This window comes from Sphingobium sp. EM0848 (assembly GCF_013375555.1).
GTDB lineage: Bacteria > Pseudomonadota > Alphaproteobacteria > Sphingomonadales > Sphingomonadaceae > Sphingobium.
On sequence record NZ_JABXWB010000004.1, the window covers coordinates 57,152 to 114,822 of the forward strand.

The 57,671-nt window shown below is 61.7% G+C and carries 47 protein-coding genes and 5 pseudogenes (1 of these 52 cut by a window edge); 26 read left to right on the forward strand and 26 right to left on the reverse strand.

The genetic code is table 11. The features are described 5' to 3' along the window. From mobF to HUK73_RS17695, 5 genes are all read left to right on the forward strand, one after another. Positions 1-1,607: the 3' portion of a MobF family relaxase gene (mobF, locus tag HUK73_RS17675; protein WP_030090599.1), read on the forward strand. 1,453 nt of this gene lie to the left of the window's left edge; only the last 1,607 of its 3,060 coding nucleotides appear in the window; the start codon falls outside the window, past its left edge; it ends in the stop codon at positions 1,605-1,607. Between the two features lie 46 nt (positions 1,608-1,653). Beyond that, a complete protein-coding gene (locus tag HUK73_RS17680; protein WP_066703418.1) occupies positions 1,654-1,854 on the forward strand; it encodes a hypothetical protein in 201 nt (66 codons plus the stop codon). Positions 1,855-1,899: 45 nt separating this feature from the next. Further along, complete coding sequence (locus tag HUK73_RS17685; RefSeq protein WP_070936293.1) at positions 1,900-2,538, forward strand: hypothetical protein; 639 nt, start codon at positions 1,900-1,902, stop codon at positions 2,536-2,538. A gap of 348 nt (positions 2,539-2,886) precedes the next feature. After that, entirely contained in the window at positions 2,887-4,374 is a 1,488-nt protein-coding gene (locus tag HUK73_RS17690) for a hypothetical protein (protein ID WP_176593289.1), read from the forward strand. A gap of 13 nt (positions 4,375-4,387) precedes the next feature. Continuing rightward, positions 4,388-6,010: a hypothetical protein gene (locus tag HUK73_RS17695; RefSeq protein WP_139181863.1), complete on the forward strand. Its 1,623-nt coding sequence runs from the start codon at positions 4,388-4,390 to the stop codon at positions 6,008-6,010. Here HUK73_RS17695 and HUK73_RS17700 read toward each other — a convergent pair. Next, positions 6,007-6,528, reverse strand: coding sequence for an SOS response-associated peptidase family protein (locus HUK73_RS17700; RefSeq protein WP_066969933.1), 522 nt, complete (start codon positions 6,526-6,528; stop codon positions 6,007-6,009). The two genes, HUK73_RS17695 and HUK73_RS17700, sit on opposite strands and share 4 nt — an antisense overlap. A gap of 57 nt (positions 6,529-6,585) precedes the next feature. On the opposite strand from HUK73_RS17700, the gene HUK73_RS17705 reads away from it, so the two are divergent. Beyond that, entirely contained in the window at positions 6,586-7,203 is a 618-nt protein-coding gene (locus HUK73_RS17705; RefSeq protein ID WP_066703426.1) for an SOS response-associated peptidase, read from the forward strand. Positions 7,204-7,207: 4 nt separating this feature from the next. On the opposite strand, the gene HUK73_RS17710 is transcribed toward HUK73_RS17705, so the two are convergent. Beyond that, positions 7,208-7,984 (reverse strand): hypothetical protein, encoded by a 777-nt coding sequence (locus HUK73_RS17710; protein ID WP_066703428.1) that lies wholly within the window; start codon positions 7,982-7,984, stop codon positions 7,208-7,210. A gap of 52 nt (positions 7,985-8,036) precedes the next feature. Further along, a complete protein-coding gene (locus tag HUK73_RS17715) occupies positions 8,037-8,951 on the reverse strand; it encodes a hypothetical protein (RefSeq protein WP_070936290.1) in 915 nt (304 codons plus the stop codon). A 127-nt stretch (positions 8,952-9,078) separates the two neighbouring features. Between HUK73_RS17715 and HUK73_RS17720 the strand changes: the two genes are divergently transcribed. The 3 genes from HUK73_RS17720 to HUK73_RS17730 all read left to right on the forward strand — a co-directional run bounded on the left by HUK73_RS17720 (position 9,079) and on the right by HUK73_RS17730 (position 11,592). Then, positions 9,079-9,615, forward strand: a complete 537-nt coding sequence (locus HUK73_RS17720; protein ID WP_066703440.1) for a hypothetical protein — start codon at positions 9,079-9,081, stop codon at positions 9,613-9,615. Continuing rightward, positions 9,612-11,015, forward strand: a complete 1,404-nt coding sequence (locus tag HUK73_RS17725) for a HEPN domain-containing protein (RefSeq protein ID WP_066703444.1) — start codon at positions 9,612-9,614, stop codon at positions 11,013-11,015. The genes HUK73_RS17720 and HUK73_RS17725 overlap by 4 nt, the downstream gene beginning before the upstream one ends. 79 nt (positions 11,016-11,094) lie before the next feature. After that, positions 11,095-11,592: a GNAT family N-acetyltransferase gene (locus HUK73_RS17730; protein ID WP_096367890.1), complete on the forward strand. Its 498-nt coding sequence runs from the start codon at positions 11,095-11,097 to the stop codon at positions 11,590-11,592. Positions 11,593-11,670: 78 nt separating this feature from the next. Here HUK73_RS17730 and HUK73_RS17735 read toward each other — a convergent pair whose 3' ends face one another. The 5 genes and pseudogenes from HUK73_RS17735 to HUK73_RS17755 all read right to left on the reverse strand — a co-directional run bounded on the left by HUK73_RS17735 (position 11,671) and on the right by HUK73_RS17755 (position 20,664). Then, the gene (locus tag HUK73_RS17735) at positions 11,671-12,768 is read right to left on the reverse strand and encodes a DUF4238 domain-containing protein (protein ID WP_066703447.1); all 1,098 of its coding nucleotides are present in this window, start codon (positions 12,766-12,768) and stop codon (positions 11,671-11,673) included. Positions 12,769-12,785: 17 nt separating this feature from the next. After that, entirely contained in the window at positions 12,786-14,939 is a 2,154-nt protein-coding gene (locus HUK73_RS17740) for a hypothetical protein (protein ID WP_137864397.1), read from the reverse strand. Positions 14,940-15,209: 270 nt separating this feature from the next. Continuing rightward, positions 15,210-18,479 (reverse strand): error-prone DNA polymerase, encoded by a 3,270-nt coding sequence (locus tag HUK73_RS17745; RefSeq protein ID WP_066701113.1) that lies wholly within the window; start codon positions 18,477-18,479, stop codon positions 15,210-15,212. Further along, positions 18,476-20,032 (reverse strand): DUF6504 family protein, encoded by a 1,557-nt coding sequence (locus HUK73_RS17750; RefSeq protein ID WP_066701114.1) that lies wholly within the window; start codon positions 20,030-20,032, stop codon positions 18,476-18,478. The genes HUK73_RS17745 and HUK73_RS17750 overlap by 4 nt, the downstream gene beginning before the upstream one ends. After that, positions 19,953-20,664: pseudogene (locus HUK73_RS17755) on the reverse strand (ImuA family protein). Before HUK73_RS17755 ends, HUK73_RS17750 begins: the two are co-directional and overlap by 80 nt. 174 nt (positions 20,665-20,838) lie before the next feature. Between HUK73_RS17755 and HUK73_RS17760 the strand changes: the two are divergent. Then, a complete protein-coding gene (locus tag HUK73_RS17760; protein WP_066701116.1) occupies positions 20,839-21,372 on the forward strand; it encodes a hypothetical protein in 534 nt (177 codons plus the stop codon). On the opposite strand, the gene HUK73_RS17765 is transcribed toward HUK73_RS17760, so the two are convergent. After that, positions 21,358-21,576, reverse strand: a complete 219-nt coding sequence (locus tag HUK73_RS17765) for a hypothetical protein (protein WP_066701117.1) — start codon at positions 21,574-21,576, stop codon at positions 21,358-21,360. The genes HUK73_RS17760 and HUK73_RS17765 overlap by 15 nt on opposite strands. A gap of 171 nt (positions 21,577-21,747) precedes the next feature. Here HUK73_RS17765 and HUK73_RS17770 point away from each other — a divergent pair, with 171 nt between their 5' ends. Next, complete coding sequence (locus tag HUK73_RS17770) at positions 21,748-21,951, forward strand: hypothetical protein (protein ID WP_070936279.1); 204 nt, start codon at positions 21,748-21,750, stop codon at positions 21,949-21,951. A gap of 8 nt (positions 21,952-21,959) precedes the next feature. Here HUK73_RS17770 and HUK73_RS17775 read toward each other — a convergent pair whose 3' ends face one another. From HUK73_RS17775 to HUK73_RS17845, 15 genes and pseudogenes are all read right to left on the reverse strand, one after another. After that, positions 21,960-24,773 carry a conjugal transfer protein TraG N-terminal domain-containing protein gene (locus HUK73_RS17775; RefSeq protein WP_066701127.1) on the reverse strand — a complete coding sequence of 938 codons (2,814 nt, stop codon included), beginning with the start codon at positions 24,771-24,773 and terminating at the stop codon, positions 21,960-21,962. Positions 24,774-24,791: 18 nt separating this feature from the next. Then, entirely contained in the window at positions 24,792-26,246 is a 1,455-nt protein-coding gene (locus HUK73_RS17780) for a conjugal transfer protein TraH (RefSeq protein ID WP_066701128.1), read from the reverse strand. Beyond that, the gene (locus tag HUK73_RS17785; RefSeq protein ID WP_066701157.1) at positions 26,246-27,052 is read right to left on the reverse strand and encodes a conjugal transfer protein TraF; all 807 of its coding nucleotides are present in this window, start codon (positions 27,050-27,052) and stop codon (positions 26,246-26,248) included. Before HUK73_RS17785 ends, HUK73_RS17780 begins: the two co-directional genes overlap by 1 nt. A gap of 304 nt (positions 27,053-27,356) precedes the next feature. After that, positions 27,357-29,149: pseudogene (locus HUK73_RS17790) on the reverse strand (conjugal transfer protein TraN). A 38-nt stretch (positions 29,150-29,187) separates the two neighbouring features. Then, complete coding sequence (gene trbC, locus HUK73_RS17795) at positions 29,188-29,934, reverse strand: type-F conjugative transfer system pilin assembly protein TrbC (RefSeq protein WP_066701129.1); 747 nt, start codon at positions 29,932-29,934, stop codon at positions 29,188-29,190. Between the two features lie 12 nt (positions 29,935-29,946). Next, on the reverse strand, positions 29,947-30,966 hold the full coding sequence (traU, locus tag HUK73_RS17800; RefSeq protein ID WP_096367889.1) for a conjugal transfer pilus assembly protein TraU: 1,020 nt from the start codon (positions 30,964-30,966) through the stop codon (positions 29,947-29,949). Further along, positions 30,966-31,235 (reverse strand): hypothetical protein, encoded by a 270-nt coding sequence (locus HUK73_RS17805; protein WP_066701131.1) that lies wholly within the window; start codon positions 31,233-31,235, stop codon positions 30,966-30,968. The genes traU and HUK73_RS17805 overlap by 1 nt, the downstream gene beginning before the upstream one ends. Continuing rightward, the gene (gene traW / locus HUK73_RS17810) at positions 31,235-31,891 is read right to left on the reverse strand and encodes a type-F conjugative transfer system protein TraW (protein ID WP_066701132.1); all 657 of its coding nucleotides are present in this window, start codon (positions 31,889-31,891) and stop codon (positions 31,235-31,237) included. Before traW ends, HUK73_RS17805 begins: the two co-directional genes overlap by 1 nt. Continuing rightward, the gene (locus tag HUK73_RS17815) at positions 31,888-32,424 is read right to left on the reverse strand and encodes a S26 family signal peptidase (RefSeq protein WP_066701133.1); all 537 of its coding nucleotides are present in this window, start codon (positions 32,422-32,424) and stop codon (positions 31,888-31,890) included. Before HUK73_RS17815 ends, traW begins: the two co-directional genes overlap by 4 nt. Beyond that, the gene (locus HUK73_RS17820) at positions 32,405-33,079 is read right to left on the reverse strand and encodes a TrbI F-type domain-containing protein (RefSeq protein WP_070936364.1); all 675 of its coding nucleotides are present in this window, start codon (positions 33,077-33,079) and stop codon (positions 32,405-32,407) included. Before HUK73_RS17820 ends, HUK73_RS17815 begins: the two co-directional genes overlap by 20 nt. Further along, on the reverse strand, positions 33,072-33,431 hold the full coding sequence (locus HUK73_RS17825) for a hypothetical protein (RefSeq protein ID WP_066701135.1): 360 nt from the start codon (positions 33,429-33,431) through the stop codon (positions 33,072-33,074). Before HUK73_RS17825 ends, HUK73_RS17820 begins: the two co-directional genes overlap by 8 nt. Positions 33,432-33,436: 5 nt before the next feature. Continuing rightward, positions 33,437-36,028, reverse strand: coding sequence for a type IV secretion system protein TraC (traC, locus tag HUK73_RS17830; RefSeq protein WP_066701136.1), 2,592 nt, complete (start codon positions 36,026-36,028; stop codon positions 33,437-33,439). 1 nt (position 36,029) lies between these two features. Continuing rightward, entirely contained in the window at positions 36,030-37,025 is a 996-nt protein-coding gene (locus HUK73_RS17835) for a TraV family lipoprotein (RefSeq protein ID WP_066701137.1), read from the reverse strand. Beyond that, positions 37,022-37,900: a DsbC family protein gene (locus tag HUK73_RS17840; RefSeq protein ID WP_066701138.1), complete on the reverse strand. Its 879-nt coding sequence runs from the start codon at positions 37,898-37,900 to the stop codon at positions 37,022-37,024. Before HUK73_RS17840 ends, HUK73_RS17835 begins: the two co-directional genes overlap by 4 nt. Then, positions 37,887-38,621: pseudogene (locus HUK73_RS17845) on the reverse strand (TraB/VirB10 family protein); the annotation flags it as partial. The gene HUK73_RS17840 and the pseudogene HUK73_RS17845, both read right to left, overlap by 14 nt. 119 nt (positions 38,622-38,740) lie before the next feature. Between HUK73_RS17845 and istA (HUK73_RS17850) the strand changes: the two are divergent. From istA (HUK73_RS17850) to HUK73_RS17880, 7 genes are all read left to right on the forward strand, one after another. Next, positions 38,741-40,237, forward strand: coding sequence for an IS21 family transposase (gene istA / locus HUK73_RS17850; protein WP_082430708.1), 1,497 nt, complete (start codon positions 38,741-38,743; stop codon positions 40,235-40,237). Continuing rightward, entirely contained in the window at positions 40,234-41,001 is a 768-nt protein-coding gene (gene istB / locus HUK73_RS17855; RefSeq protein WP_054944222.1) for an IS21-like element helper ATPase IstB, read from the forward strand. Before istA (HUK73_RS17850) ends, istB (HUK73_RS17855) begins: the two co-directional genes overlap by 4 nt. A gap of 253 nt (positions 41,002-41,254) precedes the next feature. Continuing rightward, entirely contained in the window at positions 41,255-42,928 is a 1,674-nt protein-coding gene (locus tag HUK73_RS17860) for an AMP-binding protein (protein ID WP_218036644.1), read from the forward strand. A 50-nt stretch (positions 42,929-42,978) separates the two neighbouring features. Further along, entirely contained in the window at positions 42,979-43,746 is a 768-nt protein-coding gene (locus HUK73_RS17865) for a 3-hydroxyacyl-CoA dehydrogenase (RefSeq protein ID WP_176593290.1), read from the forward strand. A 19-nt stretch (positions 43,747-43,765) separates the two neighbouring features. Next, positions 43,766-44,947 (forward strand): acetyl-CoA C-acyltransferase, encoded by a 1,182-nt coding sequence (locus HUK73_RS17870; RefSeq protein WP_176593291.1) that lies wholly within the window; start codon positions 43,766-43,768, stop codon positions 44,945-44,947. Further along, positions 44,944-46,080, forward strand: a complete 1,137-nt coding sequence (locus tag HUK73_RS17875) for an acyl-CoA dehydrogenase family protein (RefSeq protein ID WP_176593292.1) — start codon at positions 44,944-44,946, stop codon at positions 46,078-46,080. Before HUK73_RS17870 ends, HUK73_RS17875 begins: the two co-directional genes overlap by 4 nt. Before the next feature lie 5 nt (positions 46,081-46,085). Next, positions 46,086-47,207 (forward strand): CaiB/BaiF CoA-transferase family protein, encoded by a 1,122-nt coding sequence (locus HUK73_RS17880; RefSeq protein ID WP_176593293.1) that lies wholly within the window; start codon positions 46,086-46,088, stop codon positions 47,205-47,207. A 430-nt stretch (positions 47,208-47,637) separates the two neighbouring features. Here the strand turns inward: HUK73_RS17880 and HUK73_RS17885 are convergent, their stop codons facing one another. After that, positions 47,638-47,988 (reverse strand): hypothetical protein, encoded by a 351-nt coding sequence (locus HUK73_RS17885; protein WP_176593294.1) that lies wholly within the window; start codon positions 47,986-47,988, stop codon positions 47,638-47,640. Between the two features lie 240 nt (positions 47,989-48,228). Here HUK73_RS17885 and HUK73_RS17890 point away from each other — a divergent pair, with 240 nt between their 5' ends. Further along, positions 48,229-48,462 carry a helix-turn-helix domain-containing protein gene (locus tag HUK73_RS17890; RefSeq protein WP_255326417.1) on the forward strand — a complete coding sequence of 78 codons (234 nt, stop codon included), beginning with the start codon at positions 48,229-48,231 and terminating at the stop codon, positions 48,460-48,462. Positions 48,463-48,552: 90 nt separating this feature from the next. Here HUK73_RS17890 and HUK73_RS17895 read toward each other — a convergent pair whose 3' ends face one another. Continuing rightward, complete coding sequence (locus HUK73_RS17895) at positions 48,553-49,317, reverse strand: IS6-like element IS6100 family transposase (protein ID WP_001389365.1); 765 nt, start codon at positions 49,315-49,317, stop codon at positions 48,553-48,555. A 319-nt stretch (positions 49,318-49,636) separates the two neighbouring features. Between HUK73_RS17895 and HUK73_RS17900 the strand changes: the two are divergent. The 7 genes and pseudogenes from HUK73_RS17900 to HUK73_RS17930 all read left to right on the forward strand — a co-directional run. Then, a pseudogene (locus HUK73_RS17900) lies at positions 49,637-49,975 on the forward strand (transposase); the annotation flags it as partial. Between the two features lie 115 nt (positions 49,976-50,090). Continuing rightward, positions 50,091-51,611 carry an IS21-like element ISRsp3 family transposase gene (gene istA / locus HUK73_RS17905; RefSeq protein WP_032490240.1) on the forward strand — a complete coding sequence of 507 codons (1,521 nt, stop codon included), beginning with the start codon at positions 50,091-50,093 and terminating at the stop codon, positions 51,609-51,611. Continuing rightward, positions 51,601-52,086 (forward strand): annotated as a pseudogene (gene istB / locus HUK73_RS17910) (IS21-like element ISRsp3 family helper ATPase IstB); the annotation flags it as partial. The gene istA (HUK73_RS17905) and the pseudogene istB (HUK73_RS17910), both read left to right, overlap by 11 nt. A 105-nt stretch (positions 52,087-52,191) precedes the next feature. Continuing rightward, the gene (istA, locus tag HUK73_RS17915; protein ID WP_032490240.1) at positions 52,192-53,712 is read left to right on the forward strand and encodes an IS21-like element ISRsp3 family transposase; all 1,521 of its coding nucleotides are present in this window, start codon (positions 52,192-52,194) and stop codon (positions 53,710-53,712) included. Then, positions 53,702-54,481: an IS21-like element ISRsp3 family helper ATPase IstB gene (gene istB / locus HUK73_RS17920; RefSeq protein ID WP_006955904.1), complete on the forward strand. Its 780-nt coding sequence runs from the start codon at positions 53,702-53,704 to the stop codon at positions 54,479-54,481. Before istA (HUK73_RS17915) ends, istB (HUK73_RS17920) begins: the two co-directional genes overlap by 11 nt. 102 nt (positions 54,482-54,583) lie before the next feature. After that, complete coding sequence (gene cehA, locus HUK73_RS17925) at positions 54,584-56,968, forward strand: carbaryl hydrolase CehA (protein WP_176593296.1); 2,385 nt, start codon at positions 54,584-54,586, stop codon at positions 56,966-56,968. Beyond that, positions 56,965-57,420 carry a hypothetical protein gene (locus HUK73_RS17930; protein WP_054944279.1) on the forward strand — a complete coding sequence of 152 codons (456 nt, stop codon included), beginning with the start codon at positions 56,965-56,967 and terminating at the stop codon, positions 57,418-57,420. The genes cehA and HUK73_RS17930 overlap by 4 nt, the downstream gene beginning before the upstream one ends. The last annotated feature ends 251 nt before the right edge of the window (positions 57,421-57,671 follow it).

Consider the following 57,671-nt stretch of genomic DNA (forward strand, 5'->3'; position numbering starts at 1 on the left):
CTGTCCAGGGCGTCGCCGGCGCCGGGAAGTCGACCATGCTGCAGGCGGTTGCCCGGATCGCGGAAGGCGAAGGCAAGGATGTGCTGGGCCTGGCCTTCCAGAACAAGATGGTCGCCGACCTCGCCGAAGGGGCCGGGATCAAGAGCCAGACGATCGCCTCGTTCGTGCTCGCCAACGAGCGCTACCTGACCGAGCGCGATACGCCGCGCTACGAGGAGGCGCGCGAGCGGCTCGGCGGCGCGATGCTGGTCGTGGACGAGACCTCGATGGTCTCCAGCGCCGACATGCTGAAGCTTCACAGCATCGTCGAGGCGCTCGGCATCGACAAGCTCGTGCTGGTTGGCGATCGCCAGCAGCTCTCCTCGATCGACGCCGGCAAGTCCTTCGCGATGATCCAGGCCGCCGGCGGCACGATGGCCCGAATGGACGAGAATATCCGTCAGCGGACCGACACGCTGCGCACCGTCGCCGCGCTCGCCAATGTCGGTAAGGCGGGCGAGGCGATGAAGGTGCTGGGCGATAACGTCCACGAAAGCGCGAACCCGCCCGAAGAGGCCGCCGACAGGTGGCTCGCGCTGGGGGCGGACGACCGTGCCGCGACCCAGGTGTTTGCGTCTGGCCGGGAGTCCCGCGCCATCATCAACCAGCGCATCCAGGACGGCCTTGCCGCCGAGGGCACCGTGCGGGGCGAGGGCATCCATCTCATCGTCTATGACCGCGTGAACCTGACCCGCGAGGAGCTTCGCTACGCCGCCAGCTATCGGCCCGGCCTCACCCTCGATGTCGGCCGCGGCGGCGCGCAGGACGTCGGGCTCGCGCAGGGACGCTATGACGTCTCCAGGGTGCTGCCCTCGGGCAAGGTCGAACTGGTCGATGGGCGCCGCAAGATTCGCTTCGACCCGCAGCGCCTCTCGCCCACCGAAAAGCGGGACCGGCTCGAACTCACCGAGAAGAAGGATCTGCATGTCCGCGAGGGGGATCGCATCCGCTGGACCGCGAACGACAAGCCGCGCGACCTGCACAACGCGGCGCTCGCCCGGATCATCTCGGCCGATGCCTCGGGCATCACCGTCGAGACGGCGGGCAATCAGACCCTGACATTGGCGCCGGGCGATCCGATGCTCTCGCGTTTGGACCTCGCCTACGCGCTCAACATGCACATGGCGCAGGGCATCACCACCGACAAGGCGATCACGGTCATGGACAGCCATGAGCGCAACCTGTCGAACCAGCGCCTGTTCAATGTGGGCGTGACGCGGGTGCGCGACGAACTCACCATGATCGTGGACGATAAGGAAAAGCTCGAACGCCAGCTCGACCACAATGCCGGCAACAAGACCTCGGCCCTAGAGACGGTCGGCCGCCTCGATATCGACGGCAAGAAGGGCGGCGCCAAGCCGGTGAAGTTCGATCCCGGCCCGATCGACGGGATCAACCTCGCGGATCAGCCGGACATCCTCGCCGATCTTCCCCCCATTCCGGACGGGCCGCTTGAGCCCGCAGCACCGATCAAGGGCGACGGCCTCAAGGCGCCCCCGGATCTCAAGCCCGAAAAGGCAGACCTGCTGCCGCCGCTGCCCGAGCGCAGCCTGGGCCTTGATCTTTGATGACGAACGGTCGGCGCGGTGCCGGCTGAAAGCAAGGAGAGTGACGATGGCATGGGATTTTGACGAAGGCGGCAAGTTCGGCAGCGAGAAGGCCGCCGAGGACTATGCCCGGCGCAACGGCCTCAGCAATGCGGACTTCCGCACCCGGCGCAAGGGTGATGAGGTCGAGCTGGAGATCCGCCGCTCCGCCATCGACGGCCGAAACCTTCGTGACGCGGGCGAAGGCCGCAAGGGCGGTTGGTTTTGATCCGGACGTCGGCGGCCCGGACATTCGGCAGGAGGCGGCTGTCCAATGGGCATCGATGATCGCGACTATATGCGAGCGCGCCACAGACAGCGCGCCAACCGGACGAGATGGAACGAGGGTAGGGGGCGGATCGAGGCGGCCTGGCTTGATCCGCGCCACCAGCGATATCGCCGACAACCGTCTGCGGCGGCGATCGCTGTCCGTTTCGCCCTGCCGGTGCTGAGCCTGCTGCTGATCCTGATCCCATTCTATGGGGACGCGCAACGTCATGGCTGGATTCCTGATCTCGAGCCGGCGCAGCCGTTTCCGGAGAGCGGGTCGGTTACGGTTGGGGCCAATGTTATCGGTCTGATCAAACGCAGCAATCTCACGATCGAGGCAGCCGATTCCAACACGGTGGTGCAATTGGTGGACCCGGATACGAACGCCCATGCACTGTCGATCTATGTTGCCGCCAATGACCGGGTGTCCCTGCCGGTGCCTGCGGGTACGTACCGGGTCCGCCTGATCGAGGGGCGGAAGTGGCACGGCGCGAAGCGCTATTTCGGGCCGAACACATCCTACGAGACGGTGGCCAGTCTGATAGAGTTCACGCCGACGATGGGTCACGTCATCGACCTGCATCGTCGGCCCGGCGGCAATCTGGAGACGCGGATGATGGGCTCTCGACCAGCGCCGCTTTGACCGGGGCGGCCCGCCCCACCAGAACCTAAGATGCCATCAATGACACTTTACCCCGAAACGCCTGGTAGAGTGTCATTGATGACAATCATTCGACGAGGGAAAGTGCGTCCATGATGCTTGGGCCAGGCAGGCATGTTAGCGAGGGCGACCACCATAACGACGAGAATCGCTACCTGAATGCCGCACCATATCTTCTATTCCTGGCAAAGCGACACGGAGAACCGGATCGGTCGCGGCTTGATTCAGTGGGCGCTGGACCGCGCCATTCGAACCGTCAATGCGGACGCCGACGTTGATCCCGCCGATCGTGAGCTTCGCGCCGATCGCGACACTGTGAATGTGCCGGGCATGCCGCCGCTCGCGGACACCATCTTCGGAAAGATCGACCGGGCGGTCGCCTTCCTGTCCGACCTCACGCACGTTGCCACGCGCGCCAAGGGCCAGCTCTCGCCCAACCCCAATGTCCTGCTCGAGCATGGCTGGGCGCTAAAATCGCGCGGGTGGGGCAGGATGATCGGCGTCATGAACACAGCGATGGGCCATCCCGACGAGCATCCTCTTCCGTTCGACCTCACCCATTTCAAACGGCCGATCCTCTTCCACTGTCCGGCCGACGCGACCGACGAGGAGCGCCAGGCGGCGCGGGCAGGGCTTCAGAAGGATCTGGAGAGCGCTCTTCGCCTGATTCTCGACGACGAGGTTCTTATGGCGGCTGCGCCGCCGGCCGAACCTCACCCTCATGATGTTGAGCTGTTGCAGCGGTATCGCCAGCAAATCCCGGAGCTGCTGCGCCAGTTCCTGCGCGAGCATAATTTCGGGACGCCCTATCCGCGCAAGGCACTCGATCCCCTCGATGATATGGCTGCTACCTGGGCGGGCGCTGCCTTCGATTTCGAGGACACCGCGCTACAGGAGGCCGCCATGGCGCTTCGCGCGGCGAACACCTCTCTCATGGAGCTGGTCTATGAGCGCATCCATGTGATGGACCGGAACCCCAACATGGTCTGGCCGAAGACCGACTATGACGTGCGGCACGGCACGCAGCAGGTCACCCTGGATGCGATCCGGGAACTCAATGCGCGCGCCGGAACGCTGATCGGCGCGATAGATGCGTTCGAGAAGGTTGGGCGCTCCCGAATTCGTGTCGCGCCGCCGGCGCCAACGGCGCCGCAGGTGGATCCCCGCTGGGAGGCCGCGCGGACCGCGATTTCAGAGCTGGCGGCGGACCGGATGCGAGGAGGGCTTCCCGAGATCGTCGCCATGCCCAGCATGACGCTGCGCATTGTGCCGCTCGCTGCGATGGATCGGCCGGCTCTCGATCCAAAGACCGTCCTCGCTGCGGCGCTCCGCTTTCCGCCTGACAGCCAGGTCCGGGTTCAGTCAGATTCGGATGAGCGCCAATGGTGGAGCTATGGCCTGCCGCTCATTCAGACCGAAAATAACCCGGAGACCCGGTGGCGCACGCGCCTTGTTCGACCCGGCCTGATTGAATTCGAGGCGATGATCGGCGCCCGGATCGACGATGATCCCGAGATCCTGGTGAATGGTCGCGAGCTGGAAGCATCGATCGCCGCCCATCTCGAGCGTCTTGCCGCCGTGCTCGCCGACGTGGGCCTGGCCGGTTCCGGCCTCGTTTCCATCGCATTCCGGGGAGTGGAAGACGTCGAGTTGACGCGCGCCCGCGGTGGCGGTCGCAAGATCCGAAAGCCCGAGCTGTTCCTGCCTGAGCTTCAGGTGACCGATCTTGCCGCGCCGATGCAGCCGCAGCTGCAGGAGCAATTCAATATCCTCTGGCAGGCGTCGGGCTGGGCCGACGGCTCGCCGTCGTTCGACTGACCGGGTGCGCGCTGTGGAGCTCAAGCCCCCGTCACCGGAAGAGGGAGATGCCGGTCTTCAGGCGTTCCGTGAGGCAGCCAAGCTCCATGAGGATACGTTGCGCAGCCGGATGTCCCGCGAATTCTATCGAAAGGACCTGGCAAAGTGGCAGAAACTCTACGCGACGCTCGCAGGGAAACGCGCGGCAGGCTCGGCAACGGCCGTTCATTTCACTCGACTATCGGCGCTCTGCGGTGAGCTGCTGACAGAATATGGACCGGAGGCGCCGCCCAAGAAGCGGGTGCCCAAGGCGGTGGAGCCGGTGCCGTTGAGCTATCCCGACTTCCCCGACGACATTACCCATCGCATTCACTTCCTCGAAGGGCCGGGGATCCGGCGGCAACGCGCCGTTAAGCTTTCCGTCCATGCGCCGGGCATCTTCCGGCAGATCTCGGCGCGTGGCCGCGTCCTGCTCTCGATCGGGGTCCGTCAGGATCAGGTCCGGCTGTTCGAGCGCATCGTTGAAGCTATCGGCGATCTCGCCATGGCTGATTACGCCGCCGCGGGATTCGACATCGGCTATGTGATGCGGCCCGATGGAATCGCCCAAGGTCAGTCCTGGACGCCCAATCCCCTCGATCCAGCCTTGCCGACTGCCCGCGTATGGGAAGACAATCAACGGGCCCGGAGTTACGGATTGCAGGCACGCCTGCTTGGCGACCAATGGCGTGGCGCTGACGGCACCGGCCTCCCAGGTGATCTTCCGGATGTCGATGGCGAACCTTGGGATCCCGATCCGCATTGGCAGCGCGTTCTTGAACTCACACAGGCTGATCGGCTCGACGAGGCACTTACGCTGGTCGAGGCGGTGCCCGGCCGCGATCGTGAGCCTCTGTTCGACGAGGTCATCTATCTCAGATTCCTGACAGGATCGCCGCTGCGCGCGCAGGATATTCGCGTACTGGCGCGCAAACATGCGGAATCATCGCTCATTGCGGGGCGTCTGCTGGAGGAATTCGAGGCATTCCTGGGCCATCTCGATGCGCAATTCACGCTGGAGCCGCCTGTCCTGGAGGAAATGATCAGGCTTCGGCCGGATTTCGGGTCGACCATGATACCGCCCATGCCGCCCGCTTCGGATTGGGCCGCCTATCGGCGTCATATGGCGCAGTTCACGAACCACGGTGCGCGGCGCGGCCGGATTTTCTCCATCAACATCGGGGCCGCCGACACCGGGGCATCCGCGTTCTTTGCGACCGCCATGGTCGCTGCCGAAGAGGCGTTCCGCCGCGAGAGGTCGATTCCCGAGATCGGACGGGGCTGGGTGTCCGAGGTGGCGCTGCTCGATCTGGTTCGAACCCTATGGCCCTCCGCGGTCCATCAATGGCGCCCGGCGTTCCTCGGCATGCAGTCCGTCGATATCCATGTGCCGGAGCTGGGCCTCGCCATCGAGTATCAGGGGCAGCAGCACTACGCGCCCGTGACGCTCTTCGGCGGCGAAGAGGGGTTCAAGCTCACGCAATTCCGCGACGAGAAAAAGCGCGCGCTGCTGGCTCGCCACGGTGTGCGGCTCCTTGAATGGCGCTTTGATGTTCGGATCACCAGGGCAGAGCTGATCGCTCAGATGGCGGCGATGGAAATCCAGATCCCGGACTAGACGGCAAGCCTCTTCTGCCTCGGGCCGCCGTTTATTTCCTCGACGATGAAGGTGCGGGCCGGCGGTGTTTCGAGAAGGTCGATCTCTGGGAGCAGGTGGTCGAGCCATTGCATGCGTTGCCGGCGCAGGATGATGGCATCGTGTCGATCCTGATAGTGGCTGACTTCAGGATTGGCCGCGACGGTGATGACCCGGAAGGACAGGGGCCACTCTGCCATGGCCGGCTCCCAGATCGCCGCGAGATAGAAGAAATTGCCGTCTTCGAGCCGCACCCGATACTGCTTGCCGCCGCTAACGGTCATGTGGAATTCCGAGGCGGGCACCAGACAGCGCTGGCTGGGGAAGATCTGGCCCTCCGAGCGCACGAAGCGGAAGGAGGCCCCGCCGCTGAAGCGTGGATTGGAGCCCCACCGGGCCTCGACCATTTCCATTTCTTGCATATCGTCCGGATTTCGCCGGATGATGGGCAAGAGCTTTTCGAGGGGGGCCTCGGAGTCGAACGGTGTTGGCGTCGCCATGACAAGAACATATATAGAACGACGATGAGTCGCAAGGACCAGTGGAACGGATGACCGATGTGCAATGATTATCGCCTGGAGGTCGATATCGCCTCGATCGTTGAGGATTTCGACGACCTCAAGATCAAGATCAAAATGCCCGAAGGGACGCCCAATGTCGCGGCCCGCGCAGACATCAACATCAGCGACGTCGCGCCTATCGTGCGCAGCGGCGAGGGCAGGGGATCGGGCGAGCTCGTCAATCGGCGATGGAGCTGGCCTGGCCAGAATGGGCGGCCGGTCTATAATTTCCGCTCCGAGGGCCGCGAGTTCACTTCGCACCGCTGCCTCATTCCGGCCGACGGTTTCTATGAGTTCACGGCGCCGCTCGAACCGGGCCAGAAGCGCAAGACAAAATGGCTGTTCACGATGAAGGACCATCCCTGGTTCTGCATCGCCGGCATCTGGCGATCGCATCCGGAAATCGGCGAGGCGTTCACCATGCTGACGATGGAGCCCGGCGAGGATGTCGCGCCCTATCATTCCCGTCAGATCATCCCGCTACCGCGCGACCGGTGGGCCGACTGGCTTGATCCCTCAGTACCAGCAGAGGAGGTGCTTGGCCTCCTGCCGAAGGGCAGCCTCCTGCCGCTGCAGGTCTATCCACCGGCCGCGGCGCAAGCGTCGCTGCTTTGAGGTCTCAGGCCGCCGGGGGCTCGACATCCGGCGGGTTCATATAGACCCTGAATCCAGCAAGATCCTCGTCGCTCGGATTCTCCATCTCGGGGATATAGCGGATCGTCTCAGCCATATCGCGCCGCGTAACATAGTCGATGATCGAGCCACCGTTGGAGAGCTCATATTGCATCGATCCGCAATGGCGATCGACGGTGGCGAGCCCGGGCGCGAAGGCGATGGGCTTCTTGTTTCCCTTTTTGCTCACCTCATGCTTGGCGAGCGCAACGCGCAGGAATTCCAGCCTGGTGAAGCCCATTTCCGTCCGGCGTAGATCGATCCGCATCTGATCGACGAGTTCGGGTCGCTCCTGAGCATCGCGAAGCTGTTGGGCCCGCAGCTCCCTATCGTAATGCCGGTAGCCGAGATCGCGTTCGAGGTTGGTGGCCTTGAGATTGATCCCGCCATTCTCCGCGAGCTTGATGACCTCCTCGCACCGTTGGCGCCAGGTGCGGAGCAGTTCGTAGGCCGCATAGATCCACATGGGTGTCAGGGCCGACAGCTGCGCCATCCGGCCGCGCGGCGGTTCGTCGTCGAGCTGATGCTCAAGGATCTCCTGCTCGATGTGATTGAGCATGTTGTCGACCAGGCACAGCTGGCTCGCCTGCATCCTCAAAAATGGATTCTCGCCGAACCCTGCCAGGGTCATCAGGGCTTCGTAGAGTTCGGCCTGTCCGATCTCAGCCACCGGACGATATCGAGGCTCGTCATCCACCTCGTCGGGATAGGGTTCGTAGTCCACGGTCAGTCCTTTCGCGCCGGCCGTGATCGCGCCGGTCCGGGGGTGATAGTGCTCACGAGACCTTCTCCCGGAGCCAGGACGACAGCCCTGCGTCGAGGACCATTCGCGCGAGGCGCTGCGGCCCGAGTAGGATTACCCCGTCCGGGCCTTCATTCTCTGGGATGTTGCCGGTGTGCCATACGAAGAACATGCGATCATAGGCCTCCGCTTCGGCCAGCCGGCCGACATAGTCGTCGAGAGCTGCCCGAGTGGCTTGAGATTTCACTTGCACGAAGGCGCGTTCGGCAGTGCTCGGAAGCACGAGTTCGAGGTCGATCGTTTTCTGGGTCCGGCCGACCTGGCTGAGCCGGCGCCATCCGCTGCTCGAGAAGACCAGATCAACCAGCAGTTCGAAATCCTGCCAGGTCAGCAGTCGCATCAGGGGAATGATCGCCGCTGTGAGGGCGCGTTCCGCCTCTTCCGCCGCTGCGACCTCCGGTGACAGCTCATCGCTCAACCGGCGCAGCAGATAGTCGGCCGCGCGCACGTCGCAGATCGTCCCGCGGAACATCTGGACCTTGAGCAGTCGCCCGGACAGCCGGTCAGCCGTCAACAGACTGCCGCCGACCGACGTGCTGTGCCAGCCATCCAGGGTCGCGCGGCGATGGCTGTTGTCGGGCAGGATCTCGATCTCGCCGACCGGCCGACACCAATAGAGCAAGCCGCCGACGAAGGTGATGAAGATGGTATCCTCGTCGCTCTCGTAAAATGCCCGGATTTGCTTCACATCGCGAGTTGCAGCGCCGGCGTCCCCTCGACGATCCTTCATCGCGTCCCAAACGCCGGGCCAGTCGCCTGCCACGCAAAGGTCGTGCGGCACTTCGCGGTAGCCAAAGCGCAGCACGCCGTCGCGGATGCTCTCCGTCTCCCAGTCACCGCCCCGGCCCAGCTTGATGTAAAAGACGTTCGACGCCGTAACTGCGGTCATGGAATCCCCCGTTATAAGCAGGGCAATTCCGATCAGCCCGCCCGCATCGCAAGCTATACCTTCATCGTAGAAAAGATATTGAAGAGCTTGCCCTGATCGGGCGGCGGGCAGCAAAATTGGGGGGCAAATGGCTAAGGCAAACAGCAACGCACATCGCGAGAAATCGTCAAAGCCCTATAACGAACGCACCGATCTCGAAAAATTGCAGTCACAATGGACCAAATTATCCGGCCTGCACCTTCGAGAAGAGCCATCTGCGGCGATCGTCCGTTGCGCCACGGCAGCGGAGATCGCGGCCAACTATGCCATTCGGACGGAATGGGCCCGCAAGACCGAATTCGATGACACCATCGTCGACATGTTCCTGCGTTGGGCCAATGGCCTTCCGCTAAAGGTCACTCGGCTGTTCGTTCCGATCTATTTCGAGACGCCGGACAAGAGTCCGATCGGAAAGGCGCTCAAAGCGTCGGCCGAGAAGATCAACACGGTGCGCAATGCCGTGGTGCACCAAGGAGCCTTCAGCAATCCCGAGGAGGCTGAAGCCGTGATCGCCGAGGCGAAGGCCTTCATCAACACGATTGTCGGCCTGTCGATCGAAGGGTTCGACATCGAGGCGGCGGCGCGAGAATGGCAGGCGTCCCGCAAGAGCGAGGGGGGCGAATGACCTCGACGCTCGGCGGTCTGACCGTCACGCTCGGCAAGAAGCTCAAACAGTCCGACGATTTCCTGAAGGCCAAGCACAACCTGCTGACCCAGTTCGACAGCATCGACGATCTCGTCACGGACGAAACCAAGCTGTCTGCCAAGGATCGCCAGGCGATCGAGCATCATATCCTGCAGCTCCGCGCGGCGATCGCGCGCACGCTATGGTCGAACGAGTTCTACATCGGGCGCTCTCTGCTCGACGACTATATCCTGCACACCGCCAAGAATGGGGGCGGGGATGTGCCCGCGCGGGTCATCGCCGGGCTCGCGACCGCAGGCGCCGACAGGCCGGGCTTCGTCCTCTATCCGCTGACAGGTTTCGGGATGGAGATGCCGCGGATCTTCGCGAAGGACAGCAAGCTCCGCTCCGAGGCGATCTTCAGGAGCGCGGGCTTCGCCGTGAGTACCCAGAGCAATTCGTTCGACGCGGCCGTCGCCAGCATCGAGCGGATGGCAAGGGGGCTCGGCGTGAAGCAGCGCATAGACAAGTCGGATTTCCGGCACTTCGCTTACTCGGCAAAGTGGTTCGGAAAGAACCCGCTCATGCTGGTCCGCCTCACGTCGTTCACTGGCGATATGTACGAGAACCAGTTCGTCTATTCACTCAAGATCAGGGTGGCAGCGGCGAACCTGCTGATGCTGCATAGCCTGTCGCAGGAGGCAGTCGGGCCGCTCGACCGGCACCGCAATTCGTCCTTCGTCAACAATTTCGAGACGCTCGACATCGCCCATTATATGATCGGTGAGGCGATCCCTGGCCGCCCGATGTCCACGCGCCGCGTGCCCATGAACGTCTCCCAGCTCGAGCTGGCCAAGCTCTCTGACGTCGCCGCGACGCTCTCCACCACCGCACTGGCGACGTCCCGCATGCGGCGGCTTGCGGCGAAGGTGACGCAGGCGTTGAACACGGTGGAGCGGGGCTATTTTCGTCACGTCAGTATCGCCACGCATTCGAAACCGGAGAACCGCCTTTACCGCCGTCTGCTCACTGCCTTGGACTGGTTCCGGCAGTCGTTCAGTGCCCGGGCGAACGAGGCGGAGGCGATCGTCGCGCTGGCGGTGGCGTTCGAGACGCTGCTCACGGACCAATATGCCCCCGCGATTGCAGAGCGCCTGCGGCGCCGGATTGGGATTTGCATCAAAGGGGTGCCAGGCGTGGCGAACTATCAGGCCAGCGTTCTGGCGATCTACTATGCCCGCAGCGCCATCGTTCATACGGGCGAGCCTGACCACGCGATTGACATTCATCGCGGCCAGGTCGCCTTCGCGCGCTGCTTCTGTGCAATCGCCGAACGGCTCACGGCTTGGACACCGACCTCGAACAACGCCATGGGCGACCTGTTGGGCGATATTGCATGAGACCTTCGTCAGGCTGAACCTATCGATAGGCCGCCGCCCTACCGTTGAGGGCCTTCGACACTTTGCTATGATGATACCGATGCAGATACGACCCGAGAAACCTGCGGACGAGGAATTTATCCGCGCCGTAACTACTTCCGCTTTCCTCGCAGCGGAGCACAGTGACGGCAACGAGGCCTCAATCGTTGATGGGCTGCGCAATGCGGGTGCGCTGACGATCTCGCTTGTCGCTGCCAACGGTGGGAATATCGTAGGCCATGTCGCATTCTCCCCAGTCATGATCGACGGCATTCTCGACGGGTGGTTTGGGCTTGGCCCCGTGTCGGTTGACCCAAATTGCCAACGAGAGGGCGTCGGCAGTGCGCTGATCGAGGCAGGTCTCACCGACCTGAAGCGGCAAGGCTCGAAAGGATGCGTGGTTCTCGGCGATCCCGCTTACTACCGCCGGTTCGGCTTTGCCGTCGATCCCGACCTGCGGTTAGCAGGAGCCCCGCCAGAGTTTTTTCAGCGGCTCTCGTTCGATCAGCAGCACCACAGCGGCATCGTCACATATCATCCCGCATTTGGCGGCGAGTAGAGAGCCCTATTCGCTGTTTCTTGCGCTGCGTTCCGGGCCGGGTGCGTCAGCGGAAATCGCGCTATCGGCGCCCACACGCTAGACCGAGATCTTTCGATAGCCGCTTCCCTGCACGAATCCCTGTTCAAGGCACCATCGGCGGGTCAAGCCGGCGCCGGTGTCATTCGAGTAGGCGTGCGCGTTCGAGCGGAAGCGCAGAAATGAGGGCCAGGTCGAAGGGGCTGGGTGGTTCGTCGCTACATGGACAAGGACCTTCTCCCCGTTTCTGATATCGGTGGGCTTCCTGACGGCGTAATATTCGCCCCAATCGTCGCTCTTTTCGAGGACGGCCTGGGTCACCGTTTGCCGAGTGGCAGGCCGTCCGGGTTTACCGGCCTCTACCTGCGACGCAATTGTATCGCGATCGCCCCATTCCCGGAAATACACGTTGGCCCAGCAGCCAAGAACCTGATGGGCGTTGAGCGCCTCGATATCCTGGTGCCGATCGATGTCGATCCAGTGCGCCCGGTGGCCAGAGGTGTAGACAGCCCCGTCGTAAAGGATTGCGCAGAGAGAAGGTGAGAGCGGCAGGAAAAAGATGGCCCCAGCGGTCTTTACCCCGAAACTCGGTCGGCCCTTGCGCGGCCGTTGAATATGCAGGCGGTTGGTCAGGATGGCCGGATCGTCGGAGGTGAAGAAGGGGAGGTCTGACCGGTTTCGCGCGATGCAAAGCGTGAGATCGTCGACGATCCGCATCGTGTCCTTGTAGTTCAGCATCGCGGCCTGGACGGCCTCCTTCGATGCCTCCTTCACCGTTGGCACGGGAAGGTCGGATCCAGGAACATCTTGCAGCGCCAGCGCCATTTCACTGGCTTTCAGCGAGGCGGCTTCCGTCCGGAGGTATTGGAGATAGATGAACCGCTTGAGGACGACCTTGACCGCTGAACCGACCGCGCCGCCATCGGACAAGTGGCGGACGATCGGCCCATAAGGGTCCTCGATGAAGTTGATCGCGTTCTCGAGAAGCTTGTTTTGCCCGTAGAAATAGTCGCCCGAGCATTGATTCCTGACGGGTGCGTTGGGAATGGCCTTCATGCGATCGAGATTGAACAGGTTGATCGCCAGCCCCTCTCCGTTGACCGTGAACGGCCGAAGGTGGACCCGAGGGACAAAGTGCTGGTTCTTGTTGTCGGCCATCTATCGGCGTGTCCGCATCATGCGTGTTCAACGGCCGGGTAGCTTGCCTCCATGATCCCCTGAAGTTTCAGAGGATCAAGGACATAGGTCGCGAGCGTAAGTCGCCTGTATCCCATCGCGACTTCCCAGTCTGTGGGGTCGAGCGCCGCAAGTTGTTTGGCGGCGATGGAATCGCCCTCGAGATAGGTCACAAGATCGAGCGCATGGAATTCGCTTCCGGCCCAGATCGACAGACTGCGCTCCTCACCGCTCAGCTTGCCCATGGTCAGGACATTGATGAGTTCATGCGCCTGGCGAACCGGATGGCCGTTCAGGGCCGCACCATGAAAGATACGATTTGCGGTGACGATTCCGGTGTGGACTTCGGCAGACGGATCGACCGCCCAGCCATGCTTCTTCAACAATTGGCTCTTGTGGGTCGTCTCCGAAAAGACCCGCCGCCGCTTGTCCAGCTGGTCGCGCCCGACCTTAATGTGATCATAGCTGTTGCGCATCTCGTGTGGTGAGCACGGGTGGTAGGCGTTCTTGCATTCGAAGAAAAACAGATGGCCATCGCGCCAGGCGACGATGTCGAGTTCAAAATCGAGCCCGCCAGCACGCAGTTCCACGCCGGATTCAACCTTGAACCCCGCGGATTTGAGCGCGTCGATCACTGCGTTCACCATCTGGTCTTCGGGGCCGAGTGCGATCGGTCGCAGGCCGTTGGCCACGATGGTGTTACGGACGAGATTCGAGGCGGCCAGCACCTGAGGGGCAATGACGTAGTAGCCGCCGAGGTCGATCAACGGTCGATATTGCAGATCGATGTGACCGGTGCTGATGGTCATTTTCATCAGATCGATCAGGGAGCGCACCTTTGCTTCGCTCCTAAAAATCAACATCATCTGCATGAAGAGATTGTCGTGAGACATCACAAAGACGGTCGACGTGAAGGTGAGGAATGTGCGCTCGGCCTCGTCCTCAATCCGCGCCAAGGCCCTTTGGTACACACCGCTCAGGAAGGTGAAGTACCTCTGAAATTTGAAGATGTCGGTGGTGGTGACATGCTCATTCACATCGGCGATCAGATCGCTGACGTTCCCAAAGTTGTTGACATCGAGGAGGAGGAGGCTCTCCACCTCCTCGCGAAACATCTGGTCCCCAGCGAAGATCGAGAAGATTTCCGGCGCCGTCGGCAGCATCATTCGATAGCGTCTGACCGGCTTTTCCGCGAGTTCGAGCAAGCCGGGAAAGGCGTCACGTTCAAAGCCCATGTCGAGAAAGTCACTCATGGACATCGGCGGGTTTGAGTTCCGGAAACGGTGGATCCGGATGATCGCTTGATTGTCGCTCTGAATGTAGCCCAAGCGGACGGAGCGCTCTATGTCCGGGTCGATCGATGAGATTGTGACGGTCTCGCCTTCGAGCGTCGCTTGATAGGGCAACCCATCAATCTGGGTTTCCGCGTCCTTGAATTTTGTGAGGCGCACGGCCGCGAGGAGCAGTCGTTCATAGACCACCGCGTCCGTCGTGATGGCAGCAATATCGACGTGATTGCAGCATTCGTCGGTGATCGGGAACAGCGAGGCATAGATCGAGAAGATCAGCGAGGCGCCGTCTACATATTCTTCCGTGGTGTAGCGGCGAGGCGACCAGGACGGCTGCGAAGGGTCGGCGACCCAGCCCTGGTAGAACTGGTTATTGAGAATCACGAGCAGGGTCTTGAGAACGCAATCTCGCCGGCTCCCGAGGATTTTGACGATTTCGTCGTAGATCGCGCGCGCGTTGGAGGCCAATTTGCTGAGCGCAATCACGGACTCGAAATAGCGAGCGCGTTCTGGAGCGTTCAACAACGGCCGTATCTGGAGTGCGGTCTTGGCGAGGGTGCCGATCAGATTGCCGGCGTAGCCGTAACGCGAAGCACGCAGCACACCTGCCCGGCGCAGGCGGGGCACCACATAGGCGGCATCGATGTACAACAGCGCGAGGAGCGTCACGGTCGCCTCGCGGCGGCGTTTTGCTTCGATATGACCGCCGAGCGTCTCGATTGCGGACCGGATCTCGGCGCCGATCGCCTTGGACATCGCAGGCCGCGGCGATTGGCCCAGCTTGGCAATCATGTCGGTCTGATTCCGTGTCGCAAGCAGTGTCGCGATGAGGGCTTCAACTGTCGCGGCGGACGAAGATACCATGAAACGCTGCTTTCCTGCTCCGGCTGTTGCTGGCGCGCCTCGTTCACCCGCTCACACGTCAATGGCGTGAACAGAAACACTGTGACGCGTTGGCCGTAAGCTGGCCCCCGAAGGCGATATAGGAATGGTCCAGGCTCCCTGCCATGAGCTGGAATGATGTCTCTCGCCCGAATACCTATGCACCGACCGGCTAGTCTAATGACAAGCTCCCACTGCGCCGAACTTCTCTCGTTTTCCCCCGGAGCTGCGAGCCGGCGAGTTTGGACAGGATCAGCGGAAATCACGCGAACGGACCCTTATGCCGGGATCAGGCGGTGGCGTCAGCGATCTGCGATCCCACGATACCAGATCACGGGGATCGCACCGCAGCGGATGTTTGGCCACGTCAGCGCGACTAACCCGGTAGATATCGGCGACATCCGTGCGTGTGCCAACGCTGGCAAGGAGCGGCGACAAATCATCGAGCCGCTGGGCGACCACATGGATAACCTCGCCCTCGCGCTGCACCTGGCCTCGCACGCCCATCATCGACGCACCCAGGACGGCGCGCCGATGCTTCTCGAACACGTTGGTCCATACCACCAGGTTGGCGACGTTCGTTTCGTCCTCCAGCGTGATGAACATGACGCCCTTGGCGGAGCCCGGCTTCTGTCTGACCAGCACGATCCCCGCGAGATTGATCCAGCGGCCGTCTTTCATGGACTGCAGCTCATCGCAGGTGATCATCTTGCGATTGCGCAATTCGTCGCGCAGGAACGCCAGCGGATGAGCCCGCAGCGACAGGCCAGAGGCCCGATAATCCTCGACCACTTCCGCGCCGGCGCCCATAGGCGCAAGGATGACCGTCGGCTCGATCGCTTCCTGGCGTAGCTTGCCTTCACGTTCGTCCGCCGCAGCGAACAAGGGCAATGCTGCATTGCCGAGCCCCTTAACGCTCCACAGTCCCTCACGCCGATTGTTCCCCAATGAGCCGAACCCATCGGCTTCGCCGATCCGATCCAGAGCGCCGCGCCCCACGCCGGCACGCCGCTGGATTTCCTCGACGCTCTCATAGTGTTGATCGGCGCGCGCCGTGACGATCGCCGCGGCATCGCGGTTGGCGAGCTCATTCACCATGCGAAGGCCCAGCCGAACGGCGAGATAGCGGCCGCCCGTTGGCTCAAGGGTGCAATCCCAGCGGCTGTGATTGACGTCGATCGGGCGGATCTCGACGCCATGCTGACGCGCGTCGCGGACGATTTGGGCCGGGGCATAAAAGCCCATGGGCTGGGCATTTAGCAGCGCGGCGCAAAACACATCTGGATGATGGCATTTCACCCAACTGCTGGCGTAGGCGATCAGCGCAAAGCTCGCGGCGTGGCTTTCCGGGAAACCATAGGAGCCGAAGCCCTCGATCTGTTTGAAGGTGCGCTCCGCGAATTCCTGATCGTATCCGCGCGCGACCATGCCATCGATCAGCTTGTCCCGAAAATGTGAGACGCCGCCTGTCAGCTTGAACGTCGCCATCGCGCGCCGAAGCAGATCCGCTTCGCTCGGTGTGAAGCCAGCGCATTCGATGGCCACGCGCATCGCCTGCTCCTGAAACAGCGGCACCCCCAAGGTCTTCTCGAGCACGCGCCGCAGTTCCTCGGTCGGATAGGTGACGGCCTCCTCGCCGTTGCGCCGGCGACGATAAGGGTGGACCATATCGCCCTGGATCGGCCCGGGGCGCACGATCGCCACCTGAATGACCAGATCATAGAAGGTGCGCGGCGCCATCAACGGAATGGACGCCATCTGTGCGCGGCTCTCGATCTGGAAGACACCCAAGGTATCGGCCTTGCGGATCATCGCGTAGGTCGCCGGATCCTCGGCGGGGATGGTCGCGAGATCGAGCTTCAGGCCCTTGTCATTCTCCATGAACTCGAACGCCCGCCGCATGCACGACAACATGCCCAGCGCCAGGACATCGACCTTCATGAAGCCCAGGAGATCGATATCGTCTTTGTCCCATTCGATCACCTGTCGATCTTCCATCGCAGCCGGCTCGATGGGCACCAGTTCGTCAAGCCGATCGCGCGTCAGCACGAATCCGCCAGGATGCTGCGACAAATGGCGCGGCGTATTGATGAGCTGACGGGCCAATTCCAGGGTCAGCACCAGGCGCCGGTCGGCGAGGTCCAGATTGAGCTCTTCCGCGTGTTTTTCCTCGACGCCATCCTGGCTCCATCCCCAGACGGACCCGGCCAGACCCGCCGTCATGTCCTCGCTCAGGCCGAGCGCCTTGCCGACTTCGCGGACCGCGCCCCGCGCGCGATAGCGGGTCACGACGGCCGTCAGCGCCGAGTGCGTCCGCCCATAAGTCTCATAAATCCACTGGATCACTTCCTCCCGGCGCTCATGCTCGAAATCGACGTCGATATCGGGCGGCTCGCGCCGCTCGGCCGACACGAAACGCTCGAACAGCAATTCCGAGCGCACCGGATCGATCGAGGTGATGCCCAGCACGTAGCAAACGGCACTGTTCGCGGCCGACCCACGTCCCTGGCAGATAATCTCGCGCCGCCGCGCTTCGGTCACGATGGAATGGACGGTCAGGAAATAGGGCGCATACTCAAGGTCCGCGATGAGCTTCAGTTCGTGCACCAGTTGCGAGCGCACCTTGTCATCGACCCCCTCGGGATAGCGGTCGGGGGCTTTCTCCCAGGTCAGCCGCTCCAGCTCCTCCTGCGGCGTCCGGCCGGGCACATTGATCTCATCCGGATATTGGTAACGGAGCTCCTCAAGGCTGAAACTGCACCGCGCTGCGATCTCGAGCGTGCGAGAGACGGGCGACGCATCCTTGAGATAGCGACGGAACAGCCGCTCCATTTCCTGGCCGGTCTTGAGATGCCGATCGGCGAACCGCTCGCGCCGAGCGCCCAATTCGTCGATCGTGCATTTCTCCCGGATGCAAGTGACAACATCCTGCAGCATGTGGCGCTCCGCCGCGTGGTAGAGCACGTCATTGGTCGCGACCGTAGGAACGCGAGCCGCAGCCGCCAGGTTCGCGAGATCACGCAGCCGGATCGCATCTTTCGGTCGCCGCCGGATCGTCAGAGCCAGATAGGCACGGTCGGCGAAAATCCGTTTCGTCCGCGCAAGGGCGGCCTCGGTGCCGACGTCTGCCCGGTCAGGACTCAGGATCGCGATGAGCCCGTCATTCCATTGTTCGACATCCGACCAGTCGAGATGACAGGCTCCCTTGCCGCCGCGTTCTTTGCCGATGCTGAGCAGTCGGCACATTCGGCCATAGGCTGCGCGATCCGTCGGATAGAGCAGTAGCGCCGTGCCGTCGCTCAGATCGATCCTGCATCCGATGATGGCACGAACGCCGGTGGTCCGTTCGGCATCCCAGGCCCGGACGATGCCGGCGACCGATCCTCGATCAACGACGCCGAGAGCAGGCAATCCGAGCAATGCGGCCGCGGCGAACAGCTCCTCGGGGGATGATGCGCCCCTCAGGAAGCTGAAGTGCGTCGTAACCTGCAGCTCGACATAGTTGGCGTCGACCTCGCTCATGCGAACGCACCGTGGATGAACCAGCGCATGGTGCCCGTAGCCGGATTTACGCCGTCACCGAGCCGGAACAGCCAGTACCGACCGCCTGTCTCGGTCTCGACCTGATAATAATCCCGGACGATCAGCGCCTTGTCGGCCTCATTGCCGCTCTCGCGCCACCATTCGCCGTGCAAGCGTTCCGGACCATCGCCTCGGGTCACCCGATAGCGCTTTCGACGCCACACGAAGAGGCGAGGGGCATCGTCTGGCAGCAGGGCGACCACGTCGATTGGCTCGGGTCGATCCAACATGCGGGCGGGGCGAGGGAGGTCATCGTCCCACTGGGCGCCGCTATCTTTCGCAAGGGCGGGCATCGTGGTGATCGAGCGCTCAGGCATACTGCTCGCGTGCGGTGCCGCCCGATGCAGGCTCCGTGGACCAAAACGGTTGGCGAGCGCATCGACCAGAGAGGCGAGGTTCGGCCCGCGTCGCGGGCTTTCCAACCCTTCATCCTGTTGGGCCGCGAGCGCGTCAGCCAGCGGCGTCACGAGGGTCATTGCCTCAATGCCAAGCCCTGGCTCGACCGTCTCGATCTTAGCGCACAGCAATTTCGCGAGATGGCCTGCGTCGCGGGATGCGGTTGCGGTCCCGATGCGGATCGCCTGATTGTGGCCGTCCACACGGTGGAAATAGCAATCCAATCGGCGAGCACCCTTGCCGATACAGGTGAGCTGCCCCACCACATCGGCAACGAGATCGCCGATCACCTGGGCGAAGGCTTCAGGTGTCGCGATCGGCTCCATGAAACCTCGACGGGCCCGCGGCAGATGTTCAGGGTAGATCGGCTCGATCGGCTCGGGCACGAAGCCGAGCGCCTGATCCAGCCGCCGATGCAATTCGCGGCCGAACCGTTTGGCGAGAGGGCCGCGCGGCGCACCGATGAGCTGTTCGATCCGCTCAAATCCGAGCTTGCGCAAACCTTCGACCTCGCGTCCTGGCAATCGCAACGCCGATATCGGCAGGATGGAAATGGCAGTGCGGTGTCCGCCCGGCTCGATCGTGACCGGCCGGCCGGCGGGTACATGCCGCGCAACGGCATGGGCGCAGCCTGCAGTGTCGGCCACAGCGATCTGCAGAGCCAGCCCCGACGCGGCAACACGGCGATGGAGATCCTTGAGCAGCGCCTTCTCGGTGCCAAAGAGACCCGCGCAGCCGGTGATGTCGAGCCAGATTCCGTCGGGCGCATCCGGTGATACGAAGGGTGAGTATCGGCGGCCCGCCCATAGCGCGAGATCGCGAAGTCCCTGCAGGTCGCCCTCCGGGTCGGCATCGACGACCTGCAATTCAGGGGCAAACGCTCGGGCCTTCGTCACGGTCATGCCGACGCGGACACCGAGCGCCTTAGCCTCGGCATCGACGGCAGCAATGACTTTCCTGCCGTGATCGGGCACCGCGGTCACCAGCGGAAGATCAAGGACCAGGCCGTCACGGCACTCAGGCGACAATTTTGCGATCTTCCGCCGCAGCCGGTCGGTCGACCAGTGCGGCAGGAAGAGCGATACGACCCGTCGCATCGCACGCCTCCACGATCCAGGCGTGCGGATTACCACCGCGCACACGTTCCAAATCCACATGCCAGCGAGGGCGACCCAGGCTCGGCAGACCGAGATCTTCGCTTGGTGAAGCGGTGATCCGCCAGCGTGTCATCGCTGCCGTCCCTTCGGCGACCTGTTCGGCCTTCGCCGCGCGACGAAACACGAAGGCCGCTACACCCGAGCTTTCCGCCGCCAATTGCAGGCGCTTCGATGCAGTAGTCGAATATTTCCCGACTTCGCCAACCACACCGGCGATGCCAGGGTGATGCAGGCACTCCTCCATCGCGAGCAGGACATTGGTGTCGCTGCCGGCCTCGACATAGATGACCCGATCTGGATGAAGACCGGCGAGATGAAGGGCAGGGGCAAACAGGTCGCGCCAGCGCAGGCACCAGAAGACGGGACCTTCCATTCGCGCCAGGATTCCCGCCAGAAAGACCGTCGCACTCGCCTAGTCCGCGAGATCGGGACTGCCCATCATTTCATGGAGAGCACCTGCAGCAATGCCTCCGCCCGGCAATCGCGTCGATGCCGAACGGGATCGCTTCGCGCTGAACGCCTACGCCCTCGATACGCGCTCGCAAATCTTCAAGGACGGTTGATTGACGCATGGCATTCAGGAGACTCGGGACTCGTTGATTCGTTCCTTATTTGTTCCTGTTCCCGGCGATGAGTCAAGCAGCTCAAATGCACCGCTTCCGAAGCCTGTGGAATCCGCCAGAAAAAAAGCGCCTTCGGTCCTTTGTGGGATTCACATCCACCAAAGTGCATAGTAGATTCATGCTATGTTCCATCAGGCAGACCTATTCGAAGCATCCGTCGAACCCGCGCGAGGGATGGACACGCCGGGGCTTTTGGCGGCGATCGCCGCAGCTTCGCCGCGGCCAAAATTCTCCTACATGCTCCTCCAGCTCCTGGAGGAAGTCGCTGACGAAAAGGGCAGGGCTGGACCGAGCGTGATGGTGAACGGCGACGCCGTGCCTGTCCGCGACTGGCTGTGCGATGCGCTGGCTCCGATCGCGCAGCGTACACCCTGGCGCCGTTCGACGATCGAAACCGTGCGGTCGGCACTTGAGCAGGCTGACGAACTACCGGCCGATCCGACACAGGCTGACCGTGTCATTGAAGAAAGGGTCCGTGAGCGGGTTCGCCAATCGGGCCGCTGCAATGTCAGCCGCGCAGTGTCGGATCTATGTCGGGGCGGCCTCCTGCGACGCCACTATCAGGGCTATCGGGTGGATCATCAAAATCGCGGCGCCCAGCGCGAGGCAGTCTACACGATCATGCCGGACACCTTGGCGGCGCTACGCCGGCGATGAGCTGCCGCTGATCGCAAGATCGGCTTCTACTGCGGTCGCGCGCATCAGGCGATCGGGCATCTCCAACAACTTCACGGCCGCCGCGGTGATCGCTTCGGCTTCGGTGGGATAGGATTCGGCCGAGCTGATCGATACCCCATCGGGCAATGCGACCGTTGCCTGAAATCCGTTGCCTTTAGGTGTCGCGCTCAATCGGACTTCCATGAAAGGTCTCCGCGTTGTATCGGGACTGATATTCTTATAAGATATTGATATTTAACATAATACTTATTATCGCTCTAAGAATTTGCGATTGTGGCACGTGTCCGCATCGGCCTATTCCGGTTTGAATGCGAAGTTACTCAATGATATGATGTCGGCGGTAGAAAGTCGCCCATGTTTGATACGATCACATACGCATTCACCAAAGATCTACCCGGCGGCCCAATCTATAGGCCGGCCGATCCGATGCCGCATGAGATCAATTCCGACGAGAGCGATGACGATACTAACGAGCTTTCGCGTGGCCGCCTGATCGGTGGCGTGATTTCGCTTGTCCTGCTCGTGGCGACGGGTGCCTATCTTTACCTGACGCTCTGACCGGTCCTTTACTTCCGCAAGTTCGGATCGGTGAAGAAACCGCGATTGAGTTCGCGGCCGACCTCGGATTGTAGATCAACATTCGCGCCACCGCGATTGTTACGGGCGGCTTCCGCTGCCGCCCGATCACCGTCCAGCTTCGCCTGTCCATCAGCGATCATGCGGGCAGCGGCGCCAGGGTCGCCGCCTCCCCCACCGCTACCGATCCCGCTAACCCCGCGCGGATTATAGGAGCCGCGCACATCGCCGGCGTCGAGATCGATCCGCGACACGTCGACCAGCGACGGGTCCTTGATATCGCCGCTGATCTCGGACCAAAGCGCGTCTCGTTTTTCCTGTGCCCACTGTTGAATCAATTGGTCACGGACCGCGCGCTTCTGCGGCGTTAAGTCGGTCGCCCAAAGCTCGGGCGCATCAAGGTTGGGATGAAGGGCCTGTTGCAGCCTGTACCATTGCGCAAGATCCTGGCTCATATTCTCGCTGAGCTGCATCCCGTGCGATTCGGCGAAGCTCGCATCGCGCGCGAGGGATTGCGATAGCTCTTCCATACGCCGCGCGGCCTCGGAATAGGATCGTGCCCGCGAAAGGGCGTCCTCGGTGCTCACCGAGGACGATGACGTCACCGATGACCGGCTGAACGAGCCTGAACGAACATAAGTGCCGTCGGATGTGCTAGCTCCGCTGCCGTTGGAGTGCTCGTCGCGCACACCGCTTGAAGACGAGCTGGAGCTGTCGGAGGAACGCGTTTGATCCGTGCCATAGCGAAGATTGTCGACCTGTTGCCCGGTCTTGCTGACCCCAAGGGAACCGCCGACATTGGGAAGAAGTCCCCCGCCGCCTGCCCGCCCACCGCCACCCTTACGACCTCCGCCGCCGCCGATGCCGCCATTGATCCCGCCGGTCACCTGATCGAGCGTGCCGGCTGACCGATCACGGCCCATCGAGATCCGATCGGTCAACCCGGTCGAGGAGCGCTCCTCTAGGCCCTGCGAGCTCGACCCGGTAACACGATCGAACTTCTCGACATTTGTATTTGCGGTGGACCCGCTTCCAGATTCAAAGCCTCTGGATCGCTCGGACGAGACCCCAAACGCACTTCGGTTCGTGTGTGTGCTGGTCAGAATATCCTGCGCGGCATTCTCCCACGCTTGCGCTTGGCGATGCGCCGCGCTCGACATTTCCCGCCATTCCGCGACGGTGCCGCTGTTCATGGTTGGCGTGAACCCCAGCCGCGAGATCGCGCCCGACATGTCGATGACATCTTGTCCATTGCCGAAGCCCGACACCACGGCGCCGTTGTCCTGGCGCCAACCCACGCTGGTCGCACCGCCCGTGAAACTCGGCGCAATCGACCATTGGTCGCTCTGGCGCATGTTCGACGTCGCATTCGCCCAGCTCACATTGCCGTAAGAATAGTTTCCCGTGGTCTGTTCCAGCGCGGCAGCCTCGGCGGCGTTCTGTGCCGGCGCAAGCATCGAGGTCGCCTGGCCCGCGATCGACATCGCGCCCCGTGCAAGACCCGCGGCGAGAAATGGGATGCTCATCAGCATGAAGCCGGCGATCGTCGCAGTCTCTCCATTCACGGCGCCGATGCCGGCATAGGTGCCCAGCGTGACGCCGCCGGGCGCGACCCCCGCGGCGGCGGCCTCGGCTCTTGTCATGCAGATCATGTGCAGGATGACATAGAGAGGCCCCCAGGCTGCGAGATAGAAGAAGCCCATCGCATAGCCCTTCAGGGTCGCGAGACCCGTTTGCGGCATCAGGAACAATGGGAATATCACCGGGAACATCGCGAAGAAGACCACGGTCAGCACGATGTTGAGGATGGGCACCCAGGCCATCGCCTGCTGTGCGATCGAATTATAAGTGTTGCGTGCCTGAATGTCGGCGCGGGTCTGCGCGAAGGTGTCGATCGTCGCCGCGCCCGATCCGCCCGCCATGCTGTTGCGGGCTTGCATGAAGGCGTTGATCGCCGTGTTCTGCCGCATGGAATCGCTGTAGTTGCTGCCCGAGCCGGTGAACGCGGCATTGGCGATCGGCAGATCGTGCCTCAGCTTGTCGGCCGCCAGCGCGTTGCTCAGCTTCGGGTAAAGCTCCTTCCCCCAGAACGGCGTGTTCGCCTCGATCATCGGCGCCCACCGCGCATTTAGCATGTCGTAAGCCTGCCGGCAGGTGACGATCGCGCTGGTGACGGTCCCATCGCCCTGCCGTTCGAGCCATTCCTGCGATCGGGCTTCCGAGCCGGGACCGATTTCCGCCCAGAGATCCTTCGATTGCGCCAGGACGGTCAGCGACTTCCGGTAGAGCATCACGTCCCCGAAGACGCATTTCTTGAAATGCTCCTCAAGATTGGTCGAGAACTCGGCATCGCGGATCACGAAGTTGCGAGTGGCGTCGAACAGGCGCGCGCCATAGACCATGCCGTTGGTCGAATAGTTGAGCTCGCTCGGCATCACGAAAACGGTCTCGGCCGTCCGCGTCAGCCAGTCGCCAATCTGCGTGGTGAAACTTGCCAGAACACCAAGCCCGAGCGGCACGTTCGCGACCGTTGCCGGTGCCAGTGACGGATTGATCCGGTCGGTGACCTTCACGTCGATGGTCGGCACCATGAGGCAGAGATAGATCGCCGTCGATTGCAGAAACCAGTTCATCCACACGCGAAAGTTCATCGTGAAGGCGACGACGAGCAGAGAGTAGATGAGCCCCATCACCATCACGACGCGGAGGAGCGAGCGGTATCCACCTCCCCCGGACCAGGCAGCGACGGCATTGAAGGTGTTGACGAGATATTCCCCGCCCCCGACCGTAAAGACCTCGAGCATCGCGCCGGCTCCCCTGCCCTAATTCAGCCCTTGTGCGTTCAACCCGCGCGAGAAATTGAGCGCGGACGCCATGCCCGGCGTCATCGAATTCTGGAGCGTGGATTCGAGCATGATGCTGCGATCGATGATCTGCATCGTCACCTGCAGCTTGTTGGAGAGCTTCACGTCACGCTGCGCGAATTTCTGCCGCGTCGCAGCGATTTGCTGTTTCCACTGCGTCGCGGTGGCCTGGTCGAACGTCTGATAGTGAGTCTGCGCCTGCTCGACGCGATCGAGCATGTTATCGAGCATCGCGGCCAGCAGATCGACTGCGACGATCTCTGAGAGCGTTTCGATTTCGCCGTCGGTCAGCGCGTAATGCGCATAGGCCTGGACTGACAGGATCTTGTAGAGCGGTACGGTCGCGAGGTTGAGGAGCTGCTTCTCCGAACCGTCGAGCGCGGTGTCCGTCCTGATCTTGCTGCTCATCGAGCGGATCATCCCTGCGATCCGCGGCCGCAACGCCGACGAGGCCGGCACCGTCAGGGTCTGCTCACCGACATCGTAGCAATCCGTGTCGTTGCACTTGAGCATCTTCACCGCCGGTGCGTTCGCCGTGCCGTCGAGCAGCGCCGTAACCACCGCCTCCTCGGCGGGCCCGAACATGATGACCTTCCCGCCTACGCTCGGATCGGTTGATGGCGTGGTGATCACCGTGCCGACGAGCGTCATGATATATTCGGAGAATGACTGGTCGAACGCCCCGAATTTGGCGGACTTCTTCAGCGCCTCCCAAGTGTAGTTGTGTGGCTCGCCGACGAGCTGGTCCTTCATGCTCGCATCGGTATTGCCAGCGATTGTGCTGTCCCGGCGGTTGCCGTTGTTGCAGCCTTGCCGTGAAGCGGCCCAATCGGAGAATATGCCCTGGCTGTTGCCGACCGCCTCGCAGATCGTCGAGCGGGTGGTTTCCATCTGCGGCCAGATTCCACCGACCAGCGCCTGCGCCGTCTCGCAGCTCGATATATTCATCTGGTTGAGAAGCTGCGCCTTCTGGCTGAACTCATCCATTACCTTCCCGATCTCTGGCGAAACGGAATCGATCGCGAGCTTGAAGGCGAAACCAAGGGCATTGTTGGCGGTCGCCTTCAACATCGCCACGATTTCCGAGGCGTTGATGAAGGAGAAGCTGCCTGCGAACAGGTCGATGCCGCCGCAGCCCGCCCGCGCGCTCGGAAGCTGCAGATTGAACGGCGAGACGCTCTTCTGCGGAAAGCGGGTCCACACGTTGCCAAGCGAGTAATAGCCCGCGGACTGACCCTGGAATGCCGTCGGCCCGGTGACATTTGCGGCGCCACCGGCATCGTTGAAGAAGCCGTTCATCTCAGACGCGACATCAGCGTGCGCGACGCCGACGATCGCGAAATGGGAAGCTGCGATTAACGCCAGACCAGAGCCGAACTTCCGGCGCAGGACGCCCTTTTTTGCCTGTGTCATCAATAGTCGCTCCCGACCTTGGTGTTGGTCAGCATGAAGATGCGGTCCATGATTTCGTCGGCGCTGAGCACGCCGTAGCCGACCGGAATCGTCCGCTTGGTCTGGGTATCGAACAGGACCAGCGCAGGCGTTTCATTGCCCGGCACACCCATTCGTGCCCGCTGCCCGGAATCGACGACGTAATTCGGAAAATCCCTGCTCGGCCCGCCGTCCATGGATACGGCCATCACCGTCATCCGATGACTATCGGTGACCGATCGCAGGATCGGCGCGAACACCTCGCACGCGCCGCAACTTTGGGCATAGAAATAGAACAGCCCGTAGCGCTGGCCGAGGCTGGTGAGGACAGCATCGCGGTCGGCCTTCCGATTATCGAGCCACAGACGCTTGCCGACCGTCGAAACCGGGCGTTGCAGCGTATAGTCGAGGTCCGGGTTCTGCCAGAGCGCGCGTTGCCAGGTGTCCGAGAATGTCGACGCGCGATCGAGCTGTTCGCGCTGGAAGCGGATATAGTTGATGACGTTCGCTTCCGTCGGCTCGAGGATGGCCTTGGCCTTCAGCTCGTCGAGTTGCTTGGCGATCGCGGCGATCCGATCCGTGGCGCGATCCGCTTCGACAGGCGTCGCCGGCTTGGCGTTGTCCATCGGCTTTGGCTTCGCGCAATAGAACCACTGCCCCAGCCTGCGCTCGCCGCAGTAGAATTCGTCCGGCCGATCCTGCTCGATGGTATCATTTCGGGCCGCGGGCGCGTCCTGGGCAAGCGCGGGCGCCCAAATCGCCGCCGAGAGAGCTGCCGCAAGGATCACCGTCCGGTCAAGAATTGCCATGTTCCGTCCCTCCCTCGGCCTTACCGGGCGACTGTGCAGGGCGTTCGCGGGGCGGGCTTTCTTTGCGCGCTTCCCAATCCGGTAAATGAACACAGCAATCGGCCACCGTTGCGGCGTGCCGGGAGGCGCACGGCGGGCGCGGCGACGGGCTCTCGTGCGCTGGCTGAAGCAGCAGCGCTGCCGCGATGACGGGCAGCTCAAGAAGCGGCATCGACATGATCATTCTCCCTGACTTTCTGGCTTCGGACGGCCTCCCCCCGGCGTGGTGCACATCTGACCCGCCTCATTTTCCGTGGAGGTCGTAGTAGGACTGAATTTTCGCCTGGATGTCCGTCATCGTCTGGACTTCGTCAGGCAGCTTCGCCGCATCCATGAAGTCCGCATACACCTCGGTGAAATTCATGACGGAGAGGTCGAGGCGGGCAAATTCGTCGACGGTGAAGCCCTGACACGTTTCCTTTTTGGCGCTCCCCCAAGGCTTGCCGAGCTGTGGCCGGCCCTGTTCCTGAAGCACGCGGCTGAGCTTGCTTTCAAAGCAGCAATAGGCGGTCCGCTTCGTTGTGCAGATGCCGAGGATCTTCGATGAGCAATAGGTTCCGAGATTGTGGCACAGACCCATCCGATCCTTGATGTCGAGCTTCATCTCGTCCTGCGAACAAGCGAACAGGGTCAGGAAGGGCGTCGCCAACGCGGCGATCGCCGCAGGCCCGCCGGCCAGTGCGGCTGCGCCTGCACCGACCGTCAGCAGGCCTGACGTTTTGCCGGCGCAGCAGTTGATGAGCCCGAACACCGGCTTGTGACAGGTCTCGCGATTGCCCTTGAAGACCGTGAAATTGGTCTCGTCGAACTCCTCACCGGCCTGGTCGATCGAATGCAAGGCGACGAGCGCATCCTTGAATTCGGTCGACGCCTCGCGAACGATCGGCTCGCAATCACCGTTGATGCAGTAGACATCGTCGCCGCAAATATATTGCGGTGCGTCGCTGGTCCCACTCAAGGGCGTCGGGCATTTATAAACCCGGTTTTCGACCTGACATGCGCCGCCGTTCGGTTCGTCATCAAGGCATTCGGTCCGCAAATAGGTGCAGGCCCGATTGCTCTCGAGGTCGCCGCAGTCGCTGGCGGGAGTCAGCGTGTGGCAGGTGAAGTCTCTTTTCCACGCCCAGCATGCCTGGGTTATCGGCACCCCATTGATGACGCGGGTCTCCGGGCCCTCGGTGCAAATCTCCCCCGCAGGATCGGCCGTGCACATGGCATCCGCTGTAAGATGTCCACAGCCGTCGGCCCTCTGACGGTGACCTGCGTGTCGGTCGTTTTGGCATGCCAATCCCGTCCGGTAATCGGGCTAGGGAGGAAGGCAATTCCCGTCAGGTCCTGGGAGCAAACATATTCGGTGGCGTTGTAATCGTCGCAAAATTTGTTCGTCGAAACGCCGTAGATGCGATGGGCGGCGCACGCCTGCATCACCACGCCAGTCGGACGGCATGTCCCGGCCGTTATATGCGGCGCCATCGAATCGTACCGTGCGAACGGGGTGCCGTAGGCGCTGTTGGGAACCACAAAGAATTTGAAGGCGTCGACCGTCGTCGTCTCCGGCACCATCGTGATCGAGCAGGAGCGCGGCTGGTCCTCGATCTTCGTGCCCTGATTGCAGGTCGCTTCGTAGTAGCCTGCGTTCCCAACCGCCGGTGGCAACGGCACACAAGACCCGCCACCGCCGCTATAATCTTCACCGGCCAGATAGGTGGATGGATCGTTCTCAACCGACGTCGCCCTCTGCGTGGCCGCCAAGATCTCCGAATTGCTGAACGTCGCGCGCGTCCGATCGGCGTCCGTCGTGATGCGATATTGCTCGTTCGAGGACTTCGCCGATTGACCGGCCGCCTCAAGTCGCTCGGGATCGTCGAAATAGGAACCTTCGGGCAGGCTCGGGCCGGAATAGCCGGGGACCGCTGCCGCCTGGGCGTCACTCGACGGTACGAGCGTCGGATCGTTGCGCTTCTGGGTGCCGAGCTCCTTGCCCTGCTCCCGCGCCTCCTCGACGGTCGTTTGCGCCAGCGCCGGCGTTACGACCATCAGCGCGACAACGAGCGCAGCCGAGGCGGGGATCGACCTCACCGATTGACCTTGCGCATGTTGGAGAGCCCAACGGCGGCGACGCGGGCACCCGGGCCATTCCCCTCGGCAAACTGCTCGAGCGCATATTCAACCGAGACGTTGCCAATGAGACGGTCGTGGGGCGGAACCTTGGTCTGGCACGAGAAACCGGCGCAAAGGTCGAAATCGGACGAGACGGCGATATAGGTCGGAACAGCTTGGACGTCGAAAGCGCGGAAGAGGCGCGGATCAATACCGACATTGGCGAAATCGTCCTGCCGGGTCACGATCTTCCCGAGGGCGGACGAAAACTCCTTCATCGAATTGTTCGGAAAGCCCCGGAAGACGACCACACCGCCCGCGCGCGCGGTATCGCCGATCAATTGCTTGAGCGCCTGTGGCGGCATCGACAGGCTGGCAAACACTATGAACTGGGGTGCTTCGCCCTTCCCCACCGTCGCGTTCGACGCGGCGCCCGCTACGATTTCGTCGAAGTCGACCGGACCAGCGGGCCCCTTGGGCAGATCGGTCTTCGCAACGCGCTGCATGTTGGCCATGCCACCGTCATTCACATTGGCCGCCTCCTCGCGGAACGCATCACCCCTGTCCTTCACCTGATTGACGAACGCCTCGGCATCAGCCTGAAGCTCGGCTGAGCGCTTCTTGATCGCCTGAACGTCGATCCCATCGACGCTCTGCGCAAGCACCGCCGATATGCTGGCGATGCCGAGAACAGCAGTAGAAGCCCAAAGATATCCGCGCATCGAAAGGCCCCCCTAGAGAACGCAGCAGTTGCGTTTGCGCCAGACCAGGTAGCCCATGTCCTCGCCACCGGCGGGATAGGCGCGGCCTGCGTCGGGCGGCATGGTGGATGCCCCGATCGCGGAGCAAGCGAAGCGACCGCTCACGGTCGGGATCGGATTGACCATCTGAAAGCGGTATTGCTGCTTCCGCATGATCGGCATGAGGTACTTCTTGCAGAGGCCCGCCGACCCCATCGTTCCCCACGCCAGCGCCTCGCGGTGCATCTTGTACGCAAAGCGCGACAGCGCGAGCCGCGAGGACTGAACGTGGCCGATCGACGACGGCACGTTTCCATTGAGCGGATACATGCTGCCCTGGCAGCCAGCGCACCAGAATAGCGGATCGAGCGGCAAATGGGCGGTGCCGGCGATGCAGTCTCCGGCGCAGGCAACCTGGGCGATCGGATTGGCAAAAACGATGGCTTCCGGGTTGATGAGTGCTGTCAGCGAGTCGTCCTGCCAGAGCGGGTCGATCTCGGTCATGTACGCGATATCGAAACTTGCCTGCTCGAAGCAGACGAAGTCGGTCAGGATTTCCATCCAGTAGAGGAGCGGGTACACATACCAATGGACGTGCCATTTGGCCGTGCTCTGGGAGCGGCCGCCCACCATCGACGGGCCGGCCAAATAGCCCTGTCCGATGTCGAAGCCGGGTGCGATGCGGATACCACCAAGGTTCGGAAAGCACCAAGGCTTCATGGTCACGTCCGCGAGGCGCGCTGGTTCCCAGAAACCGACGGAGATACCGATCCGAGGAATGGGGCTGCCGCAGGCGCAAATAGGCGAAGCCGGATTGGCTGTATCCGGCCGGCCGCTCGGCCAGATCTTGAGGCCGCCCACCGACAGCGGGAAGAGGCACGACCAACAGACATCGGTGATCGGGTTGACGAACTTCCCGTGACAGGTCGGTCCCGCGGCCTGAGCGCTCGGCGCGAGAATGAAGGCGGCGATCATCGTCAGGAGGAGCCGCAGAGCCCATCGCGCGCTATGCATCATTGCTCCTCCCCGCTTGCTTCCAGAAATGAGGTGTCGGCGCGATGCTTCCGCGCGAGGTAGACGGCGGTCGTGCAGATATTGGCAAGCAGAAGTACTGCGATCGCGCATGGCGCCGCCCGCCCGAAGGCGAGCGATAGCGGCTGCAGGCCAATAATCGCGGCGCCGAGCATCAGACAAAGCATCTGCCAAATCAGGCGCAGACGTCGCAGCGCGCCGGTCTCGGGGGCCGCCATCGGCGTGCGAAGCATGTCTAGCCAAGGTGGCATCAGCCTGTTTTTCCGGGCTTGAGCGCGACTTCGGACACGCGCATCACCCTGCCGGCCTGGGTGACGATTGCCGGTGTGTGCTCGATGCCGAACCGGGTCGTGAGCTTGCCTGCCTGGTCGAAATAGAAACGCCGCTTTTTCGCGGTCATCAGCTCGACCGGCGAGCCATTGACCAGGATGATCTTGGCCTTGATGTCGGAGTAATGCTCGATGGCCCACGCCGTCTGCGCGGGGTCGTCACCATCGATGAAGACGAGGTCCTGTCGGACCGAGACGAAGTCGAGCGGATTGATACGCTGGCCGGCCGCGGCGATCAGGTTTCCTTTCTGATCGCGAATGTCGCGCTCCATCATGACCGAAGGATCGAAGTCCCAGCTTCGGGCCGCTCGCGCCGCGGTTATCCCCGCCACGGGATCAGGACGCCGAACCTTCGCCTCGACGCGCTTGGCAAACATCTCATTGGTGCGCGCGAGTTCGCCACTCGCCTCGGCCCTGCGCAGTCGGGCTTCGATCGTCGAAAGCAGATCCGGCTCGATCACCGGAAATGCCTGTGCCGCCTGGCCATAATCCTTCGCTTCCGACCGCATCGGGGGAAAGACGAGCGCCGCGCCTAGCGCCGCAACCGCGCACACGCAGCTCGTGACAAGCATCCTCATAGGATTGGCTCCCCTGTCCCAATGATCTGGCGCCCGCAGACGAAGCCAATTTCGCCGTAACGGCTGTCGAAGCCGTCCTTGTGAGGCGTCGCCGCGAAATAGCATCCGGCCGGCACCCGTCCGGTGGCGCCAGGAGTCAGCGGCTCGCCGAAGCGTGTGAAGGGCTTCATCTGCGCGACCGGGTGACCATTCACGGCGACCGTCCGGCCGATATGGCTGATGATGTCGCCGGGCACGCCGTAGGCGATCTTCCCGAACATCTGTGGCTTCGCGCCGAAATGGCGGCGGAGGAGCTCGCCGGGCGGCGGATCGAAGAACACATAGTCGCCGCGTGCCGGCAGCTTGTGGCGCTGGATGAGAAACGCCCAATTCGGGAGCGAGTCCGTCGTGTTGATCAAAAGGGCGTGGCCATCACGCCATTCGCCGATCGCGCCGAAGCCAAGCGTCCCGGCGACGGCCACCGCCAGCATCCCCCACATGCGCGTGCGGGGACGCCAACGCAGGGCTTCCACCCTATTGGCCGCCGTTGCCATCAGGTCCTCCGAACGTCGAGACGGACGCACCGGGAATCTGCGGCGGGATTGGCTGGGCCGGAAAAGCCTGGCCCGCGGGCACCTGAGGGCTGGCGCCGGGGACGCCAGCCATCGGATCGATGGTTGCCCCCGGCGCCGCCAGCGGTGCTGCACGCGAGGCGGCCAGCGCCGATTGGGCAGCCGAGAGCTCCTGCATCCGCTGCAATTCCTCGACGGACATACGCTTGGGTTCGGGAACGCCCGAGGCAAAGACCGCCTTTTTCAGGCTGTCGGTGATGTCCGGCACGTTCTTGGTGAGCACGGCTTCACCGACAAGCACGATCTGGCCGTCTTGGCTCCTGCGCTGCAGTTCCTTGTCGAGCGAGGACATGAACGCCTGCATCTCGGCGCGCACGCGGTCGGGCGGCGAGCCTGAGAAGCGCTGTGCCTCGACATAGTCGCCGACCAGCGCCGACAACCGTGCCGAAACGATATGGTCTTGTTTCGACTGGGTCAGTGCCCGCGTCACCCACATTCCCCAGATGATCGCAGCGACGAGCAGCAACAGGATCAGCATCTGGACGCGCGTGAAGCCGCCAAAACCGACCCTGCGCTTCGCTGCTCGGGTCTCAGGCGCGGAAGGGGGAGGAAGGTCGAGTTGGGGTTGGTCAGCCATGAGGCGGAACTCCCTCATCCGCACGCTGCGGAAGGATGCGATTGGCGCGAAGAGCGACGACGGCGGTGGAAAGGATCATGTGCGCGATCGCGAACATGTTGAGGAAGGCGGCGGTGCGCGCCGGGTCCGCGGCAACGTAGCGCGTCGTGAAATTATTGAGCTGATGGACGAAACCATCGAACGAGAAGCCGCCGATCGCGAGGAAGAAGAGGCAGAAGAGGCCCCAGGTGATGAGCATCGTCGACGCGACAAAGCCGAGCCCATGCAGCAGGAAATGAAGCATGGTCTGCCATTCATGGCGCGTGAACCCGATGTATCGCCGGGCGGTGGTCGGGACCGGATGCGTCGCCATCCCTGCTACTCCGCCGCGATCGCGATCTCGTCCTCCGGGACGAGATTGCTGACCCACTTTTCGGGATTGTTCGGAAACGCGATCCGCTCGATCGCCTCGTCCATGCTGAGGCCCTCGGCGATCAGAGCGTCGATCGCCGCAAAAGTCTTCGGACTCGAGGAGAACAGCGCTGCGGAATAGGGGTCGAGGACCAGGCGGCCGACAGCGAGGGTGTCGGGCCCTTTGATCATGATGTCCGAATATTCGAAGCCGTTGCGCTTCAAGGATCGCAACAGCGCATCGGTGTGATCGTCCATCTCGAAGCGGTCATGCTTCTTGAAGTCTGCGATCGTCTCCGGCTTTTGCTGGAGGATCACGAACCAGTCGGAATTTTCGAGCGCCGCGACCGATCCGGCCGATTTGTAATAGTCGTTCAGCGATTGCGTCGCCGTGACCAGCGATGCGCCATATTTCCGGCAGGTACGCGCGTAGGTCTCGATGAAATCGGCCATCGCCCCGCCGCGGAGCATCTGCCATGCTTCGTCGAGGAGTAGCGCTTTCGGGATCGAACGATCCAGCTTGCGCATCATCTGCTGCGACATGAACATGATCGCCGTCAGGACGACGCTGCGCAGCTCCTCACGGGCAGACAGATCGGAGAGCTCGAAGACCGTGAGCTGGGCCGAAAGTTCGAACGAGACCTCGCCCTGAAAGAAGCGGCCGTAGGTGCCGCCCGACGAGAAGGGCCGCATCGCGATCGCAAGGTTCGCGGCCAGCCCGTTTCCGGTTGCCTCGAGCGCCTCGATGACAAGATCGATCGAGCCGCGGCTGCCGTGCGCCTCCCAGACCTGGTTCACGGCACCGTCGATCAGCCCGCGCTCGGTGTCGTCGAGCAGGTTGATATGCCGGGACATCTGATTGATGATGGCCTTCAGCATTGCCATGCAGTCGAGGAGATAGTCCTCGTCTTCGGCGGCCTGGGCCTCGTCGATCATCGAGAAGGGATTGAGACAGAAGCCCGAGCTCATGGTGAACTCGACAAAGGCGCCGCCCTGAAGTTTGGCCGAATGCTCGAACGAACGCCCGTCGTCGATCACGACCACTCGCGCGCCGGCACCGCAGAGCGAGCCGCATAATTCCTGCAGCGCGACCGACTTGCCGGAGCCCGATTTGCCGAACACGGCGACGTTGTGATTGCCGGCGGCATTCTCGAAGGGGCTCCAGAAGAAGGGCTGTCCGCGCCGGCCGATCAGCAGCAGGTGGGGAATGCTTCCGCCGAGATATTCCCCCTGCAGCGGCGCGAGATTTGCGGCCGTCGTCGTGAGCAGAGTGCGCATCCGCTTCATGCGCTCGAGATCCTTTGACAGGCCATTGGCCATCGTCATGGGCATCGCGCACAACAGACCCATCACCTGCAGGTAGCGGTCATCGAGAAGATCCCAGCCCGCCGCACGGTAGACCGACTTCAGCACTCGCTCGTTGCTGTCGCCCTGCCCTTTCGGCGAGAACGACGTGACGCTGAAGAACACGCGCACGAGCTTCCTGCCCTGCCGGATCTCTTCATTGACGTGTCGCCACTCCTGCGACTGCTCGCGGAGCTGCGGCAGGAAGCGGGACGATTTGGAATCGGCCAGGCTGGTCGTTCGCATGAACTTGTAGCTGGCCTTGTTGGTCGACGCCTGCGGGTCCGGGAACTCGATGCACAGGTTGGTCGATACGGGGCATGGCATGCGCAGCTTGTCGGTAAAGATGTCGCCGATCAGCCGGGTTACGTCCCATGGCGCCCAGCGCGTGGGCAGGTTGCGCACCGAGAAGGAGCGCACATCGAACACGTCGGGGTAGATCTCCCCGATCTCCGGCGCGCCCTTCAGCGTTTTTCCGGTCGGCCGGAAGCGCTCGGTCCGCAGCAACATGCGGTCCGGCTCGATATGCAGCTCGATATCCCTTCGGATCGCCTGATCGGCGATCGGGTCGAGAGGGTTGTAGCTCACCGCATCGTCGCCAGCGGCGGTGGTCGGCGACGTGATATCGTCGATCCAGCCGATGAGCGCGACCGGGTCCATCTTGCGGGCGGATACGTTCACCGATTGAAGAGCCGAGATCAGCCCGTCCATGAGCGATACGATCTGCTCGATCGTGATGTTTGAGGACTCCGGCGTCGAGTAGGATATCGCGACCCGATGATGGCGAAGGCAAAACGGCGCGTCGGCTGAAAGCGAATTCCAGACGCCGTCCGTCAGGAAGTCGACCCGGTGCTTGGCCATCCGTTCGTAAACGCCGCGCGCCGAGTAGCGGGGCAGATACCATTTCGAGAGCTGCTCGCCGATGCGCGGCGACATCCATTGGTGAATCTGAAGGCAGCCGGGCGCGGGAATGCCTTCGGACAGGAACTGCGCCAGGATCTCACCCGTCCGCTCGTCCGCGCCGACCAGCGGCGCGGCCTCGATCACGAAGCCGCGCGAGGCGCTATTGTAGAAGATACCGGTCTTCGGGTCGAAGCTTCGATAAGGGAGCCAATGCGCAAGCATCGGGACCACCAGGTCCGGCCGCTGGGTGTCCGGTCGCTTGCTGTCGCCGAAGATACCGGACAGCAACTCATCGAGGAAGCCGCTCGCCATCTCAATTTTCCTCTGGAGCAGCGGCCGGGAAGTTCGCCGCGCGCACGGTGGGCTTCGTCTTGGGCTCGGGTGTCGGCGTCGATCCGGTCAGAGCTGCTGCCTTCGCGTCGCTCGCTGCCTGAGCCGAGCGCGCCTGGTATTCGGTAGAGCCTCTCACCCGCGTGATTGCTTCGCCGATCGCGGTCGCACTGTCTGCGCCCTCCGGCGCCGGGGCGGTCCCGGCCGAGGCTTTGTCTGCCGTTGCGAGCGGCGGCACCTTCGCTTCGATAGTCGGCGCCCCCGGCACTGCTCCCTCGACGCTGCGCGATTCCGCGCGCCTGGAGGAGACGTTAGTGGCCGGGGGCGTCGGTGTGCGGCCCGCCTTGGGGGCTAGACGGGTCGCAACATCGTCCTTGATCGCTTTGACCGGGTCGGCTGCACGGGCGCGGGCTGCCGCGACGGCCGCAGGATCGGGTAGATTGGGGTCGACGCCGCCCGTCGCTCGGCTTGCCAGTTCCGCTCGATCGACCGCTTCGGCGAGCGATTCCGGCTGCTCAGCAGCGACAATCGCATCTCGGTCCGGTATCGCTGTTGCATTGACGAGGAATTGTTGTTGCCATTCCCCGCTTTGCACCACGGCATGGACTGCCGTCACCTCATGAAGGCGGCCACGCTCATCGATATATGGCTGAAAGACAATGCGCAGCACGCGCTCCTGGGTACGGCGCGCATCGATCTGAGGTGCCGGCGCTTGTCCTAAAAAGGCGATGTGCGAGGATCTGGGTGCAGACTGCCTGGCCGGCCCGCTGCTGGCCGGCGATGAACGCTCGACAGTGCCCTCTCCGGTGATCATCGCGAGTGCTCGATCGTCGATCGAGGACGATGGCGCGCAGATGCCATCGGGCGCTTTACAGGAAAAACTTCCCTTCACATTGCTGCCGAACGTGGCGCACCCGCCAAGCAGGGACAGAGCGGCGATCGCGCAGCCGCGCAGCGACAGGGCGTGCCGCGCCGTCACGACCGCGTCCCCTGCAGCCAGGCCTCGAGAAACTCCTTGGGCCGATATCCTTCCAGGACGGCGCCATCACCCCGAACGATGATTGGCGTCGCATTAAGCCCATGCTCGCGCGCGAAGCGCTCGTTTGCATCGAGCCCCTTGGTGTCGCAGCTCGCCGGCGCTTTGAATGGCTCACCGGCATAGGCGGCATGCAGCGCCTGTTCCTGGTTTTTGGAGCAATAGACGCGGTCGGCGATGTCGCGGCTACCGAGGACCGAGATCGGACGCTCGACCACCTTCACATCCATGCCGCGCAAGACGCTGGCGAGCGCCCTGCAATAACCGCAACGGAAGTCCGTGAAGATGGTGATGCTCTGTTTGGCCGACCGGTTGCCCCAGACAATGGCCCCGTCGGCCGGAAGCCCAGACAGGTTGAGCGAGACGGGGCGGACCGGCGCGGATGTCTTGCCGACACCGCGCGCCGTCGCTGCGATTTCGCCAGCCTCGCCGTCATCGGATACCGCGGCGTTCGCCTTGGCGGCCCCGCCCACCAGCATGTCCGGATTGATCTCGAGCAGCCGCGCCGCGGTCAGGTCTTGACGCGTCTCCATATCGTAGACACGACCGATGATCAGATAGCGCGCGCCATGATTGACGTAGAAGAGGTTCGCGCCCGAGGTGACTTCGCACAGCCCGTCGATCTTATCGCAATCGAGCTTGTTGATCGGCGTCTTCGGAAGCCTGGTCTTCAGGAGCAGGCTGACCTTGGCGTCATCCTTGCCGGCGACATCGGCTGCAAGAGCGATTCCGGCAACGCCGAGCGCGGCAGCGGCCGCTACAATCGGCGCCGGGCGAGCGAACGCGCGCAGCTTTCGCAGACGATCAATTGCGGACATAGACACCCTCCAGGAAAACGATTTCGACATCGATGCCGGTCGGCATCTCGATCACGGGCTGATATTGCTCGGCCCGCTCGATCAGATATTTCGAGACGTCCTTGCCCGATTCCGCGGCACCGCCGCCGAGCGCGCGCAGGCCGACGCTGCCGAAGTTGGGCGTGCGGTTGACGCCCCCCTCCCCGTCGGTGCTGATGCTGGCGAGCGGCTGATTGAAAGCGGTGTTGAGAGCGTTGCCGCCACCACTGACCAGACCGGCCAGAAACGCCTGCATGGCAAGCGAGCCTTCCCGGCTGACCACTCGGCCGCGCACCCCTGTCTTGCCGCCAAAGGCGATGAACCCCTTGACCTCGGAGACGGCGTAGCGCCCGCCAGGCTGCGGGCACGTCATCTTTTGCAGTTTGACGTAGACCTTCTCGCTCGAGAGCTCGCCGCGGGCGGCACCGTTCACGAGGCAGCCTTCGATCTTGGTCGTTAGGAGGCGCCCGTTCTGATAGACGGAACGGGCCGGGCCAGTGACGCGAAGCACGACCGGCAAGGGGTCGGTCTGGCTGTTGACGCCGGCGCTCGCGTCAACGCCGACTATGACCTTGGCACTGGCGAAGCTGTTGGGCGGCAGATAGTTGATGCTGTCGCTGAAGGTGGTCGTTCCCTTAGCGACGCGCGTGGCATTGCCGGCATCTGCGGTCTGGAAACTGACCAGCTTGACCTCGGCGGCGCCTGAGAACGGCGGTGCAAAATTAGACCACGGTGGCGGCGGCGAAGTGCTGCTGCGGGCGGCGTAAAAGTCGTCCACTTTGCCTTCTTTGCGCGAGCAGGGAGGGCGTGGAGATATATACCGTGGATCTTTACCTGAAGGTGCGTCTTGCTTGCGCGGGCGGCATGAGCCAGCGTGAGGCGGCGAAGCATTTCAACGTATCGCGCGACACGGTCCGCAAGATGCTGTCGTATTCGGAGCCCCCCGGTTACCGCCGGACGGCGGCGGTGCGGCGGCCCAAGCTGGAAGCGTTCGTTCCGATCATCGATGCATGGCTTGATGGTGACCGTCAGGTTCCGCGCAAGCAGCGTCATACGGCGAAGCGGGTATTTGACCGCCTTCGCGAAGAGCACGGTTTCACCGGCGGCTACACGATCATCAAGGATTACATCCGACAGCGCGAGCAGCGCAGCCGGGAGATGTTCGTGCCGCTGGCGCATGCGCCCGGCCATGCCCAGGCAGATTTTGGTGAGGCCATGGTCGAGATCGGCGGTGTTGTGCAGAAGGCGCATTTCTTCGTGCTCGATCTACCGCACAGCGACGCCTGCTACGTGCGCGCCTATCCCGCTGCCGTTGCCGAGGCATGGATGGACGGCCACGTGCACGCCTTCGCGTTTTTCGGCGCGGTGCCGCTGTCGATCGTCTACGATAACGACCGCTGCCTGGTCTCGAAGATCCTGCCCGACGGCACGAGGCAGCGCGCCCGGCTGTTCAGCGGCTTCCTGTCGCATTACCTGATCCGCGATCGTTACGGCCGTCCCGGCAGGGGGAACGACAAAGGCAGTGTTGAAGGGCTGGTCGGTTATGCTCGCCGCAACTTCATGGTGCCGATCCCCCGGTTCGCGACGTGGGAGGCGTTCAACCTGTGGCTCGAGGAGCAATGCCGCAAGCGTCAGAACGACCGGCTGCGGGGCGAGAGCGAGACGATCGGCGAGAGGCTGAAGCGCGATCTGGCGGCGATGCAGGAACTGCCGGCTGCCCCGTTCGAGGCTTGTGACCAGACCAGCGGCCAGGTCTCGTCGCAGGCGCTGGTGCGTTACCGGACCAATGATTACTCGGTGCCGGTGCGCTTCGGCCATCAGGAGGTATGGATCCGGGGCTATGTCGGCGAGGTGGTGATCGGCTGCCGGGGCGAGGTCATTGCCCGTCATGTGCGCAGCTACGAGCGCGAGGACGTGATCTTCGATCCCATCCATTACCTTCCCCTGATCGAACAGAAGATCAATGCGCTCGATCAGGCAGCGCCCCTGCAAGGCTGGCACCTGCCCGAAGCGTTTGCAACGCTGCGCCGCCTCATGGAAGCTCGTATGGGCAAGCATGGTCGGCGCGAGTATGTGCAGGTGCTGCGTCTGCTGGAGAGCTTCACGCTTGCCGATCTGCATGCGGCCGTAAAGCAGGCTCTCGATATCGGGGCGATCGGCTTTGATGCCGTGAAGCATCTCCTGCTGTGCCGGGTGGAGCGCCGACCACCCCGATTGGACATGGCGATCTATCCCTATCTGCCCAGAGCCAGGGTGGAGACGACATCGGCGCGCTCCTACATGCAGTTGCTCTCGGGCGATGCGAAGGATGCGGCATGAGCAGTCCGTCCCCCGAGCTGTTACTGGCCAGCCACCTCAAGACGCTCAAGCTACCAACCTTCCTGCGCGAGCATGACAAGCTGGCCCGGCGATGCGCGGCCGAGGGCGCAGATCACGTCCGCTACCTTGCCCGGCTTGTCGAACTGGAGCTGATCGACCGGGAACGCCGGATGGTCGAGCGCCGGATCAAGGCTGCGAAGTTCCCGGCCGCCAAGAGCCTCGACAGCTTCGACTTTGCCGCGATCCCCAAGCTCAACAAGATGCAGGTGCTGGAACTGGCACGCTGCGACTGGATCAACCGCCGCGAGAACGTCATAGCCCTTGGTCCCTCGGGAACCGGCAAGACCCATGTGGCGATCGGCCTCGGCCTTGCCGCCTGCCAGAAGGGCCTGACGGTCGGCTTCACCACCGCGTCCGCGCTGGTCAGCGCGATGATGGAGGCACGCGACGAACGCCGCCTTCTGCGCCTCCACAAGCAAATGGCCGGATACAAGCTCCTCATCATCGATGAACTGGGGTTCGTGCCGCTCTCGAAAACCGGCGCGGAACTGCTGTTCGAGCTGATCTCGCAGCGTTACGAGCGCGGCTCGACGCTGATCACCAGCAACTTGCCGTTCGACGAGTGGACCGAAACGTTCGGCTCCGAGCGCCTGACAGGCGCGCTCCTCGACCGGCTTACCCACCACGTCTCCATACTCGAGATGAACGGAGAGAGCTATCGTCTGGCCCAAAGCCAGGCGCGCAAGGCACGCTCCAACCCCTGACAGAAAAGACCATCCGTGTGTTGGCGACCCCCACTCGGGCTACGCCCTCGCGGCGCTCGCCAGCACACGGATCACCCGGCCTGATTTTGCGCCGCCCAATGGCCGACTTTTACTCCGCCGTTGACAGAGGGCAGGATATCTCGCTATCCCCTCGTTTGAATCACGGTGTGGAGGAGGTTCGGAATGAATCTGGCGATAGTGACGACCCGGTCGATCGCATTGCCCCGCAAAATTACTGGAGATCAAAGCAGCCATGATGACTTCCGGCGCACAAGAATCTGAGTCCGCCTGCTATCGGGGTGTCTATCGATCCTTCGATCTGGATACCGAAGCCGGTAAGCTATTTGGCAGCCTTTCAACTGGCATCAACGCCTGCGTCGAATGCTGCGATCGATGGGCCGAAGACCCGTCCAAGGTGGCTGTCCACTGGGAAGACGCAACGGGACGGAAGCTTGACTTGACTTTTGGGGAATTGCGCGATGCATCGGCCCGTTTCGCAAATTTCCTCGCCGGCCGTGGCATCGTTCCGGGAGACCGCGTTGCGGTGATGTTGCCTCGCGTACCTGACCTGATCATCGCCGCTCTTGGTGTGTGGCGGTCAGGAGCGGTCTATCAGCCGATGTTCACGGCTTTTGGATCGAAGGCGATTGAGCAAAGGCTGGGCACCAGCCAAGCAAAGCTCGTCGTCACCGATCCGGCCAACCGGCCTAAATTCGATGATGTCGACAATGCCCCCTTGATTGCCGTGACAACGCCCGCTTACGGCGGCGAGCAGATCCGTGAGGGCGATCTTGATCTGGCCGCCGAACTAGCATGCCAGAGTGCAGAATTCGAACCTGTTGCACGTGCCGGGGACGACATCTTCCTTTTGATGTCGACGTCGGGGACGACCGGCTTACCCAAGGGTGTGCCGGTGCCGCTGAAAGCGCTGGTCTCGTTCCGTGCGTACATGGAATATGCGATCGACCTGCGCAAAGGCGATATCTACTGGAACATCGCCGATCCCGGCTGGGCCTATGGGTTGTACTATGCCGTGATCGGTCCACTCCTGCTTGGCCATTCGACCACATTCTTCGACGGGCCGTTCTCGGTTGAAACCACGTACCAATTGATCCAGAACGCGGGCATCACCAACCTCGCCGGCGCACCCACCGCCTATCGCTTGATGATCGCCGCCGGTCCGGACGTGGCGGCTACCGTGAAGGGGTGCTTGCGGCGCGTTTCTTCCGCAGGTGAGCCGCTGAATCCGGAAGTCGTCCGCTGGTTTGCCGAGCATCTCGATGTCCCGATCGCTGACCATTATGGGCAGACGGAATTGGGTATGTGCGTCAACAATCACCACGGGCTCGATCACGATATTCGCATTGGGTCAGCGGGTTTTGCCATGCCGGGCTACCATGTTGTTGTGCTCGACGAGGAAGATCACGTCCTCGGCCCCAACCAGCCCGGCATACTGGCTGTCCACGTTGAGAAATCTCCGATTATGTGGTTTGCGGGCTATCTCAACGAAGCGACGCCGTCCGTGTATGGCGGCTACTATCGTACGGGCGACACAGTCGAACTGGAGCCGACCGGCCATATCTCTTTCGTCGGCCGCGCTGACGATGTCATTACCTCCTCGGGATACCGGATCGGGCCGTTCGACGTCGAGAGTGCACTGATCGAGCATCCCGCGGTTGTCGAGGCCGCAGTGATTGGCAAGCCCGATCCCGAACGCACCGAAATCGTGAAAGCCTTCGTCGTGTTGAATGCGGCCTACGAGGCAACGCCGGAATTGGAGGAAGAATTACGCCGCCATGTACGCAATCGCCTGTCTGCCCATGCCTATCCCCGCGAATTCGCCTTCGTCGCTTCGCTGCCGAAGACGCCCAGCGGGAAAATCCAGCGCTTTGTTCTGCGCAACGCGGAGATCACGGCTGCAGCGTGAGCGTTCCGGCCAGCCACCTCGTTGGATGACGAGTTCATGGGAGTTCTGTTTTGCAGTTAGAGAATAAGGTTTTCATCGTGACGGGGGCTGGATCCGGCCTCGGTTCGGCAGTTGCGCGTGGATTTGCGAAGGCGGGCGCGCGGCTGGTGCTGTTCGACCTCAACGGCATGGCCGCGGAGGCCGAACGGGCCAATGTCGAGGGTGAAGCCTGCGTCATCTCCGGAGATGTGACCAGCGAGGAACACGGCCGGGCGGCAGTGAAGCTGGCGCTCGACAGCTTCGGTCATCTACACGGGTTGGTGAACTGTGCGGGTGTCGCGCCGGGAGAGAAGATTCTTGGCAAGAAGGAGATCCATCGGCTCGATAGCTTTGCCCGGGTGATCTCGGTCAACCTTGTGGGTACGTTCAACATGCTCCGCCTCTGTGCCGAGGCTATCGCGAGGGAAGAACCAGGCCCGGACGGAGAACGCGGGGTGGTCGTCAACACAGCGTCGATCGCTGCGTTCGATGGGCAGATCGGGCAAGCGGCCTATGCCACCTCTAAGGGCGGCGTGGCAGCACTGACTCTCCCGGCCGCGCGCGAACTGGCGGGCCACGGCATCAGGGTCGTGACCATCGCGCCAGGCATCTTCGGCACCCCGATGATGGCGGCCATGCCTCAGGAGGTGCAAGACGCGCTGGGCAAGGGTGTTCCCTTTCCGTCCCGTTTAGGCCGCCCGGAGGAGTATGCGGCGCTGGCGCAGCATATCGTCGAGAACTCCATGCTCAACGGCGAGGTGATCCGGCTTGATGGCGCGCTGCGCATGCCGCCGAAGTGATTGGGGGACAGGATTTGCCATGAATGACCAGATTGTCATTGTCGGGGCCGCGCGAACTCCGATGGCCGGGCTGCAGGGCGATTTTGCAAGCCTATCAGCGTACCAGCTCGGAGCCGAAGCGATTCGCGCCGCGGTTGGCCGCGCCGGCGTTCCTGCCGGCGATGTCGAGGGCGCGATAATGGGATGCGTCCTGCCAGCAGGCCAAGGGCAGGCCCCTGCCAGGCAGGCCGCGCTCGGTGCCGGATTGCCCGAAAGTGCCGGATGCTCCACCGTCAACAAGATGTGCGGTTCAGGCATGCAGGCGATCATGTTCGCCTATGACATGCTGGTTGCCGATAACGCGCAGGTCCTTGTTGCGGGCGGCATGGAAAGCATGACCAACTCGCCTTATCTGCTGCCCAAGGCGCGTGCCGGTCTTCGACTCGGCCACGGCGCGGTCGTCGACCACATGTTCCTCGATGGTCTGGAAGACGCCTATGATCGAGGGCGTCTGATGGGCACCTTCGCCGAGGACGCGGCGCAGGTCTATGGCTTCACTCGTGCGGAACAGGATAGCTATGCGCTTGCCTCGCTGGAGCGGGCGCTGAACGCCACGCGAGACGGCAGCTTCACTGCCGAAATCACGCCGGTGGCGGTCGAGACCCGCAAGGGACGAGTCGTAATCTCGGTCGACGAGCAGCCGGGAAAGGCCAGACCGGAAAACATCCCGACGCTCAAACCCGCCTTCCGGGACGGCGGAACGGTTACCGCCGCCAATTCATCGTCGATATCGGATGGAGCGGCCGCCGTGGTGATGATGGCGCTATGCGAAGCCGAGAAGCGCGGATCGGCCCCGTTGGCGAGGGTCGTCGGCCATGCGACATGGGCATCGACGCCCTCGCAGTTTGCGTCAGCGCCGGTCGGGGCCATCCGCAGGCTGCTCGGCAAGGTCGGCTGGGCCGTCGACGACGTCGATCTGTGGGAGATCAACGAAGCCTTCGCCATCGTCGCGCTGATCGTGATGCGAGAACTGGGACTGCCGCACGAAAAGGTCAATGTTCATGGCGGCGCCTGCGCGCTCGGCCATCCGATCGGTGCTTCCGGTGCCAGGGTGGTCGTGACGCTGACGGAAGCGCTTCGCAAGCACGGCCTTAAAAGGGGCATTGCGACTTTGTGTATCGGTGGCGGCGAGGCCACGGCGCTGGCGGTAGAAATCCTATGATCCTCAACGATGAGCAGCAGATGGTGCGCGACATGGCCCGTACCTTCGCCCAGAGCGAGCTGGCTCCCTTCGCGGAGAAGTGGGACCACGAGCACCACTTCCCCGCCGAGGCGCTGGCGAAGATGGCCGAGCTCGGCTTTATGGGCATGACCATCGATGAGGCTTGGGGCGGCGCCGGGATGGACTATGTCTCCTATGCAGCGGCGCTGATCGAGATCGCGGCGGGTTGTGGCGCCGTATCGACGATCATGGCGGTGCATAACGGCGTCGGCTGCGCGCCAATCATGGCCTACGGCAATGACGCGCAGCGCGAAAGGTTCCTTAAGCCGATGGCGCGCGGCGAGAAGCTGGGTTGCTTCTGTCTGACCGAACCCGAGGCCGGCTCTGATCCCGCATCGTTGCGAACGCAGGCCCGCCGTGACGGCGATCACTATGTCCTCGACGGGGCCAAGCAATTCATAACAACAGGCAAGAACGGCCACATTGCCATTGTGTTCGCCGTGACCGATCCGGCGAAGGGCAAAAACGGGCTCTCCGCTTTCATCGTTCCTACGAATACGGTCGGCTACCATGTCGTGCGCGTCGAGGAAAAACTGGGCCAGCACGCATCTGACACCTGTCAGCTCGCGTTTGAAGACATGCGCGTGTCTGCCGATCAACTGCTCGGCTCGGAGGGCATGGGGCTGAAGATCGCGCTCGCGAATCTAGAAGGAGGGCGCATCGGGATCGCTGCCCAGTCGGTCGGCATGGCCCGCGCTGCGTTTGAAGCAGCGCTCAGCTACGCCAAAGAGCGTCGACAGTTCGGCAAACCGATCGTCGAGCATCAGGCGGTCTCGTTCCGACTTGCCGACATGGCGACGCAGATCGCTGCGGCAGAACAGCTTGTCTTCCACGCCGCCGACCTTCGCGATGCGGGTAAACCATGCCTGAAGGAGGCCTCAATGGCCAAGCTCTTCGCGTCCGATATGGCGGAAAAGGTCTGTTCGGATGCGATCCAGATACATGGCGGTTACGGCTATCTTGCAGATTATCCAGTGGAGCGGATCTACCGCGATGTTCGGGTTTGCCGGATCTACGAGGGGACGAGCGACATCCAGCGTCTGGTCATTGGACGCAGGGTAGCGGCGGAGTAGGCACCATGGGAGTACTGACAGGACTGCGCATCGTCGAGCTTGCGGGACTGGGGCCGGGGCCTTTTGCCGGTATGCTGCTGGCCGATCTGGGTGCAGATGTCATTCTCGTCGAACGTCCAGAGGCTGAAGCTTCCGTCACCAACACCGGGAGCGCCATGATCGTCAATCGCGGGAAACGGTCGATAGCGATCGACCTGAAACAACCGGAGGGTGTAGAGACGGTCCTACGTCTCGTCGAGCGCTCTGACGCACTTATCGAGGGAATGCGGCCAGGAGTAGCCGAACGCCTGGGCATCGGACCCGAACAGTGCCATAGTCGTAACAGTGCCCTGGTTTACGGACGGATGACGGGGTGGGGACAAGACGGGCCGCTGGCACATGTGGCTGGCCACGACATAAACTATATCGGCCTCTCTGGAGCCTTGTTCTATTCAGGAGAAGCAGGGCGTCCCCCCTTCTCTCCGCCAACCCTCGTCGGCGACATAGGCGGTGGAGCGCTCTACCTTGCTGTCGGCATCCTGGCTGCGGTTCTCGCGGCCCGCTCGGATGGCAAGGGGCGCGTGGTCGACGCTGCGATCGTCGATGGCTCAGCGCACATGATGAATTTATTGCTCTCGCTGAATGCCGACAATCCGCGCGCATTCGAACGAGGGCAGACTCTGTTGGATGGCCCGCACTGGTATCGCGCCTACCGCTGTGCCGATAGCGAATATGTGACGATTGGTCCGGTCGAGCCGAAATTCTACAGCTTGCTGATGGAAAAGCTCGGACTGGCGGACGATCCGGCCTTCGCCGCCCAATATGATCCAGTGGTCTGGCCGACACTTGGAGCGAGGCTGGAACGCTTGTTTGCCACTCGGACCGCCGCTGAGTGGCGTGTATTGCTGGAGGGAACAGACATATGCTTTGCGCCGGTCCTGACGCCCACGCAGTCCGCAGAACATCCGCATATGGCCGCGCGCGAGATTTACTCGCGTGCTCATGGCGTGCTGCAAGCACGTGCGGCGCCACGTTTCGTCGGTGAGGAAGTTCCCGATCCGCCCTCCGTTCCCCGTAATGGCGAACATTCCAGCGAAATCCTCCGCGAAATTGGGATGGCACCACTTGAGACGATTAACAACAATTAGATAATTCCTCCATATTTTGAGTCATTCTTATCTGGCATGATGAAGATCATATAAATAATATATAGGTTTTCTAACCAGATTACATTGCCCAAATTGTGCAACATTCACTGTCGTATCCTGCACTGGATTGAGATTGTTACTCTAAGCTCGCAAGGTAGATCTTTCTGCTGTGACAATTTCGAAATTCGATTAATAGCAAGAGGACAGAGAGATTCGGCACCTCACAGATTGAGAAGCAGCGTTATTTGTTTGGTTTGCACAGGCAAAACCGCTCGCCAGTTACTTGGATCAGCTATGCTGATGAAAAACACAAGTCATCATGGCGACACTCTCGATACTTCAGATTTTGTCTTTCAAATAATCCTATTTGTCGCAGGAACAGGTGACTAGATAGGAAGTTGGTGCAATCATACGGTTCCCGTTCCGAATGTTAGAACAGGGAAAGTTGCAAAGGCGTCATTGTCAGATTGGTGACATAGCTTCCAACGGTTTCAAGAGCGATGCCGAGATTGATGCCCCGGTTGCGTTCCGCTACCGCTACAAGGAAAGCGTAATGCTCTCGAGGTATGTGAAGCGCGACTTGTTTTAACCTGTCATGATCGCATGGCGGAGGTGGCGCCACCAGTTCATCGGCGGAGTAATTTGCCATTGCCTTGCGGATCATCGCGGAAACCACACTGTCGAGGCCACGCATATTATGGAGGAATTTGAGATGATTTAGACGCTGACCGAAGCTGATTGGTATCTGTAGCTTACATTGCACAAAGCCTGCGGCAGCCATTACTTGCCGCTTGCGCTGCATACAGGTAGCGGGAGTGATCGGGCTTAGGTTTGATCGACTGCGACGTGCCATTCTCGTCACGATATGGCGTTTGGATTTTGTTGTCAAAGTTATGCAAAAAAAGGTAGTTAATTAGATAATATCGCATAGGCCGTGCAGGTCGCTATAATTTCCGCCGCCGGATTGGGCGGATGCTTAGCGAACGACGGACGGGACAACCCTATGGCGCGATATTTGAGGTTGGATGAGGCAGCGTCAGAGCTAGCGAAACTGTTGGCAGAAAATTGCAAGCGTCGCCGTGCCGATCTGGCCATCTCACAGGCCGAACTTGCGGAGCGGACCGGCATCGCAGCCTCGCATATCTCGCTTATCGAACAAGCCAAGGCCAACCCGACTCTGGAGGTTCTGGAGGATATGGCCAAAGGGTTGCAAACCACTGTCGTTGCTCTGTTGGCCGCTCATACAAACCCCTAGAATTGTGCAATCTTCGCTAGACAGGGCCATCGCGCCGGCTCTGTTGCAAAGATTGGCGGCAGTCAGAGGTAGGCTGTCGCTCTGCGCCGATCAGGCGGCTGCTGCGAAATGGTGGTTGAGCATGCCCATGGCCTCCGTCAGCGCCGAGGGCCCAATGCCAAAAGCTCTCTCCACAAGGCGCACCTCGCCCCTGATGCCGGGCTGCAGGCACCAGGGGCGAGCCTGTCCTTTGCGCAGGGCTCGCATGACTTCGAATCCCTTGATCGTGGCATAGGCCGTGGGGATCGATTTGAAACCGCGCACCGGCTTGATCAGTATCTTGAGCTTTCCGTGATCGGCCTCGATCACGTTATTGAGATACTTCACCTGCCGGTGGGCCGTCTCCCGGTCCAGCTTTCCTTCGCGCTTCAATTCGGTGATCGCTGCACCATAGCTCGGCGCTTTGTCGGTATTGAGCGTGGCAGGCTTTTCCCAGTGCTTCAGGCCTCGCAGGGCCTTGCCCAGGAACCGCTTCGCTGCCTTGGCGCTGCGGGTCGGCGACAGGTAGAAATCGATCGTGTCGCCCCGCTTGTCGACTGCCCGGTACAGGTAGGTCCACTTGCCCCGCACCTTGACGTAGGTTTCATCCAGGCGCCAGCTCGGATCAAAGCCACGCCGCCAGAACCAGCGCAGCCGCTTCTCCATCTCCGGGGCGTAGCACTGGACCCAGCGATAGATCGTCGTATGGTCGACCGAAATGCCGCGTTCCGCCAGCATTTCCTCAAGGTCGCGATAGCTGATCGGATAGCGACAATACCAGCGCACCGCCCACAGGATCACATCACCCTGGAAATGGCGCCACTTGAAATCCGTCATCGTTCCGTCCGTCCAATCTCCGCCAAGCATGCTCAAGCTTCACGATTTTTGCAACAGAGCCAGCCAGGCGATTAATAGCTTCGATAACCCTGCTCGATGAACCGATCAAAAGCCCTTATTTTAGCCGATTCGATACATCTGATCAGCGTACCGTTGAGAGCATTAACCGCATCGCACTCTGGCTTGCGTCAACTGCTGGGTGCCATCATGCTAAACGTTGGGGTCGTCGCTGATGCATTACTCATGATGGGGTGGACGCCCCCCGACGGCATCGAAGTGCCATAGTGGAGGTGTTGAACACCACTAGAGGGAGGCGTCCGTGGGCGAAGTTAGCACGATTGGCTTGGATATCGCCAAGCAGGTTTTCCAGGTTCATGGTGCCGATGCAGTCGGCGCTGAGCTCTTCTCGAAGAGGATCACCAGGTCGAAGCTGCTGAGCTTTTTTGCGGCGCAGCCCCCTTGCCTTGTGGCGATGGAGGCATGCGGCGGCGCTCATCATTGGGCGCGCGAGCTGGCGAGGCTCGGTCACACAGTGCGCCTCATCCCGCCGGCTTATGTGAAGCCCTTCGTGAAGCGACAGAAGAACGATGCGGCGGATGCCGAAGCGATCTGTGAAGCCGTGCAGCGCCCGACCATGCGCTTCGTCACCGTGAAGACCGAGGTTGTTGAGTTGCACTGAGAAGTGACCCGGGAGGGTTATAAGTTTTCACTGAGAATTGACCCATGTTTTCCTCGCCCCTGGCTGACAGTCAGGAGGCATCGGAGTGATCGACATGGACCTACTCAGTGTGATCCGCCGCTGGCATTTTCGGCAAGGCATCCCCATTCGCGAGATCCGGCGGCGGACTGGATTATCGCGCAACACGATCCGCAAATATCTGCGCGATGACGCGGTGGAGCCGACGTTCAAGGTTCCCAAACGGCCGAGCAAGCTTGATCAGTTTGCAGAAAAACTGACGACGTGGCTGCGGGTGGAATCTGGCAAGTCGCGCAAACAGAAGCGAACAGCCAAGCAGCTACATGCAGATCTGGTTAAGCTGGGCTACGAGGGATCATACAGCCGTGTTGCCGCCTTCGCCCGCTCGTGGAAGACCGAACGCCAATATGAAAAGCAAACCAGTGGGCGCGGCACATTCGTACCGCTGATCTTCCAGCCCGGTGAGGCCTTTCAGTTCGATTGGAGTGAAGATTACGCCCTTCTGAATGGCCGGCCTACCAAGCTGCAGGTGGCCCATACCAAGCTCTCCCACAGTCGGGCGTTCATCACGCGAGCCTATCTGCTGCAAACGCACGAGATGTTGTTCGACGCACTGACGCAGGCCTTCCGGGTGCTGGGCGGCGTGCCTCAGCGTGGAATATTCGACAATATGAAGACGGCTGTAGACCGGATCGGCCAGGGCAAAGTCCGACAGGTCAATGCGCGGTTCGCTGCCATGGCCAGCCACTACCTGTTCGAAACGGATTTTTGCAATCCGGCCTCAGGCTGGGAGAAAGGTCAGGTCGAGAAAAACGTTCAGGATGCGCGTCGACGGTTATGGCAGCCAATGCCCAACTTCCCAGATCTTGATGCCCTCAATGCCTGGTTGGAAGAGCGGTGCATCGCACAATGGGGAGAAATCCAGCATGGCGTCCTCCCCGGCACAGTTGCCGATGTGCACGCCGTTGAGATTATCAGCCTGATGCCGATGGGGCGGGCCTTCGATGGCTTTGTCGAACATACCAAGCGCGTGTCGCCGACCTGCCTGATCGCGTTCGAGCGCAATCGCTATAGCGTTCCTGCATCCTTTGCGAACCGGCCAGTGAGCCTGCGGGTCTATCCTGATCGGTTGGTCATCGCGGCCGAGGGGCAAATCTTGTGCGAGCACAACCGGATTATCGACCGTTCTCACCAGAAGCCGGGGCAGACGATCTATGACTGGCGGCACTATCTGGCAGTTGTTCAGCGCAAGCCTGGCGCTTTGCGCAATGGGGCGCCATTCCTCGAAATGCCCGAAGCCTTCCGGCAACTGCAGGGGCATCTGCTCAAGCGGCTCGGTGGTGACAGGGAGATGGTCGAAATCCTCGCCCTTGTTCTACAGCATAACGAACAGGCTGTGCTCAGCGCCGTCGAACTGGCCCTCGAAGCTGGGGTGCCGACCAAAACCCACATCCTCAATGTTCTGCACCGCCTGATCGATGGCAAGGCTCCACCGGCATCCCCAATCGATGCCCCGCAGGCCCTGCGCCTCGCCCAGGAGCCTGTTGCCGATGTCGAACGCTACGACACGCTGAGGGCGTTACGCCATGCGTCATGATCCGGCCAGCGCCGCTGTGGTTGTCATGCTACGTGGCCTCAAAATGTATGGCATGGCGCAAGCCGCTGGTGATCTGATCGAGCAGGGCGCGCCAGCCTTTGATGCTGCCGTTCCGATCCTCTCACAGCTTCTCAAGGCGGAGATGTCCGAGCGGGAGGTCAGGTCCATTGCTTACCAGATCAAGGCAGCCCGGTTCCCGGCCTACAAGGATCTGGCAGGCTTCGACTTTGCCGTCAGTGAGGTCAACGAGGCGCTCGTGCGTCAACTTCACCGTGGTGACTTTATGGATAGCGCCGACAACGTCGTACTGATCGGCGGACCAGGCACCGGCAAAAGCCACATCGCGACGGCTTTGGGCGTCCAGGCGGTTGAGCATCACCGCAAAAAGATCCGCTTCTTCTCCACCGTCGATCTGGTCAATGCGTTGGAGCAGGAAAAGGCCGCAAACAGAGCGGGCCAGTTGGCCGAGCTGTTGAGTTGCACTGAGAAGTGACCCGGGAGGGTTATAAGTTTTCACTGAGAATTGACCCATGTTTTCCTCGCCCCTGGCTGACAGTCAGGAGGCATCGGAGTGATCGACATGGACCTACTCAGTGTGATCCGCCGCTGGCATTTTCGGCAAGGCATCCCCATTCGCGAGATCCGGCGGCGGACTGGATTATCGCGCAACACGATCCGCAAATATCTGCGCGATGACGCGGTGGAGCCGACGTTCAAGGTTCCCAAACGGCCGAGCAAGCTTGATCAGTTTGCAGAAAAACTGACGACGTGGCTGCGGGTGGAATCTGGCAAGTCGCGCAAACAGAAGCGAACAGCCAAGCAGCTACATGCAGATCTGGTTAAGCTGGGCTACGAGGGATCATACAGCCGTGTTGCCGCCTTCGCCCGCTCGTGGAAGACCGAACGCCAATATGAAAAGCAAACCAGTGGGCGCGGCACATTCGTACCGCTGATCTTCCAGCCCGGTGAGGCCTTTCAGTTCGATTGGAGTGAAGATTACGCCCTTCTGAATGGCCGGCCTACCAAGCTGCAGGTGGCCCATACCAAGCTCTCCCACAGTCGGGCGTTCATCACGCGAGCCTATCTGCTGCAAACGCACGAGATGTTGTTCGACGCACTGACGCAGGCCTTCCGGGTGCTGGGCGGCGTGCCTCAGCGTGGAATATTCGACAATATGAAGACGGCTGTAGACCGGATCGGCCAGGGCAAAGTCCGACAGGTCAATGCGCGGTTCGCTGCCATGGCCAGCCACTACCTGTTCGAAACGGATTTTTGCAATCCGGCCTCAGGCTGGGAGAAAGGTCAGGTCGAGAAAAACGTTCAGGATGCGCGTCGACGGTTATGGCAGCCAATGCCCAACTTCCCAGATCTTGATGCCCTCAATGCCTGGTTGGAAGAGCGGTGCATCGCACAATGGGGAGAAATCCAGCATGGCGTCCTCCCCGGCACAGTTGCCGATGTGCACGCCGTTGAGATTATCAGCCTGATGCCGATGGGGCGGGCCTTCGATGGCTTTGTCGAACATACCAAGCGCGTGTCGCCGACCTGCCTGATCGCGTTCGAGCGCAATCGCTATAGCGTTCCTGCATCCTTTGCGAACCGGCCAGTGAGCCTGCGGGTCTATCCTGATCGGTTGGTCATCGCGGCCGAGGGGCAAATCTTGTGCGAGCACAACCGGATTATCGACCGTTCTCACCAGAAGCCGGGGCAGACGATCTATGACTGGCGGCACTATCTGGCAGTTGTTCAGCGCAAGCCTGGCGCTTTGCGCAATGGGGCGCCATTCCTCGAAATGCCCGAAGCCTTCCGGCAACTGCAGGGGCATCTGCTCAAGCGGCTCGGTGGTGACAGGGAGATGGTCGAAATCCTCGCCCTTGTTCTACAGCATAACGAACAGGCTGTGCTCAGCGCCGTCGAACTGGCCCTCGAAGCTGGGGTGCCGACCAAAACCCACATCCTCAATGTTCTGCACCGCCTGATCGATGGCAAGGCTCCACCGGCATCCCCAATCGATGCCCCGCAGGCCCTGCGCCTCGCCCAGGAGCCTGTTGCCGATGTCGAACGCTACGACACGCTGAGGGCGTTACGCCATGCGTCATGATCCGGCCAGCGCCGCTGTGGTTGTCATGCTACGTGGCCTCAAAATGTATGGCATGGCGCAAGCCGCTGGTGATCTGATCGAGCAGGGCGCGCCAGCCTTTGATGCTGCCGTTCCGATCCTCTCACAGCTTCTCAAGGCGGAGATGTCCGAGCGGGAGGTCAGGTCCATTGCTTACCAGATCAAGGCAGCCCGGTTCCCGGCCTACAAGGATCTGGCAGGCTTCGACTTTGCCGTCAGTGAGGTCAACGAGGCGCTCGTGCGTCAACTTCACCGTGGTGACTTTATGGATAGCGCCGACAACGTCGTACTGATCGGCGGACCAGGCACCGGCAAAAGCCACATCGCGACGGCTTTGGGCGTCCAGGCGGTTGAGCATCACCGCAAAAAGATCCGCTTCTTCTCCACCGTCGATCTGGTCAATGCGTTGGAGCAGGAAAAGGCCGCAAACAGAGCGGGCCAGTTGGCCGAGCGTCTGTTGCGCCTCGACCTCGTCATCCTTGATGAGCTGGGATATCTACCCTTCAGCCCTTCAGGCGGGGCCATGCTGTTCCATCTGCTCAGCAAACTCTATGAGCGGACCAGCGTTGTTATCACCACCAACCTGAGCTTCAGCGAGTGGTCCAGTATCTTTGGCGATGCCAAAATGACCACCGCCCTGCTGGATCGCCTCACGCATCATTGCCATATCCTTGAAACCGGCAATGACAGCTTCCGCTTCAGAGCCAGTTCCGCCGCCCCAAAATCCAGAAAGGACAAATCACCCGCTTGACCCTGCTCGTCGCAGGCAGTACATCATCCACGCCCACCCGGGTCACTTCTCAATGAAAATCCCGGGTCACTTCTCAGTGCAACTCAACAGGAAGGCGAAACGTTGGACCAACCATTCAAACCAGATCGTCGCCAACTTCTGGCAGGCGCAACATTGCTGCTGGGCGCCAGCCATTGGCCTGTCTTCGCCTCGACTGACGCAATTGAGCCGCAGCCGTACTTCGCGAGCGTGAAACGCGCGGTCGAGCAACTGGCCGCAATGGGGCAGCCGATTGCCGATGCGGATATGGCCAGGCTGGCGAGTCTGTTCTCGAGGGAAGATGCTGAGGCAGTTATTGCCGCCGAGGCGCTTCTCGAGCGCTATACACTCGCTAGGGTCACGCTCGACAAAGGCGGCATGGGCGCCGCTGCGTTAGGCGGAGCGAAGCGCCATTTGGTCGAGCAGGGATGGACCGCGTTCTTGGTGAGGGTCTCTAACCCATCATCGCTAACGCAGGCATTCGAAATTTACAGCGGCAGTGCGATGCCTGCGCGGATGTTCCCACAGGCCTCGAAGCTCGCCGCTGAGCAGAAGGCCTATCTTGCCGATACCGTTCGAAAGGAAGCCCTCATCGAACGAATGTGGCTGATGTCGCAAATCGAAGCTTCGCCAGTGCTGAGCGGCAATGTCGTGGAGTACAAGATCGCCACGATTTACAGCAGGGACCGGGGAAGAAAGACGGGCAGGTTGGGCTTTGGGGCAGGAATTTTGCAGGACAATCCTACCTGGGGGGCCGTAAGTCGCGCATCGGTAGCTAACCCGCTCGTAACCGATTTTGTCTCTCAACCATCTCGCGATATTCAGCTGCAGATCCTCGATGATGATGGTGTCGGCTGCATGGCATCGCTGATGATCCATGACGCCAATAAGCATATCTATCCGCCCCAGGTGATGCGCCTAGCACCCGACCTTGCGTTTCAACCCCACATATATCGAGCCGATGGCGAGACCGTCCGCCTGCCAGACGGCGAGTATCATATAATGGTCCGTAGGGGGCCTGAGTATCTGGTGCAGCGCGCCACCGTTCGCGTTTCGGCGAGCGACGCACGAATAGCGGTGCGGCTCAAACGATGGATCGATCCGGCGAAATGGGGCTGGTACTCTGGCGACACGCATCTCCACGCCGCAGGTTGTGCTCATTATATGTTGCCTACCGAAGGGGTAGCACCTGAAACGATGATCCGTCACATAAGAGGCGAAGCTCTCTCCGTTGGCGAGGTCTTAACCTGGGCTGGAGGTTATTCCTACCAGAAGCAGTTCTTTTCCGGTGCTGCGATCAGTCCCGAGGCGCGGCTCGAACATCCTCAACTGCAGGCTGCTAACAACGCAGACTGGAAGCCCATGCCCACGCCGAAAGATCGAGAGAGCATGCTCCGCTACGATCTCGAGATCTCGGGTTTTCCGTCAAGTCTTTCCGGGCATTTGATCCTGATGAGACTTAAGGAGCTTAGCTACCCTGGTACGCACGCGGTGGAGGACTGGCCATCTTGGAATCTCCCGGTGGCGAAATGGGCGAAAGCCCAAGGAGCACTGGTAGGATACACCCATTGTTCATTCGGTATGATAGTCGGCACCAACGCTCTACCAAATTACGAAATTCCAACTTTCAACAGCGTCGGCACGAACGAAGCGATTGTTGGCGTGACCCACGGCGCGGTCGATTTCTTGGCAGGTTGCAATGGTCCCCCTGCTGCTGAGCTCAATGCGTGGTATCATCTGCTCAACTGCGGTTACACGCTGATGATGGCAGGCGAGACGGATTATCCGTGTATCGTGCCTTCGGTCGACTCTCGGCCGGGGATCGGACGCACCTACGTGAAGTTGCCACAAAGGCCAGTGGACGATGCGGGTTACAGCGCCTGGGTGGACGGTCTTGAGAATGGCCACCTCTACTGGGGTGACGGCAGAACGCATTTTCTACATTTCACGGCGAACGGGCGGGAGAGTGGCAAGCAGCCCCTCGCATTTGTCCGCGCTAGTAACGTCAGGGTGAGCGCCACGATAGCCGCGATGCTCGAACTGACTCCATCGCCTGAGACGGTGCAGAACGCCTCGGAAGAGCCGTGGCACATCGAACATGCGCGGATCGGCAACAGCCGTAAGGTAGCGGTCGAGCTTATCGTCAATGGCGTGGCGGTGAAACGCCAGGAAATGCTTGCCGATGGCTCGCTCCAGCAGATCTCCTTCAAGGAGAAGATCGACCGCAGTTCCTGGATCGCAATGCGGGTGCTTGGGTCCGGCCATACCTATCCCGTATTCGTCACCATCGGAAACAAACCGATCCGTGCTTCGCGGCGTAGCGCCGAATGGCTACGCACCTGCGTGGATGCGCTCTGGAATGAGAAGCACAGTTTGATCCGCGATACGGAACTGGCCGACGCGGCCGCGGCATATGATCATGCGCGCCAGACTTATGATCGGATCATCGCCGAAAGCGACTTAACGTGAAGTGGATCGCCTGGCCGCTCCTGCTCATGGCCTCGGTTGCCGGCGCGCAGGACCATCACCAGCATCACAATGACAAGTCCGAAGCGCTCGGGCAGGATGCTCATATCGTCGTGACCATCAATCCGGAGGCGCGCGTAAGCGCGGCCCTACACCAGCCCTTACCGCTCCAACCGAAATGCGGCGATGCGAGAGACTTCAGCGTCGAGATCATCAATCAGGGCTTCGTAACAGCGCCGTTGCGTGCCGCCATCATTGATGGAGCAGGCGACCGTGTCGCGCTTCATATGGATGTGCAGAAGCTCAGTGGCAGGGCGAGGGATCTCCGACGGCTGCACCTTACCCCTCTTGATCAGCGCGCTTCCGACGTGACAGTTGCGTTCAGCCTCGATCACAATGTTGGTGATCAAGGTAAGCGTGATCGCGTACATATCCTGATGCGGTGTAGGCCTTAGCTTCAACCCGATTTTTGTCCATGCCTGATCCCTTCCGGCCCATGGCGGAGGAGTCAGGATCCGCAGTCTGGCAAGAGACGACGCGCCTTGACCCAGCTCAAGCTAACGTTCCCTTCAGCACAACTGAAACGTCGCTCGCGCACAAGCCATAAAGGTGCTGGCCGGATAATACCTGTATCGATCGATGGAAGTTCGAGAATAGGTTCATCACGCGCACTGCCGACCGATACGGTGGGGGCGGTCCGCCCTGC

What these genes read in the sequence shown, in the direction of transcription:
- HUK73_RS17690 (WP_176593289.1), top strand. Translation starts at nt 2,887, where the DNA reads ATGCCGCCGCTCGCGGACACCATCTTCGGAAAGATCGACCGGGCGGTC.
- HUK73_RS17805 (WP_066701131.1), bottom strand. Translation starts at nt 31,235, where the DNA reads ATGCCACCTTGGCTAGACATGCTTCGCACGCCGATGGCGGCCCCCGAG.
- traC (WP_066701136.1), bottom strand. Translation starts at nt 36,028, where the DNA reads ATGGCGAGCGGCTTCCTCGATGAGTTGCTGTCCGGTATCTTCGGCGAC.
- HUK73_RS17770 (WP_070936279.1), top strand. Translation starts at nt 21,748, where the DNA reads ATGTTTGATACGATCACATACGCATTCACCAAAGATCTACCCGGCGGC.
- HUK73_RS17775 (WP_066701127.1), bottom strand. Translation starts at nt 24,773, where the DNA reads ATGCTCGAGGTCTTTACGGTCGGGGGCGGGGAATATCTCGTCAACACC.
- HUK73_RS17760 (WP_066701116.1), top strand. Translation starts at nt 20,839, where the DNA reads ATGTTCCATCAGGCAGACCTATTCGAAGCATCCGTCGAACCCGCGCGA.
- HUK73_RS17860 (WP_218036644.1), top strand. Translation starts at nt 41,255, where the DNA reads ATGATGACTTCCGGCGCACAAGAATCTGAGTCCGCCTGCTATCGGGGT.
- HUK73_RS17745 (WP_066701113.1), bottom strand. Translation starts at nt 18,479, where the DNA reads ATGAGCGAGGTCGACGCCAACTATGTCGAGCTGCAGGTTACGACGCAC.
- HUK73_RS17870 (WP_176593291.1), top strand. Translation starts at nt 43,766, where the DNA reads ATGAATGACCAGATTGTCATTGTCGGGGCCGCGCGAACTCCGATGGCC.
- HUK73_RS17680 (WP_066703418.1), top strand. Translation starts at nt 1,654, where the DNA reads ATGGCATGGGATTTTGACGAAGGCGGCAAGTTCGGCAGCGAGAAGGCC.
- HUK73_RS17715 (WP_070936290.1), bottom strand. Translation starts at nt 8,951, where the DNA reads ATGACCGCAGTTACGGCGTCGAACGTCTTTTACATCAAGCTGGGCCGG.
- istA (WP_032490240.1), top strand. Translation starts at nt 50,091, where the DNA reads ATGGACCTACTCAGTGTGATCCGCCGCTGGCATTTTCGGCAAGGCATC.
- traW (WP_066701132.1), bottom strand. Translation starts at nt 31,891, where the DNA reads ATGAGGATGCTTGTCACGAGCTGCGTGTGCGCGGTTGCGGCGCTAGGC.
- HUK73_RS17895 (WP_001389365.1), bottom strand. Translation starts at nt 49,317, where the DNA reads ATGACGGATTTCAAGTGGCGCCATTTCCAGGGTGATGTGATCCTGTGG.
- HUK73_RS17840 (WP_066701138.1), bottom strand. Translation starts at nt 37,900, where the DNA reads ATGTCCGCAATTGATCGTCTGCGAAAGCTGCGCGCGTTCGCTCGCCCG.
- HUK73_RS17820 (WP_070936364.1), bottom strand. Translation starts at nt 33,079, where the DNA reads ATGGCTGACCAACCCCAACTCGACCTTCCTCCCCCTTCCGCGCCTGAG.
- HUK73_RS17730 (WP_096367890.1), top strand. Translation starts at nt 11,095, where the DNA reads ATGCAGATACGACCCGAGAAACCTGCGGACGAGGAATTTATCCGCGCC.
- HUK73_RS17705 (WP_066703426.1), top strand. Translation starts at nt 6,586, where the DNA reads ATGTGCAATGATTATCGCCTGGAGGTCGATATCGCCTCGATCGTTGAG.
- HUK73_RS17720 (WP_066703440.1), top strand. Translation starts at nt 9,079, where the DNA reads ATGGCTAAGGCAAACAGCAACGCACATCGCGAGAAATCGTCAAAGCCC.
- trbC (WP_066701129.1), bottom strand. Translation starts at nt 29,934, where the DNA reads ATGCGCGGATATCTTTGGGCTTCTACTGCTGTTCTCGGCATCGCCAGC.
- HUK73_RS17725 (WP_066703444.1), top strand. Translation starts at nt 9,612, where the DNA reads ATGACCTCGACGCTCGGCGGTCTGACCGTCACGCTCGGCAAGAAGCTC.
- istA (WP_032490240.1), top strand. Translation starts at nt 52,192, where the DNA reads ATGGACCTACTCAGTGTGATCCGCCGCTGGCATTTTCGGCAAGGCATC.
- traU (WP_096367889.1), bottom strand. Translation starts at nt 30,966, where the DNA reads ATGCATAGCGCGCGATGGGCTCTGCGGCTCCTCCTGACGATGATCGCC.
- HUK73_RS17740 (WP_137864397.1), bottom strand. Translation starts at nt 14,939, where the DNA reads ATGGTATCTTCGTCCGCCGCGACAGTTGAAGCCCTCATCGCGACACTG.
- HUK73_RS17875 (WP_176593292.1), top strand. Translation starts at nt 44,944, where the DNA reads ATGATCCTCAACGATGAGCAGCAGATGGTGCGCGACATGGCCCGTACC.
- HUK73_RS17735 (WP_066703447.1), bottom strand. Translation starts at nt 12,768, where the DNA reads ATGGCCGACAACAAGAACCAGCACTTTGTCCCTCGGGTCCACCTTCGG.
- HUK73_RS17885 (WP_176593294.1), bottom strand. Translation starts at nt 47,988, where the DNA reads ATGGCTGCCGCAGGCTTTGTGCAATGTAAGCTACAGATACCAATCAGC.
- HUK73_RS17815 (WP_066701133.1), bottom strand. Translation starts at nt 32,424, where the DNA reads ATGGCAACGGCGGCCAATAGGGTGGAAGCCCTGCGTTGGCGTCCCCGC.
- HUK73_RS17700 (WP_066969933.1), bottom strand. Translation starts at nt 6,528, where the DNA reads ATGGCGACGCCAACACCGTTCGACTCCGAGGCCCCCCTCGAAAAGCTC.
- HUK73_RS17750 (WP_066701114.1), bottom strand. Translation starts at nt 20,032, where the DNA reads ATGCGACGGGTCGTATCGCTCTTCCTGCCGCACTGGTCGACCGACCGG.
- HUK73_RS17685 (WP_070936293.1), top strand. Translation starts at nt 1,900, where the DNA reads ATGGGCATCGATGATCGCGACTATATGCGAGCGCGCCACAGACAGCGC.
- HUK73_RS17780 (WP_066701128.1), bottom strand. Translation starts at nt 26,246, where the DNA reads ATGACACAGGCAAAAAAGGGCGTCCTGCGCCGGAAGTTCGGCTCTGGT.
- istB (WP_006955904.1), top strand. Translation starts at nt 53,702, where the DNA reads ATGCGTCATGATCCGGCCAGCGCCGCTGTGGTTGTCATGCTACGTGGC.
- HUK73_RS17880 (WP_176593293.1), top strand. Translation starts at nt 46,086, where the DNA reads ATGGGAGTACTGACAGGACTGCGCATCGTCGAGCTTGCGGGACTGGGG.
- HUK73_RS17825 (WP_066701135.1), bottom strand. Translation starts at nt 33,431, where the DNA reads ATGGCGACGCATCCGGTCCCGACCACCGCCCGGCGATACATCGGGTTC.
- istB (WP_054944222.1), top strand. Translation starts at nt 40,234, where the DNA reads ATGAGCAGTCCGTCCCCCGAGCTGTTACTGGCCAGCCACCTCAAGACG.
- HUK73_RS17765 (WP_066701117.1), bottom strand. Translation starts at nt 21,576, where the DNA reads ATGGAAGTCCGATTGAGCGCGACACCTAAAGGCAACGGATTTCAGGCA.